Origin of the sequence: Anatilimnocola aggregata (genome assembly GCF_007747655.1) — a bacterium.
GTDB classification, from domain to species: Bacteria; Planctomycetota; Planctomycetia; order Pirellulales; family Pirellulaceae; genus Anatilimnocola; species Anatilimnocola aggregata.
In genome coordinates, this window is record NZ_CP036274.1 from 4785162 (window position 1) to 4842832 (window position 57671).

Annotated in this window: 45 protein-coding genes (2 of these 45 cut by a window edge); 26 read left to right on the forward strand and 19 right to left on the reverse strand. The window is 57.0% G+C overall.

Annotated elements, in window-relative coordinates:
• The 6 genes from ETAA8_RS17755 to pstB all read left to right on the forward strand — a co-directional run.
• On the forward strand, positions 1-1089 hold the 3' portion of the coding sequence (locus tag ETAA8_RS17755; RefSeq protein WP_145091146.1) for a DNA translocase FtsK. The gene continues 1761 nt to the left of window position 1, outside the view; only the last 1089 of its 2850 coding nucleotides appear in the window; its start codon lies off the left edge, out of view; its stop codon occupies positions 1087-1089.
• 11 nt (positions 1090-1100) lie between these two features.
• Positions 1101-1496, forward strand: a complete 396-nt coding sequence (locus tag ETAA8_RS17760; protein WP_145091149.1) for an acyl-CoA thioesterase — start codon at positions 1101-1103, stop codon at positions 1494-1496.
• A 120-nt stretch (positions 1497-1616) separates the two neighbouring features.
• On the forward strand, positions 1617-2708 hold the full coding sequence (locus tag ETAA8_RS17765; RefSeq protein WP_145091151.1) for a PstS family phosphate ABC transporter substrate-binding protein: 1092 nt from the start codon (positions 1617-1619) through the stop codon (positions 2706-2708).
• Between the two features lie 58 nt (positions 2709-2766).
• Positions 2767-3714 (forward strand): phosphate ABC transporter permease subunit PstC, encoded by a 948-nt coding sequence (gene pstC / locus ETAA8_RS17770; RefSeq protein ID WP_202921053.1) that lies wholly within the window; start codon positions 2767-2769, stop codon positions 3712-3714.
• 2 nt (positions 3715-3716) lie between these two features.
• Positions 3717-4625 carry a phosphate ABC transporter permease PstA gene (gene pstA / locus ETAA8_RS17775; protein ID WP_145091154.1) on the forward strand — a complete coding sequence of 303 codons (909 nt, stop codon included), beginning with the start codon at positions 3717-3719 and terminating at the stop codon, positions 4623-4625.
• Between the two features lie 48 nt (positions 4626-4673).
• Positions 4674-5471, forward strand: coding sequence for a phosphate ABC transporter ATP-binding protein PstB (pstB, locus tag ETAA8_RS17780; protein ID WP_238397409.1), 798 nt, complete (start codon positions 4674-4676; stop codon positions 5469-5471).
• A 23-nt stretch (positions 5472-5494) separates the two neighbouring features.
• Here pstB and ETAA8_RS17785 read toward each other — a convergent pair whose 3' ends face one another.
• Together ETAA8_RS17785 and ETAA8_RS17790 are read right to left on the reverse strand one after the other, a co-directional pair.
• Positions 5495-6322 carry an SGNH/GDSL hydrolase family protein gene (locus tag ETAA8_RS17785; protein WP_145091160.1) on the reverse strand — a complete coding sequence of 276 codons (828 nt, stop codon included), beginning with the start codon at positions 6320-6322 and terminating at the stop codon, positions 5495-5497.
• Between the two features lie 139 nt (positions 6323-6461).
• A complete protein-coding gene (locus ETAA8_RS17790; protein WP_202921054.1) occupies positions 6462-6842 on the reverse strand; it encodes a hypothetical protein in 381 nt (126 codons plus the stop codon).
• A gap of 197 nt (positions 6843-7039) precedes the next feature.
• On the opposite strand from ETAA8_RS17790, the gene ETAA8_RS17795 reads away from it, so the two are divergent.
• The gene (locus ETAA8_RS17795; RefSeq protein ID WP_145091163.1) at positions 7040-8056 is read left to right on the forward strand and encodes a DUF4241 domain-containing protein; all 1017 of its coding nucleotides are present in this window, start codon (positions 7040-7042) and stop codon (positions 8054-8056) included.
• A gap of 94 nt (positions 8057-8150) precedes the next feature.
• On the opposite strand, the gene ftsH is transcribed toward ETAA8_RS17795, so the two are convergent.
• On the reverse strand, positions 8151-10214 hold the full coding sequence (gene ftsH, locus ETAA8_RS17800; RefSeq protein WP_145091166.1) for an ATP-dependent zinc metalloprotease FtsH: 2064 nt from the start codon (positions 10212-10214) through the stop codon (positions 8151-8153).
• A gap of 352 nt (positions 10215-10566) precedes the next feature.
• Between ftsH and ETAA8_RS17805 the strand changes: the two genes are divergently transcribed.
• The 7 genes from ETAA8_RS17805 (at position 10567) to ETAA8_RS17835 (ending at position 20620) form a co-directional block, all read left to right on the forward strand.
• Entirely contained in the window at positions 10567-11742 is a 1176-nt protein-coding gene (locus ETAA8_RS17805; protein WP_145091169.1) for a 1-deoxy-D-xylulose-5-phosphate reductoisomerase, read from the forward strand.
• Positions 11730-14039 carry a site-2 protease family protein gene (locus ETAA8_RS17810; RefSeq protein WP_202921055.1) on the forward strand — a complete coding sequence of 770 codons (2310 nt, stop codon included), beginning with the start codon at positions 11730-11732 and terminating at the stop codon, positions 14037-14039. Before ETAA8_RS17805 ends, ETAA8_RS17810 begins: the two co-directional genes overlap by 13 nt.
• A gap of 129 nt (positions 14040-14168) precedes the next feature.
• Complete coding sequence (gene queF, locus ETAA8_RS17815; protein WP_145091175.1) at positions 14169-14522, forward strand: preQ(1) synthase; 354 nt, start codon at positions 14169-14171, stop codon at positions 14520-14522.
• 138 nt (positions 14523-14660) lie between these two features.
• Positions 14661-15410: an MIP/aquaporin family protein gene (locus ETAA8_RS17820; protein ID WP_238397410.1), complete on the forward strand. Its 750-nt coding sequence runs from the start codon at positions 14661-14663 to the stop codon at positions 15408-15410.
• 1048 nt (positions 15411-16458) lie between these two features.
• Positions 16459-19281, forward strand: coding sequence for a polysaccharide deacetylase family protein (locus ETAA8_RS17825; protein ID WP_145091182.1), 2823 nt, complete (start codon positions 16459-16461; stop codon positions 19279-19281).
• On the forward strand, positions 19278-19943 hold the full coding sequence (gene cmk, locus ETAA8_RS17830) for a (d)CMP kinase (RefSeq protein WP_145091185.1): 666 nt from the start codon (positions 19278-19280) through the stop codon (positions 19941-19943). Before ETAA8_RS17825 ends, cmk begins: the two co-directional genes overlap by 4 nt.
• A gap of 41 nt (positions 19944-19984) precedes the next feature.
• Positions 19985-20620 carry a lysophospholipid acyltransferase family protein gene (locus ETAA8_RS17835; RefSeq protein WP_145091188.1) on the forward strand — a complete coding sequence of 212 codons (636 nt, stop codon included), beginning with the start codon at positions 19985-19987 and terminating at the stop codon, positions 20618-20620.
• A 3-nt stretch (positions 20621-20623) separates the two neighbouring features.
• Here ETAA8_RS17835 and ETAA8_RS17840 read toward each other — a convergent pair whose 3' ends face one another.
• Positions 20624-21682, reverse strand: a complete 1059-nt coding sequence (locus ETAA8_RS17840) for an NAD(P)/FAD-dependent oxidoreductase (RefSeq protein ID WP_145091191.1) — start codon at positions 21680-21682, stop codon at positions 20624-20626.
• A 178-nt stretch (positions 21683-21860) separates the two neighbouring features.
• Positions 21861-24383 carry a sodium-translocating pyrophosphatase gene (locus ETAA8_RS17845; RefSeq protein WP_145091194.1) on the reverse strand — a complete coding sequence of 841 codons (2523 nt, stop codon included), beginning with the start codon at positions 24381-24383 and terminating at the stop codon, positions 21861-21863.
• Here ETAA8_RS17845 and ETAA8_RS34725 point away from each other — a divergent pair.
• From ETAA8_RS34725 to ETAA8_RS17855, 3 genes are all read left to right on the forward strand, one after another.
• Positions 24382-24528 (forward strand): hypothetical protein, encoded by a 147-nt coding sequence (locus ETAA8_RS34725; protein WP_202921056.1) that lies wholly within the window; start codon positions 24382-24384, stop codon positions 24526-24528. The two genes, ETAA8_RS17845 and ETAA8_RS34725, sit on opposite strands and share 2 nt — an antisense overlap.
• A gap of 517 nt (positions 24529-25045) precedes the next feature.
• On the forward strand, positions 25046-26350 hold the full coding sequence (locus ETAA8_RS17850; protein WP_145091197.1) for a beta-ketoacyl-[acyl-carrier-protein] synthase family protein: 1305 nt from the start codon (positions 25046-25048) through the stop codon (positions 26348-26350).
• A gap of 92 nt (positions 26351-26442) precedes the next feature.
• On the forward strand, positions 26443-27267 hold the full coding sequence (locus ETAA8_RS17855; protein WP_145091200.1) for a hypothetical protein: 825 nt from the start codon (positions 26443-26445) through the stop codon (positions 27265-27267).
• Between the two features lie 7 nt (positions 27268-27274).
• Here the strand turns inward: ETAA8_RS17855 and larC are convergent, their stop codons facing one another.
• Positions 27275-28453: a nickel pincer cofactor biosynthesis protein LarC gene (gene larC, locus ETAA8_RS17860; protein WP_145091203.1), complete on the reverse strand. Its 1179-nt coding sequence runs from the start codon at positions 28451-28453 to the stop codon at positions 27275-27277.
• A gap of 277 nt (positions 28454-28730) precedes the next feature.
• Between larC and ETAA8_RS17865 the strand changes: the two genes are divergently transcribed.
• Entirely contained in the window at positions 28731-30644 is a 1914-nt protein-coding gene (locus ETAA8_RS17865) for a M14 family zinc carboxypeptidase (RefSeq protein WP_202921057.1), read from the forward strand.
• A gap of 1 nt (position 30645) precedes the next feature.
• Here ETAA8_RS17865 and ETAA8_RS17870 read toward each other — a convergent pair whose 3' ends face one another.
• The 4 genes from ETAA8_RS17870 to ETAA8_RS17885 all read right to left on the reverse strand — a co-directional run bounded on the left by ETAA8_RS17870 (position 30646) and on the right by ETAA8_RS17885 (position 36023).
• On the reverse strand, positions 30646-31716 hold the full coding sequence (locus ETAA8_RS17870) for a WD40 repeat domain-containing protein (RefSeq protein WP_145091209.1): 1071 nt from the start codon (positions 31714-31716) through the stop codon (positions 30646-30648).
• The gene (locus tag ETAA8_RS17875) at positions 31713-33035 is read right to left on the reverse strand and encodes a DUF1501 domain-containing protein (RefSeq protein WP_145091213.1); all 1323 of its coding nucleotides are present in this window, start codon (positions 33033-33035) and stop codon (positions 31713-31715) included. The genes ETAA8_RS17870 and ETAA8_RS17875 overlap by 4 nt, the downstream gene beginning before the upstream one ends.
• An 11-nt stretch (positions 33036-33046) precedes the next feature.
• Positions 33047-34645, reverse strand: a complete 1599-nt coding sequence (locus ETAA8_RS17880; RefSeq protein WP_145091215.1) for a DUF1549 domain-containing protein — start codon at positions 34643-34645, stop codon at positions 33047-33049.
• 88 nt (positions 34646-34733) lie between these two features.
• On the reverse strand, positions 34734-36023 hold the full coding sequence (locus ETAA8_RS17885) for an alpha/beta hydrolase family protein (protein ID WP_145091218.1): 1290 nt from the start codon (positions 36021-36023) through the stop codon (positions 34734-34736).
• 785 nt (positions 36024-36808) lie between these two features.
• Between ETAA8_RS17885 and ETAA8_RS17890 the strand changes: the two genes are divergently transcribed.
• From ETAA8_RS17890 to ETAA8_RS17900, 3 genes are all read left to right on the forward strand, one after another.
• Entirely contained in the window at positions 36809-37996 is a 1188-nt protein-coding gene (locus ETAA8_RS17890; RefSeq protein WP_202921058.1) for an LptF/LptG family permease, read from the forward strand.
• Positions 37997-38087: 91 nt separating this feature from the next.
• Positions 38088-40598, forward strand: a complete 2511-nt coding sequence (locus ETAA8_RS17895; protein ID WP_145091224.1) for a DUF1549 domain-containing protein — start codon at positions 38088-38090, stop codon at positions 40596-40598.
• An 81-nt stretch (positions 40599-40679) separates the two neighbouring features.
• A complete protein-coding gene (locus ETAA8_RS17900) occupies positions 40680-41975 on the forward strand; it encodes a DUF1501 domain-containing protein (RefSeq protein WP_145091227.1) in 1296 nt (431 codons plus the stop codon).
• On the opposite strand, the gene ETAA8_RS17905 is transcribed toward ETAA8_RS17900, so the two are convergent.
• The 5 genes from ETAA8_RS17905 to ETAA8_RS17925 form a co-directional block, all read right to left on the reverse strand.
• Positions 41968-42711: a phytanoyl-CoA dioxygenase family protein gene (locus ETAA8_RS17905; RefSeq protein WP_145091230.1), complete on the reverse strand. Its 744-nt coding sequence runs from the start codon at positions 42709-42711 to the stop codon at positions 41968-41970. The genes ETAA8_RS17900 and ETAA8_RS17905 overlap by 8 nt on opposite strands.
• An 11-nt stretch (positions 42712-42722) precedes the next feature.
• Positions 42723-44096 (reverse strand): DUF1501 domain-containing protein, encoded by a 1374-nt coding sequence (locus ETAA8_RS17910; RefSeq protein ID WP_238397411.1) that lies wholly within the window; start codon positions 44094-44096, stop codon positions 42723-42725.
• 11 nt (positions 44097-44107) lie between these two features.
• Positions 44108-46858, reverse strand: a complete 2751-nt coding sequence (locus tag ETAA8_RS17915; RefSeq protein WP_145091233.1) for a PSD1 and planctomycete cytochrome C domain-containing protein — start codon at positions 46856-46858, stop codon at positions 44108-44110.
• A 156-nt stretch (positions 46859-47014) separates the two neighbouring features.
• Complete coding sequence (locus ETAA8_RS17920; protein WP_145091236.1) at positions 47015-47470, reverse strand: carboxypeptidase-like regulatory domain-containing protein; 456 nt, start codon at positions 47468-47470, stop codon at positions 47015-47017.
• A gap of 92 nt (positions 47471-47562) precedes the next feature.
• Positions 47563-48678, reverse strand: coding sequence for a DUF1559 domain-containing protein (locus ETAA8_RS17925; protein WP_315851571.1), 1116 nt, complete (start codon positions 48676-48678; stop codon positions 47563-47565).
• 782 nt (positions 48679-49460) lie between these two features.
• Here ETAA8_RS17925 and fusA point away from each other — a divergent pair.
• Positions 49461-51587 carry an elongation factor G gene (fusA, locus tag ETAA8_RS17930; protein ID WP_145091243.1) on the forward strand — a complete coding sequence of 709 codons (2127 nt, stop codon included), beginning with the start codon at positions 49461-49463 and terminating at the stop codon, positions 51585-51587.
• Positions 51588-51716: 129 nt separating this feature from the next.
• Here fusA and ETAA8_RS17935 read toward each other — a convergent pair whose 3' ends face one another.
• On the reverse strand, positions 51717-52451 hold the full coding sequence (locus tag ETAA8_RS17935) for a 3-keto-disaccharide hydrolase (protein ID WP_145091246.1): 735 nt from the start codon (positions 52449-52451) through the stop codon (positions 51717-51719).
• Positions 52452-52576: 125 nt separating this feature from the next.
• Positions 52577-53419 carry a hypothetical protein gene (locus tag ETAA8_RS17940; RefSeq protein WP_145091249.1) on the reverse strand — a complete coding sequence of 281 codons (843 nt, stop codon included), beginning with the start codon at positions 53417-53419 and terminating at the stop codon, positions 52577-52579.
• Positions 53420-53558: 139 nt separating this feature from the next.
• On the opposite strand from ETAA8_RS17940, the gene ETAA8_RS17945 reads away from it, so the two are divergent.
• The 3 genes from ETAA8_RS17945 to ETAA8_RS17955 all read left to right on the forward strand — a co-directional run bounded on the left by ETAA8_RS17945 (position 53559) and on the right by ETAA8_RS17955 (position 55537).
• On the forward strand, positions 53559-54410 hold the full coding sequence (locus ETAA8_RS17945; RefSeq protein WP_145091252.1) for an alpha/beta hydrolase: 852 nt from the start codon (positions 53559-53561) through the stop codon (positions 54408-54410).
• A gap of 3 nt (positions 54411-54413) precedes the next feature.
• On the forward strand, positions 54414-55019 hold the full coding sequence (locus ETAA8_RS17950; RefSeq protein ID WP_145091255.1) for a metallophosphoesterase family protein: 606 nt from the start codon (positions 54414-54416) through the stop codon (positions 55017-55019).
• Positions 55020-55081: 62 nt separating this feature from the next.
• Complete coding sequence (locus tag ETAA8_RS17955; RefSeq protein WP_202921059.1) at positions 55082-55537, forward strand: ExbD/TolR family protein; 456 nt, start codon at positions 55082-55084, stop codon at positions 55535-55537.
• Here the strand turns inward: ETAA8_RS17955 and ETAA8_RS17960 are convergent, their stop codons facing one another.
• Complete coding sequence (locus ETAA8_RS17960) at positions 55538-56083, reverse strand: hypothetical protein (RefSeq protein WP_145091262.1); 546 nt, start codon at positions 56081-56083, stop codon at positions 55538-55540.
• A complete protein-coding gene (locus tag ETAA8_RS17965) occupies positions 56080-56844 on the reverse strand; it encodes a metallophosphoesterase (RefSeq protein WP_202921060.1) in 765 nt (254 codons plus the stop codon). Before ETAA8_RS17965 ends, ETAA8_RS17960 begins: the two co-directional genes overlap by 4 nt.
• Before the next feature lie 381 nt (positions 56845-57225).
• Here ETAA8_RS17965 and ETAA8_RS17970 point away from each other — a divergent pair, with 381 nt between their 5' ends.
• Positions 57226-57671, forward strand: the beginning of a protein-coding gene (locus tag ETAA8_RS17970; protein WP_145091269.1) for a replication-associated recombination protein A. It continues 868 nt past the right edge of the window; only the first 446 of its 1314 coding nucleotides appear in the window; the start codon lies at positions 57226-57228; its stop codon lies beyond the right edge, outside the window.

Genomic DNA, 57671 nt, shown 5'->3' on the forward strand with positions numbered 1-57671 from the left:
CGGTTGCAGCCAGAGAACGATGAAGAGCGTCAAAGCATTCCGCTGCAGTTGCCGTACATCGTGATTGTCGCGGACGAGCTCGCCGACCTGATGATGACCTCAGGCAAGGAAGTGGAAACGCACATTATCCGCTTGGCGCAAAAGTCCCGCGCGGTCGGTATCCACCTGATCCTCGCCACGCAAAAACCGACGGTCGACGTGATCACGGGTTTGATCAAGTCGAACTTGCCCGCTCGTATCGCGTTCCAGGTTGCCAGCCGTACGGACAGCCGCGTGATTCTCGACGAAATGGGCGCCGACAAGCTGCTCGGCATGGGTGACATGTTGTTCCTCTGGCCGGGCACGAGCACGCTCTTGCGTGGCCAGGGAACTTGGGTTTCGGATGATGAAATCAACTCTGTTGTCGCGCATTGCAGCAAGCGCGGTAAGCAGAACTTCGTTCACGAGCTGGTCAACATCAAGATTAAGGATGAGGAAGGGGCAGAACCTGCCAAGCCTGGCGCGCTGAAAAAGCGTGATGAGCTGTACGAATCGGCCGTCGATCTCGTGGTGCGTGAACAGCGCGGCAGTGTCTCGCTGTTGCAACGAGCCTTGGGCATTGGCTACGGCCGAGCAGCCCGGCTGATCGACTTCATGGCCGAGGACGGCATTGTTGGTCAGTACAACGGCAGCCAGGCGCGCGAAATCTTGATGACCGTGGCAGATTGGGAACGAATGCAAGGTGCCAGCGAGGACGAGGAGCCAGCCAAGCCTGCCTCGCGTAAGGGTGCCAAAGCCGATGGCACACCTGGCAAGCGGAACAAGGTAACTCCGGCACCGTACGTATCGGAGGCTCCGCCCGAAATGCCCACGGCGAAGAAGTCACGCACAGTCACTCTGGTTCACGAAGAGAAAGAAGAACTGGACGACGAGCCTGACGAAGAACTCGCCGACGATGACACCGACGCCTTCGCCGAGGCGGAAGAGTCCGAGGACGAAGACATCGAAGGCTACGGTGAGGAAGACGAAGGGGCGGACGACGATGCAGAAGAGATGGGCGACGAGGAAGAAGACGAAGACGGCCATCACTTCCGGGCCGAAAGTGCGTAGAATCGCAGGCGATGCTTACTCAACACACGATTGACATTCGCGTTCGCTACCAAGAGACCGACGGCCAAGGGCGGGTCCACCACGCCAACTATTTAAAGTGGTTCGAACTGGGCCGGGTCGAGTTGCTGCGGGCCTCTGGGCACAGCTATCGCGAACTAGAAGCGGCTGGAATCCTCCTGGTCGTTGCCGAAGTCCACCTGGAGTACTTTCAGGGGGCCGAGTTCGACGATTTGCTCCAGCTGACGACGACCACGGAGCGGGCCAAAGGGGCTCGGGTCGAGCATCGGTACGAAGTCCACCGCGACGGCAAATTAATCTGCCGCGGTCGCACCACCGTTGCCTGCATCGACCGCAGTGGCCGAGTCACCCGTCTTCCGGGGTGGTTTCTTGGAAAATCGGTGGATTAAGAAGTTCGCGCAATCTCTGCTCTGCCCGAACGTGCGCCGTTTCTTCGCACAATCTTAACAATCCGCTGGTAGCGTGCGGGGGATGAAACAGGCATATTACGGACCCGGAAGGAAACAACAATGATCCGCATTTACCCTCTCTGTTTGGCTTTAACTCTTGGCACTGCTGCCCTGCTGGCATGCGGTTGCAATAGTAGTACCCCCGCAACAGGTACGGGGGGAACCACAGCTCCGGTTGCAGAGGACCCCAGCCTCACACAGGCTAAGGAAAAATTCGCTGACGATAAGCTGACTGGGGAAGTCAAAGTCGATGGCTCCAGCACCGTTTTTCCCGTTACGGAAGCCGTGGCCGAAGAGTTCAAAGAAGCTCTACCCAATGTGCAGGTGACCGTTGGCATTTCTGGGACCGGTGGCGGCTTTAAGAAGTTTGGCCGAGGCGAAACCGACATCTCGAATGCCTCGCGTCCCATTCTTAAGGCCGAAGCCGAGGCGGCCGCCAAAGAAGGGATCGAGTTCGTCGAGCTTCCTGTTTGTTACGATGCCCTGACGGTGGCTGTTCATCCATCTTGCGATTGGATCAAGGACGATACGATCACCATCGATCAGTTAAAAATGATCTGGGAACCAGCCGCTCAAGGCAAAATCCTCAAGTGGAATCAAGTTGACCCCTCCTGGCCCGACGCTGAACTGAAACTGTTCGGCCCCGGAGCCGATTCGGGCACGTTCGACTACTTCACCGAAGTGGTGACTGGCAAAGCCAAGCAAAGCCGCGGTGACTTCACCGGCAGCGAAGACGACAACACCCTCGTGCAAGGGATTTCGGGTGACAAGTATGCCCTGGGCTATCTGCCTTATGCCTACTTCGAACCGAACAGTGCGAAGATGAAGGCACTCAAGATCAAGAAGGGTGACGCTGATGCAGTTGGCCCGAGTGCGGCAACTGTAAAGGACGGCTCCTACGCCTTGTCGCGTCCGCTGTTCGTTTACGTCAGCTTGAAATCGCTCGAGCGGCCCGAAGTTGCGAAGTTCAGCGAGTTCTATCTTGATACGGTTACCGCCCTGGCGACCGAAGTGAAGTACGTTCCCTTCGAGCCAGCACTCTACGAGTTGGTGAAAGACCGACTGGCGAAGAAGCTGCCGGGCTCGATGTTCGGCGGCGAAGCCGAAACGCACCAATCGCTGGAAGAAGCCCTGAAGGCCGCGGCCAAGTAAGTCTTCCCGCTGTTTGCACAAGCCTCAGGTGTTTTGCACTGAGGCTGGAGCCGCGACCTTGAGCAATCCCGCACCCGCCAAGATCAAACGACTGCGAAAGCGAACCGCTGCCAGTACGCGGCAGCGGATGTGGCGTGACGTGCGCGAAAAAGGGATTGAAGGCGTGCTGTTTATGGCGGCCGCCCTGTCCGTGCTCGTCACCTTGGGCATTGTCTTTGTGTTGCTGTTTGAATCAGCGCAGTTTTTCCGGCACGTTTCACTGGTCGAATTCCTGACCGAAAGAAACTGGACACCCTCTTACGCCAACCCCAAGTTCGGCATTATGCCGCTGGTTTGCGGCACGCTCCTGACAACCGGCGTCGCACTGGCGGTGGCACTGCCGATTGGGACTGTGGTTGCCATCTATCTAAGCGAGTTTGCGCCCTTTACCGTGCGCGAAGTCCTCAAGCCCTTGCTCGAACTCCTAAGTGCTGTCCCCACCGTGGTCTACGGTTACTTCGCCATCGGCTTCGTTGCGCCGATGCTGCAGCAGATCATTCCAGACCTCCCCACCTTCAGCGTGCTCAGTGCTGGCCTCGTCATGGGCGTCATGATCATTCCCTATGTCAGTTCGCTCAGCGAAGACGCTATGCGCTCCGTGCCGATGCTGCTGCGCGAAGGCTCGTACGCACTCGGTGCCAACAAAATCCGGACTGCACTCGGCGTGGTTTTTCCCAGCGCACTCTCGGGGATTGGGGCCGCGTATATCCTGGGAATCTCGCGAGCTGTGGGCGAAACCATGATTGTGGCGATCGCCGCAGGCATGCAGCCCAAAGTTACGATTAATCCCCTGGAACCGGCCGCGACCTTGACCGCGTTTATTGTGCAGGTGAGTCTCGGCGATGCGGCCCACGGCAGCATCGAGTATCAGTCGATTTTTGCCGCCGGCCTCATGCTCTTCTTGATGACATTGGCGTTTAACATCCTGGGTTATGTGTTGCGGCGCCGTTATCACCAGGCTTATTAATCATGCTCGATAGCTCACGACTGATTCTGCGTGGCAAACGCCAGGATGTCGTTTTCAACATCATCGGCATCCTGTTCACGATGGTGGGGATCGTTACGCTGGCGATTCTTGTCTCGGATCTGCTTGTCGATGGTCTGCCGCGCTTGAGCTCTCAGTTCATGACGTCGTTCCCTTCGCGTAGCCCGGCCAAAGCGGGCATTTTGTCGGCCTGGGTAGGCACCTTGATGGTGATTACCGTCACGCTGGCGACCGCGGTGCCGGTCGGCGTGGCCGCCGCTGTGTATCTGGAAGAGTATGCTGCGAAGAATTGGGTCACCACGCTGATCGAAATCAATATCTCGAACTTGGCCGGCGTCCCTTCGATTATCTATGGGTTGATGGCGCTTGGTTTGCTCGTCTATCAGTTTCACCTTGGCCGCACGGTTCTCGTCGGCGGTTTAACACTCGCGCTGCTCGTGCTGCCCATTGTGATCGTCTCGACGCGCGAGGCAATTCGGTCAATTCCTGGCAACATTCGCGAAGCTGCCTACGCGGCTGGGGCTACGAAGTGGCAAGTGATTCGGTTTCACTTGATTCCCTATTCGATGGGCGGCATTGCGACCGGAACGATTATCGCCATGTCGCGGGCCATCGGCGAAACAGCGCCGCTGATTACGATTGGCGCGCTGTCATACGTGGCGTTTCTGCCACCTCCGCCCGTGCAGTCCACGGCCCCGTTTGTGAACGCCGCGTGGCTCAACAGCGGATTTACTGTGCTTCCCATTCAAATGTTCAACTGGGTCTCGCGGCCGCAGGCCAAATTCCATGAGAATGCCGCCGCGACCGGGCTGGTGCTGATTGTCTTTACCCTGGCAATTAACGGCGTGGCCATGTACCTTCGATATCGCATTCGTAGAAACCTGAAATGGTAATTTGCTGCCGCGACTTACCTGCCTGAAGGCCACGGCATGAGCGTCCCAGTGTCGACATCTCTGAACGAACCGCCCCGACCAACGACCGAACTCAAAGCGGACGTGCGGAAGGTCAATTTTCATTACGGGGAGCGGCATGCGCTAAAGAACATCTCGCTGCCGATCCCGCAGCGTAGTGTCACGGCGCTGATTGGCCCCTCGGGGTGCGGCAAGAGTACGCTGCTCCGGTGTTTTAACCGGATGCACGACTTGTATCCCGGCAATCGGTACGAAGGCGAGATCATCCTTCACCCCAGCAATGTGAACATTCTTAGCCCCACCGTCGATCCGATGGAAATGCGGCTGAAGACCGGCATGGTCTTTCAAAAGCCGAATCCATTTCCGAAGTCGATTTTTGAGAATGTTGCGTATGGCTTGCGGCTGCGATTGATTAACGATCGCCAAGTTCTGCAGCAGAAGGTGGAAGAGTCTTTGCAAGCGGCGGCCCTGTGGGACGAAGTGAAAGACCGGCTCAATCACAGCGCCGTGAAACTCTCCGGTGGCCAGCAACAGCGATTATGTGTGGCCCGGGCCTTGGCCACCGAGCCCGAGTTATTGCTGCTCGACGAACCAACCTCGGCGCTCGACCCCATTGCCACTTCCAAAATCGAAGACATGGTCTTCGCGCTCAAAGAAAGCGTGACGATTCTGATCGTCACGCACAACATGGAGCAGGCCGCGCGAATCGCCGACTTCACCGCGTTCATGTATCTGGGTGAACTGATCGAATACGGCCCGACATCGCAGATTTTTCAGAACCCCAAAAACCCACTCACCGAGAAGTACCTGACTGGTACATTCGGCTAATCGCAATTCTCTTCGCAATGCGGCTACTTCTTGCCGAATCTCTCTCGAATTAGCGGGGCGAGGAACTTAGCCGTCTCGTCACCAATGACGTGATAACCGGCGAGATTGGGATGCCGATCGCCGAACCAGCCAGGCAGATGGCCGAAATGAGCGTCGAGGCGATTATCGAGAACCTCGACCGTGGGATTCGCCCCAGCTACGACAAACGGCTTCACAAACTCGCGACGATTTTCAGGAATCTTCGCCAGCGGGAATCTCCGATAGTTGAGCATGTCCGGGCCGCGTTTCAATTCTGTTGCATATCGCGGGTAGATATCGAACAGCTGCAGGCCTTCCGCTTTCGCGACTTGTTCGTTGAGTTTGTTCAGCCGCTGGCACATCGCTTCATCGCCGTAAGGAATGACTGTCATTACGACTAAGGTGGCGCTCGGATGATCTTTCTTCAGGCGTTCGATCAGTTCGTGATAATCCTTGGGAAAATTCTCGGACACGTTTTCGCGACGGGAGTTGTCGTTCAAACCATAACGAATAAGCACGTAGTCGATTCCGGGCAATTTCGACGCTGCTTTTTCATAGCGTCCCGACTCGAGCAGACGCTGGATGTATTCGCCGCTGAGACCCAAATTGATCACGTTCGTCGGGGGCAAGTCTGGTTCCGCCGCCAACAGTTCGCGGATCACGTCCTCCAGATGTGGACCCTTCGGCACGTGCCTGCGCGGCACGCTCCCTTCCGTCGTACTGTCACCCAGGAGCAGGATTTGAACCTTTCCTTCATGTTCAGCCTGCAGCGCACGAAATGGTACGAACGCAATCAAGGCAACGAGAAGAATGAGGTGGATTCGGAATCGCATGCTGAAATCCTTTGGTGGGAACGAGGTAGGGGCAGGTAAGCATCGCGACGAATTCAACGTCGCTGGCTGATCGGCGTGTGGAATCTACCGCGCGGCATGCGACCACTCAATCAATTGATTGACTAGCGCGACAGATCATTCAGACCGCTGACTTGGTGTGCAGATAGGCCGCAATAAAGAGTGTACCGAGGAGCAGGTCGATGCCAGCGAAGGGTGCGATCAGCACGTTGAGGCGAGCTTGCCAAAACAGAACGAGGCAGGCGATGCCGAAAGAATACTTCTCAACAACCGCCGGCAGCATCATCAGGCGATAGCGGGCGGGGTCGCGGGCGATGACGAGAAACGCCAATTGCCAGGCAATGGCTACGCCGAGAAAACCATAGAAGAACTCGGGATGCTCAATCTTCGGCGGCATGTCGATGCCGACGCGCTCTTCCATGAACAACTGGGGCGTGAGACAGAGCAGTCCATACACGCCCGCGATGCCGAATGTCCACCGAGCAAACTTCATCTGCAACATGAATCACACTGAAATTCCTGATGAAGGTATAAGGATATTCGTTATCGCTGCAACGAAGATGGTGGCTTCTGGAAGCGGCGGAAGGTTATTTGGTGCCGCAGGAGACAACTACACCTAAATGCCGTGTGGTATTTTAGCGGCGTTCCCTTACTCGACGTGTTCCGCCCTAAAAACATTGCATTTCAGACTGCGATGACATGGAATTTGCACACTCAGATTTCTCGGCGGCGTTTATCGAAGGATCGCAATTGTGGAGTGACAACAACCGTCGCAGATATGTGGTTGGACCTGTCATCGCTGCTGGAGTCTTTCGAACGCCGTATGGTCGTGTCGTCATTTGCGATCCTTTCGATGTTCAGTATTTTGAGTTCGGCATGCTAAAGCGTTCGCTGGTGCCTGGTTCTTATCCAGTGTTCGTTGCTACTTTGTATTCAGAACGCGAAGACACAGATGAACGCATCCACTGGACAACCACTTGCGCAAAACTCGTTGCCTCGAACTTGCCTGTCAAAACATGGGAACTAGCGATGCGGGACGAGGGCAGCCCCGAGTTGTCGCAACTTGCCATTGAGCCCGGTTTTCAATTGGCTAGTGGAGTGTCATGTTTCGCAGAACCACAGTTGGTGAAGAATGGCAATCGGCAATTATTTTCACTGCAGTTTGCCCGCTGGGCGCAATCAATGCAACGATCTGATGGATGGCAATTTGGCGAGTTTGAAGATCCGAAGTATCCGTCAGCGAATGTGGTGGCAATTCAATCCGGAGACCATGACGGCACCGCAGTTGGATGGTGGGGGCTCGATCAGAATGACGAAATTGCTCAACTGGTAATCGACTTTAGAGTTCTGGTGGAAACCGTCTACGATGAGCGGGTAATACTCTTGCAGCAGGTTCGCGATGCGGGAATTTTAGACGTGCATATTGGAGGAAACTTGGTAGGCGTTTCAGTTCAATCAGCGAAAGAGCCCGAAAGTGACATATTGGTGGAAATACGTGGTGACTTTGAGAATTATCCGACGCCAGCAGTCCATCCGTTTGGTGAGGGCTGCTTGGGCAGGGTAGTCAGCGGTTCGATTACTCCAGTATGCACGTCAACATTGATTTCGTTCGCTCCCAACGTTTGGCAGAATGCACAAATCAAAATTGCGACACCTGTGGGTGAAAGTCCTATGACCACGTTGTTTCAGCCCAGCACACGTCAATCCGATGGTTGACGATTTTCGAGGTTGGGAGGGAAACTTTGATCCCCATTGAGGGCTAATGTGCCGATTTTATCCGCTGAGTTCGTTCTAGCTCACTCGTTCTGAACTAGCCCCGTTGCTGAATCGAGCCGGAACTGAGGTTGTCCTGCGAGTCGGAGGTAATCCGAGGCGAGACCGTCGTGCCGGGCACGACCAGCGGGCCGGGCGAGTTGGCATTCATGATTCTTTTCAACTCGTCGGCGTCGACCGATTCCACTTCAATCAGGCGGCGCGTCAGCGCTTCGAGCGAACTGCGACGAACTTCCAGGATGTGGCGAACACGTTCATTCGCTTCATCGAGGATGCGCCGAACTTCCTGATCGATTTCTCGCTGCGTCGTTTCGCTGCAATTGCTCGAGTACTCTTCGCCAGCAGCGGCAGCCAGAAACGGGCTGCGGTGGCTCGATTTGTAGCAGACGCGGCCCATGCGGCTCATGCCGTATTGCATGACCATGTTGCGAGCGATTTCCGAGGCGCGTTCGAGGTCGTTGGAAGCGCCGGTCGAGATATCGCTGTAGATCATCTCTTCGGCCAAGGTGCCGCCAAACAGAACCTGAATGCGACTCTCGAGTTCCGACTGCGTCATTAAGAAGCGATCGCCTTCGGGCCGCTGCATGGTGTAACCAAGTGCGGCGAGACCACGGGGAATGATCGAAACCTTATGCACGGGGTCAGTATTGGGCAGGCTGTAGGCGACCAGGGCGTGACCACTTTCGTGATAGGCCACCCGCAGTTTCTCTTCGTCGTTCATGACCCGCTGCTTCTTTTCGAGGCCTGCGGTCACGCGTTCGACGCCGTCGTTGAATTCCGCCATGCCGACGGAGTTCTTTTCTTTGCGGGCAGCGAGTAGCGCGGCTTCGTTTACCAGGTTCGCCAGATCGGCACCCACAAAGCCGGGAGTAATCGCGGCGATTTCGCGCAGTTCGACCGAGGGATCAAGCTTCACTTGCTTGACGTGTACCTTCAAAATGTCTTCGCGGCCCTTGATATCGGGGCGGTCGACAAGCACGTGACGATCGAAACGACCGGGCCGCAACAAGGCGGGGTCCAGCGTTTCTGGCCGGTTGGTGGCAGCCATTACAATCACGCCGCTGTTCGAGCCAAAGCCGTCCATTTCGACGAGCAACGCATTGAGCGTTTGTTCCCGTTCGTCGTGCCCACCCATTTGACCATTGCCGCGGCTCTTACCGAGCGCGTCGAGTTCGTCGATGAAAATAATGCACGGGGCCTTCGCCTCGGCTTGCAGAAACATATCGCGGACGCGGGCGGCACCGACGCCGACGAACATTTCGACGAAGTCGGAACCCGATAAGCTGAAGAACGGAACGCCGGCCTCACCAGCGATCGCCTTGGCAAGCAGCGTCTTGCCGGTGCCCGGAGGACCGACGAGCAGTACACCCTTGGGAATGCGGCCGCCGAGGCGTTGATACTTTTCCGGCATGCGGAGGAAGTCGACAACTTCCCGAACTTCTTCCACGGCCTCATCGATGCCAGCCACGTCGTTGAAAGTAACTCCCAGGTCTTCCTGGGCGTACAACTTGCCACGGCTGCGGCCGAACGACATCGGCGAGCCAGCACCGGCCAGGCGGCGGACCATGATGTAAATCACCAGCAGGCCAATCAAGATCGACAGGATATAGGGGGACGCTTGTTCCAGCGGATTAGGCGGTCCCGCGAAGCTTCGCTCAACTTTGCTCTCGATCACCGCCTGTTCAAATTCACTGCGAACTTTGCCATCGCCGGGGGGCAGATTGGCTAGAATCCGAACCTTCTTGTTCAACTTCTCGCCATCGGGCTTCATCTCTCCGCCAATTTTGGTTGGCACCAGCGGAGCCCGCTCGACGACGGCGGTGGCATATTGGTCGTGGATTACCAGCGAGCGCAGGTTCGAATAGCGATAAATGGTGCCCGACTGTTCATCGCGAATATCGATGTGGCCATGCGGTTCTTTGCTCGCCTGAATCAGGCGAATCAAGTCGGAATCTCGCATCGTCTGATGAAAGAACCGGCTGGACACCACAACCGTCAGCAGTCCGGCAAGCAGCACCAGAATGACGATGGCAAACAGGTTCATCCCTGACATGCCACCTTTATCCATGCCAGATCGTCCGGGCCCGTTTTCGTTGCTCATGCTCAATCCTTGCGGGTAGATCTTCGCAGGAAGATCGCGTGTTCGGTTGGGAGAGAACGGCCGTTCCACCCAGCCTACAGAGAAGGTACTTCCTTAGTATAACGTCCCCCTCATCTTCTGCACCTGCACAGTTAGTTCATGTTGCTGCAAATACCGCTGCGGCCTACAATTGGCAACCGAACGCAACCTAAAGTGCCAGTCGACTTTAGGAGATTCAGTCTGGCGCGAAATGGGGTTTTGCTTGGCGCACTTTCCCGACTTTTGTTAGACACCTCGCCGACCGCTGAAAACCCGCTCCTGGTTCAAGCTCGCGTGCTTGTGAAATTTGGCATTTCAGGCCACCATACCCCGCATGACTTTGCCCGTCCGCGCTACTACCGCCCGCAATCTCGCCATTCTCGGTTCGACCGGTAGCATCGGCCAGAGCACGCTCGAAGTGGTGCGACACTCCGGTGGACGTTTGCGGGTGGTGGCCCTGAGTGCTCACTCCAATACCGAGCAACTCTGTCAGCAAGCGTTGGAATTTCGCCCCCGCTGGGTCATTCCCACCGACCCAGCAGCTGCAAAAAAGTGTGATTGGTCCGCCTTAAATGGTGTGAGCGAAGTGGTTTGCGCAACTGACGGCATGCAGCAAGTCGTGCAACATGCCGATGTCGACGTGGTCGTGGCGGCAATTGTCGGCAGCGCTGGTTTGGCCGGCACTTGGGCCGCACTCGAGGCCGGCAAAACCGTTGCCCTGGCCAATAAAGAAACACTCGTCATGGCTGGGCCGCTGGTTATGCCACTCGCGGCCAGCCGCAATGCCAAGATTCTCCCCATCGATAGCGAACACAGTGCAGTGTTCCAAGCCTTGGCAGCCGGACGGCGGGAAGATCTACGGCGTATTGTTCTCACAGCCAGCGGCGGGCCGTTTCGCAAGTTGACGAAGCAGCAGATGTCGCAGGTGACGGTCGAGCAGGCGCTGGCTCATCCCACGTGGCGGATGGGGCCTAAGATCACGGTCGATAGTGCGACCATGATGAACAAGGCCCTCGAAATCATCGAAGCTCGCTGGTTGTTCGATTTGCCGCCAGATCAAATCGAAGTGATGGTCCACCCGCAATCGGTGGTTCATTCTTTGGTAGAATTCAACGATGGATCGGTCTTAGCCCAACTCAGCCCGCCTGACATGAAGCTGCCGATTCAATATGCACTAACATGGCCAGAACGTTTGCCCTCCCCCGCACGTAAGGTGGATTGGCGGACTAGCTGGCAATTGGAGTTTGAACCGCCCGACGAAGACCGCTTTCCGGCCCTCCCCTTGGGTCGGGAAGTCGCCAAAGTCGGCGGCACCGCGGGAGCAGTCCTGAACGCGGCCAACGAAGCGGCAGTGGCTCGGTTTTTACGTGGCGAGATGCCTTTCCTGCAAATCGTGCCCGTTTGTCGCGCAGTCATAGATCATCATTCCTACGATCCCTCGCCTACCCTCAGCCAACTCATGCAGCTGGATACTTGGGCGCGGGAGGAGGTTCAACGGTGGATTGGTTAGTTTTCGATAGTTCGTTGTTACTCGCAGCCGCAGCTTCGGCTGGCGAACCCGGTATCCTGTCGTGGCTGCTCGGCACGCTGCAAAGCCTGCTATATGTGGCCGTCGGTCTGGGCTTCGTCATCTTCGTCCACGAGCTCGGCCACTTTCTCGTGGCCAAAGCCTGTGGCGTGAAGTGCGAGAAGTTCTACGTTGGCTTCGACTTTCTCGAGATTCCCATTCCGTTCACCGGTTGGAAAATTCCACGCTCGCTGTGGAAGATGCAGATTGGCGAAACCGAATACGGCATCGGCAGCCTACCGCTCGGTGGCTACGTAAAGATGCTCGGCCAGGACGATGATCCGCGCAATGCCGAGGCAGAAGCCGAACGAACGAAACTTGACTCGACCACAGCTGCCGGCGAAGGACTGACGATGGGCTCGTCGATTGAAAAAGTCGCCGAACAAGCTTTTCATACGCCGCCAGACCCCGTCAAGAACGCCGATCCACCGCCTCAACCTGCGGTTGCGGTCAAAGGTGCCGATGGCAAAACCGTTTGGCTCGACCCGCGCAGTTACACGGCCAAGTCGGTTCCCGCGCGCATGGCCATCATCTCGGCCGGCGTAATTATGAATGCGATCTTCGCGGTCGTCTTCGCGTCAATCGCCTACAAAATGGGCGTGCGCGAAATGCCCGCCGGTGCCGGTGGTACCGTTCCTGGCGATCCCGCCTGGCAGGCCGGCATTGAACCCGGGGGCAAGATCATCGCCTTCGGCAAAGACTCGAAGCCCTACGCTCACCTGCGCTTCGAAGATTTGATGCGCAACATCGTGCTCAACGGCAATAACCGCGATCTGGCCATGCAGGTGGTCGATGCGCGGGGCAACGAGCACTGGTATGAAGTGAAGCCCGTAAAGCACGACGGCAACAAGTTTCCGACTGTCGGCATGGCTCCGTTGATGGGCGTCAAGCTTAGCGTTCCTTCGGACGCGGATAAGCAGAAAGGTGCCTCGCTTGGTCTGGCCACGACCGACATCCCTCTCCAGTCCGATGACAAAATCGTCGCCGTGAATGGGCAAAAAGTAAGCTCCGGCGCGCAGATCAGTGCGCTCCTCGTACAGAATCCCACCGGCAAACTCACCCTAACCGTGGAGCGAGCTGTCGAACCTGGAAAGGGTGCCGATCCCAAAGCGGAAGCCAAGCCACCCGAAGTTCTGGAAGTAACGGTGGAACCCGCGGGAGTGCGTGAACTGGGTGTCACCTTGGCCCTCGGACCGGTCGCCGCGATTCGTAAGGGAAGCCCGGCCGAAACAGCTGGAATTCTGGTGGGGGACCAACTCGAAACGATTGATGGCCAGCCCATTGGCGACCCTCTTTCGCTCGGCCAGCGACTGCTGGACCGCGTTGGCAAGGAAGTGGCGATTGTGGTCAGCCGAGCCGGCAAAGATAACAAGCGCGAACAGAAGGAACTGACCGCCACCCTCGAGCAACCGCTGAATCTGTTTCCGCTTTATCGTTACGATAACTCCGGCAATGCTGCGGCTGAGACATTGGGGGTGGCTTTTGACCTGCTCCCTCTGGTAGCCGAAGTTGACGCTGAGGGGCCAGCTGGCAAGCAAGATATCAAAGCCGGCGATCAACTGGTCGCTGCGACGTTCATCCTACCCGCTGCCGATAAGCAAGACGAGCGCGACAAGGTGTTTGCCAAAGTCGGTCGCATCGACCTGAAGGCTTCGCCGAACAAATGGTTGAAGCTGATGGGCCTGGTGCAGCAAGCCAAACCTGACTATCAAGTTCAGCTGGAATTCATGCGCGGCGAGAAGGCTTTTGCCGTAAAGATCAGCCCGGCGGCATCCAAAGTTTATTTCGACGAATCGCGCGGCCTCTTCCTACAGGCCGAATCCAAGATTCATCGCGCAGAAAGTTGGAGCCAGGCCTTCAGTCTGGGCTTGCGCGAGACCAAGGAACGAATTCAAGAAGTGCTGCTAGTGCTGCACCGGCTGGTGACGTTCCAACTGTCGGCGTCGAATTTGTCCGGCCCACCGGGAATTCTGTATGCCGCTACGTCGGTCGCCTCGCTCGGCATTCCGAAGATGCTCCTCTTCTTGACGATGCTCAGTGCGAACCTGGCGGTAATTAACTTCTTGCCGATTCCCGTTCTCGATGGCGGCCATATGGTCTTTCTCACGGCCGAGTGGATTCGCGGGAAGCCAGTTGACGCCGAGCTACAGTACAAGTTGACTCTCGCCGGCTTATTCTTCCTCCTCTCGCTGATGGTTTTTGCCTCGGCAATGGATGTGGGACGTTTCCTGTACGGTTAAAGAGCCTTTGTAAAGAGTCTTTGTAGGGTGGGCCGAGTGAAACGAGGCCCACCGAAATCGACGATTCTTCATGGAGGGCCTCGTTTCACTCGGCCCACCCTACCTTCACGTTTGATCTCTGCACGACTCATGTCCGAAAACCCCGCCTCGCTACTCGAAACGTTCGACAATCAATTCCCCCAGCGGGATTATGTGATCGAGATTATCTGCCCCGAGTTCACCTCGGTCTGCCCCAAGACCGGGCAACCCGATTTCGGCACGCTCACGTTCACGTACACGCCCGATCAGAAGTGCGTGGAATTGAAAAGCCTCAAGATGTACCTGCAGAGCTTTCGCAATCAGGGCATCTTCTACGAGAACATCACGAACAGCATTCTCAACGATCTGGTTGCCGCCCTCGAACCGCGGCGGATGAAACTCGTCGCCTCGTTCACGCCCCGCGGCGGCATCTCGACCAACGTGACGGTGGTCCACGAAAAATAGACCGGCTTGCCGCCCGTGCGGTTTCGGCGAGTGCCATTCTCGCCGCGAGTAATTCGATGTCGTATGCTGGGTCCACGTTGCGGCCGCCCGGATGATGGGGCACGCGACTCTCTCCCACTCGCGATTTCGGAGCCTGCTGTGCTTCTTCCCATTCCTGCGCCAGTTCTAGGCGAATTTTTCGGCACGCTGACGTTGATTCTGCTGGGCGATGGCGTGGTGGCCGGCGTGCTGCTGAACCGCTCGAAGGCGCACAGCGCGGGCTGGATTGTGATTACCGCGGGCTGGGCCTTTGCCGTGACCTGCGGCATTTTTGTCTCGAAGGCTTTGGGTGGTCTCGGTGCGTTGAACCCGGTGGGACCGCTGGCCGACATGGTGCTGCAGCAAATGCCGCCCGTCGACGGTCTAGCGCTCGTCGCCGCACAAATGGTTGGTGCGTTCGTCGGCGCGGTCCTGGTTTGGCTCCACTATTTGCCACACTGGCAAGTGACGAAAGAACAAGACCTGAAGTTGGCCGTCTTTTGCACCGCGCCGGCAATTCGCAGCCCGCTCTCCAATTTGTTGGGAGAGTTCATCGGTACGTTCGCGCTTGTGTTCATCGCCTCAGCTGTCGGCAAGGTGACGAAAACCGGCGACGGGCTCAACGTTGTCGGCGGCCTGGAACCGCCGCTGATTGGTCTGGTGGTTTGGGCTATCGGTCTCAGCCTGGGGGGAACCACGGGCTATGCGATTAACCCTGCCCGCGACCTGGCTCCCCGCCTAGCGCACTTTTTGCTCCCCATTGCCGGCAAAGGCTCGTCCGACTGGAGCTACGCCTGGATTCCCGTCGCCGGCCCGATCCTTGGTGGCGTTATTGGAGCGTTCGCCTTCAAATTGCTGACCGCAGGCTGACCTGCCAATGGTGGTGGGGCTGGATGGTAGGCGTACATGCCAGTACCCGGTAGGTTCTGGCCGCTGGCCGGAACCTGAAGCGGCGAGACACCGAGTTTGTAGTTTGCCGGTCGGATGCCGAATGATGGTCCAACTGCCAACCAGGATCACATCCGGCGGATGTGACCTACATGCTGGCGTGAACGGTTACCGAATTTTTCAAGCCGTGACCAAACTAGTCCCTGCTCGAACGTCTAATTCATTAAGGGATGCTCTTTCATAATCTGGTCGTACGTGAATGCTAAGTGTGCCATTATTGGCGCATTACTTGCCATGCAATGTTCATCAAGTCCACGTGACTAATGGAGCTTTCGCTGCCCTAAGCTCGCGCAGCGGCACTGTTCACTGCGGAAACTGGCAGCTGACTCACGCGAACTTCCACTGCGGGATAATGGAAATTTAGTGGAAATCGATTTTCGAAGTTTCCTAGGCGCAATCATGACTTACGACTACATGCCGTGGCATAACTGCCTGCCGGGAAAGTCTTTGTGAAGTACCGAAGAGTCACCCCGGCATGTTGTTGATTGTTAGAATTCCGGAAATTTCCGTTCGTCGTTTCAGGCAACTTTCAGGCTGAGTGCACGCTGGTGAACTGGCGTTATCCAGCCCAGTTTGGCGCAAACCGCAAAAGGGGGGCGTTCAATTAAGGGGTCGTTAATTGAACAGCGATGTGCGCAACTCTCGCGTTTTGCGAGCGATCGGTGTTCAACAATGAGGGTGATTGTTGAACATATAGGTTGAAAATTGGGCGGGGAGATTACGTGGCGAAAAGCTGCGTCGTGGTGATCCTGATTTTCTCGGAGAAAGTGGTTGCCAGCGATGGTTGCCGGGATGCTTGCCTGGTTCGATCGGAAACCGTCTCGTGATCAGGTCAGACAACCAATTTGGCACACTACCGATAGGGCCAACATCTGGGCGCTGCCCGCGGTAACGATTAAGGTGGCAGGTTTGGGTAGCCTAATGGCTGCCGCTGGTTCTGCCCCTTTCCAATCCTGCCCGCCAACCGACGATGACGCAATTTACCGAGCTGCTGGTTTTGCTCCCGTGCCATAGTTTGGAAGATTTTCCGACCTATCACGACGGCGACGATTCCCAAAGCCTGCTGGCCAATTGGTCGGCGCTGTGGCACCCCGAACTGATTGCTTCGGCTGGTCAGGCCATCGAATGGCGGCGGATCGAAGACCCGCCCCAGGAATTGGCCGGTCGGTTGATTGCCGTTCCGACCGTCTGCGTGCAACGGTTACCCACTGGCTACGCCCAGCGGGTGAAGGAATCGGGGGGCTGCCTGATTCGGGGTAAGACTGACCGGAAAGATATTGTCGAGGCCGCGCTGGCGTTTCTCGGGCCACGGGCGAATCCCGTCAGTGACGATTTGGTGGCAGACTTTCTGGCCTTGGGATATGGCTATCTGCAGATCGCCCTGCTCACGCGGCAGATGCGCTACTCGAGCAATCTCGATGAGACTTATTTCAAGACGACCGCTGTCGCCGCCGCCCAGGCAGCTGTCGCAGGGGACGAAACGCTGGCTCGTGAAAAATTGGGCGCCTGCTTCAGTTTGCTGGCTGAAGAGCGAGACCATTACTACCCGGTCGATGCCCTGGTCCTTGATCTCAAGCTGATGGCGTCTTCAACGATTGGGAGTACCCTCCGCGCCGACCTGGCCGGCAGCACGCCGACGAACTTGCTCTTGTCCGGTGAGTTACTCGCCGAGATGGCTGCCAAAGAACCGGCTTCGCTCGATCTGGTGCGTGAGCGTTTGAATGCAGGCACTTTGAGCGTGATTGGGGGCGAAGCGAACGAACGGCGCTTGCCGCTGCTCTCGCTCGATGACATCGCTACTGGGCTCAAGCAGGGTGGCGAGGTCTATGAACAATACTTGGGCCGACGCCCAGAAGTATATGGCCGCTGGAAGTTCGGTCTGACGCCGCAATTGCCCGGTGTGCTCAATCGGTTGGGTTACAAGGGCGTGCTGCATACTTCGCTGGAAGATGGCAAAGTACCTGACGGCACACAACTGAAGGTTCGCTGGGAGGGGCTCGATGGTCAGGCCATTGATGCGATTGCCAAGCCGCCACTCGATGCTTCGAAGGCCCAGACATTTCTCACCTATGCGACCAAGCTGGGCGAGTCGATGGACGGCGATCATGTGGCCACCGTGTGCCTGGCCCATTGGCCGGGACAAGCCAGTTGCTGGCTCGGCGATTTGCAACGGATCGCAAAGTACTGCTCGGCGCTGGGCAAATTCGCGACGGTCGATCATTACTTTCGCGAGACTGCTCAGCCCGGGCATATCGATCGCTTTGAAGCGGATCGCTACAAGTCGCCGTATCTCAAACAGGCTGTCATTCGTCGGCAAGAGGATCCAATCTCAACTTCGGTTCGTTACTGGCAACAACAGGTACTCGCTGCCTCAACCACCACACTGCAAACGTTGGCCGCACTGGTGAGTGGAGACCCCGGAAGTCAATCACAAGTGCCCCAGGTCTCGGACAACACCGAAGCAGGATGCACCGTTGAGTCCATCGCAACCGCACAACAGGCCCGCACTCAAGCCGCCGCGCAGTGTAGCGAAAAACTAGCGGGGACAAGTAGCGCAAGTACCAACGGAATTTTGGTAATCAATCCACATAGCTTCGTCCGGCGCGAGAATGTGGAGGTCAGTGGTTTGTCGGCCTTACCGGCCGTCGAGAAGCCGATTTACTCCGTGGGCGGGACTGCTGCAGCAGGACAAGTCGTAGTCGATGTGCCCCCCTTCGGCTTCGTCTGGGTTCCCACTGATTCCAAACCGGTGCGCGAAACCAAGCAGCCGCTGCTAGCCGAAGAGAATGTGCTGCGGAACGAGTTTTTCGAGGCGATCATCAATCCCGTCACAGGTACGCTTGGCGCGCTACACGAGTACGGCAAACGCGGCAATCGAATCTCGCAGCAGTTGGCTCTCCGCTTGCCGGGTGCGGCGCAGAAGCCGGGCGATACTTATCGTGATCCTGATGAAACGGCCGTCTATAGCGTGATGGCCGCTGATGAAGTGAAAGTAACCATGTCGACGACCGCTCTCGGCGAGATCGTATGCACTGGTCGCTTGCTCGATCGTGATGGCAAGAAGCTTGCCGGGTTTGTGCAGACGTATCGCGTGTGGCGCGGCAGTCGTGTGCTGCAAGTGCAGGTGGAACTCGACCCGATTGAACAGCCGCGGGCTGATCCGTGGAATTCGTACTACTGCGCGCGCTTTGCCTGGGCCGATCCCGCTGCTGAACTATTCCGCACCGTGCATCAAACGCGCGTGCCAGCCAGCGGCAAGCAGTTCGAAGCACCGCACTACATCGATTTGGTGACGATCAAAGACAACACGACGATTCTAACCGGCGGGCTGCCGTTCCATCGCCGACATGATTCGAGAATGCTCGATAGCCTGCTGATTACGCGCGGTGAGCGAGCGCGGAAGTTCACGTTTGGCATCGGTATCGATTTGAAGTATCCACTGACGGAAGCGCTATCGTTGCTATCTGGCCCCGTGATCGTAGAACGCGCTGCGAAGCCCCATTCCGGCGTCACAGGTTGGCTCGCGCATGTCGACGCTCGCAACGTGGTCGTCACTTCGTGCCAGCCGCTCCTAGAGCAAGGCCGAGTCGCAGGCTTGCAGTTGCGCCTGTTGGAAACAGAAGGCCGCCCGGCAAAAGTGAACGTCCGCACCTTTCGCGCCCTGGGCAGCGGGCACGTCGTCGATTATCAAGATAATGTGCTGCGCGACTGCGAGGCGGAGGATGGCAAGTTGCGCGTCGAACTAACGCCCCATGAGTGGGTCTGGGTGACCGCGAGGTTTCAGTCAGCATGATCGTAGCCATCGATGGTCCCGCTGGTGCCGGCAAAAGCAGCGTTGCTCGCAGGCTGGCTCATCACCTGGGATTTCAATTTCTCGATACCGGCGCGATGTACCGCGCCATTACACTCGCCGCGCTGCGACGGCACTATGGCGCTGGCGATGCCGACGCCATTGCCGATATGGCTCAGCGGACGTCCCTCATTCTGCACGACAACCGGGTACTGCTCGATGGCTTTGATGTGACCGGTCTGATTCGCACCAGCGAGGTTGCCGCTTCCGTTTATCTGGCAGCTGACAATCGCCGCGTGCGCGAACGACTCGTCCATTTGCAGCGCGAATTTGCCGAAGGTAGCGATACGGTCACCGAGGGTCGCGATCAAGGAACGGTGGCGTTTCCGCATGCCGAGTGCAAGATTTATCTGACTGCTTCGCCCGAAGAGCGAGCAACTCGCCGGCACACGGAGTTGCAAGCGCGGGGCGAGCAAATATCTTGGGAGGAAGTGCTGCGACAGATCAACGACCGCGACCGGCGAGATATGCAGCGTGAATTTGGTCCGCTCCGCCGGGCCGACGATGCCATTGATGTGTGCACCGATGGTTTGAGTACAGAACAAGTGATTGTCCGGTTGGAAAGCATCGTTCGCGAGCGGCAGCAGAAGCTGTCGCTAGTTTAACCTTCCTCCTTGTTTGACCGCCTTCGATTGATCCCCTTCGTATGGAACGCTCCTGGATTCAGCATGCCGGTTACGATGCGTTCCGCAATTTTTCACGGGTTTTCGGAATCGTCGTTTATCGGCTGCGTTGGCAAGGTGCGGAGCACTTCCCGCGGGAAGGTGGCGCGCTAATCTGCTCGAACCACCAGAGCTATTTCGATCCGGTGCTGGTCGGGCTGACCTGCAGTCGGCGAATGAACTACCTGGCCCGCGATACGCTCTTCAAGAATCCGCTTCTTGCCCCACTGATTCGCTTTCTCGATGCCATTCCCATCGACCGTGAAGGAGGCGGGCTGGCCGGTTTGAAGGAGACACTTCGCCGACTCAAGGCAGGCGAGCAAGTGCTTATCTTTCCCGAAGGGACGCGGTCGCAAGATGGCGAGGTCTCGTCGCTGAAGTCAGGGTTTTGCAGTGTGGCGCGTCGCAGCAAAGTACCACTCGTACCCGTTGGGCTCGACGGAGCTTATCAGGCCTGGCCGCGGTCGGCAAAACTGCCGCGGCTAGGGCGAATCGCTGTCGTTATCGGTGAGCCGCTATCGCCGGTGCTCATCGCGTCACTCACCGACGAGCAAGTGGTGAGTGAATTGGAAGGTCGCATCAAGGAATGCCATCGACGGGCACGCGCAATGCGCGCGTAACGCTTAAATACCCTCGGCTGCCAAAAAACGCTCGGCATCAAGAGCGGCCATACAGCCAGTTCCCGCAGATGTAATCGCCTGGCGATAGTAGTCGTCGGCAACATCCCCCGCAGCAAACACGCCCGGCACGCTGGTGTAAGTGCGGAACGATTGCGTCAGTTTCACGTATCCCTTTTCGTTCAGTTCCAACTGGCCGTTAAGGAACGACGTGTTTGGCGTGTGGCCAATCGCCAGGAACAGGCCGCTGGCTGCAAGTTCTTCCTTGGTACCGTCTTGATTATTCTTCAGACGGATGCCCGTAACGCCCGGTCCACCTGGCTTGTCGTCACCGAGTACTTCGTCGACTTCGCGGAAGAAGTGAATCTTGATTTTGGGATTCGTTTCGGCCCGTTCCTTCATGATCTTCGAGGCGCGAAAAACATCGCGCCGCATCAGCATGTGAACGGTCGAAGCGTACTTGCTGAGGTAGGTCGCTTCTTCGACGGCCGAGTCACCACCGCCGACAACGACCATCGGCTTGTTGCGGAACCGAGGAAGCGCGCCGTCGCAAACCGCGCAGGCACTTACGCCGCGATTCTTGAACTTCTCTTCTGACGGCAGGCCCAGATAGTTCGCCCGGGCACCAGTCGAAACGATGATGGTGTGCGATTCAATTGGCTCTCCCTCGCGCGGTGTGATGACGAACGGCCGCTTGCTGAGATCGACCGAGACCACGTCGTCGGTGACGATTTTCGTGCCAAAGTTGAGGGCCTGTTGACGCATTAAGTTCATCAATTCTGGGCCGGTCACCGCGTGCGGGTGCTCTTCGATCATGAAGTCGTTGTGCCGTTCCGGATCAATGGCCGACTTGATGTAGCCGCTCAGGTTCCCGGAGGGAAAACCGGCATAGTTCTCGACCTCAGTGGTCAGATTCAATTGCCCCAGCGGCAAGGTGCCAGAGATCCGGTTCTCTTCAGTGATTGCCCCTTCGAACACGATGGGGTGCAAGTTTGCGCGGGCCGCATAAATCGCGGCAGACCAACCAGCGGGGCCACTGCCAATAATCACCACATGCTCGGGCATGGAAACATCCTGAAAGAGTGTGAAACCAATCAAGCCTGATTATAGGAACAGCCGCCCGGTCGTAAACCGGCGGCTGTGGCTAGTTTGGTAGAAGTGAACTATTCCGAGCGGACACTTTGCGGGGAAGCACCTCCGAGTTGAGGTGATTCCCCGCCAGTCAAGCCCGTTCGTCGCAGGATTAGAAGATGCCGAGGGCAGCCAGGCTGTAGCGAACCACCAGACCGGCGGCCACCACGCTCACCATGCTCATCAGTTTGATGAGAATATTCAAGCTGGGGCCGCTCGTGTCCTTGAAGGGATCGCCGACGGTATCGCCGACCACAGCTGCCTTGTGAGCATCCGTCTTTTTGCCGCCAAAGTTGCCGGCCTCGATGTGCTTCTTGGCATTGTCCCACGAACCACCCGAGTTCGACATGAACACAGCCACGCAAAAGCCCGTGGCCAGCGTTCCGACCAGCAAACCCAGCACACCGCCCACCCCTAGGAGCAAACCGATGACGACTGGGGTCACGAGACCAAGGAGCGAAGGCAGAATCATTTCCCGCTGGGCAGCGACCGTGCTGATCTGCACCGGGCGAGCGTAATCGGGCATTGATGTTCCCGCCATAATCCCCGGGTTCTCTTTAAACTGGCGGCGGACCTCTTCTACCATTCCCTTGGCCGCACGTCCCACCGCTTTCATGGTCATGGCGCAGAACACAAACACCGACATCGAGCCCAACAGAATGCCGACCATCGCTTTGGGATTCATCAGCGACGCGTCATAGTACGTGGCAAAGTCGGGAATGGTGGCATGTTTGAGCTCGATTAGCGTCAATTGATCGTCGCCCATCGTGAGCTTGCGCCGCTTTGGACTTCCTTTGAAATCGGTCTCTACAAGTCCAGTGCTTTGGCCTGTTTTTGCCAACGGCAACGCTTGCCAGGCGGGCAAACGAGCTTCGGTCGGCATGATGAGGTACATCTCGTAATTCTTGGGATCGTTTCCGTTTTTGTGGAGAACGAAGTTCTGATTGATCTTGTAGTAGCCATTGTCGGCTGACGTCGCAACCACGGTGGGATCTTTGCCCCAGCGTTCGAAGCCCACGCGAACTTCTTCGATATAAGCGGCAAGTAACGCGAGGGCGGTGAGGGCAGCAGAACCGATGGCAAATCCCTTGCCCGTAGCAGCCGTCGTATTGCCCAGTGCATCGAGAGCATCGGTGCGGCGGCGAACTTCGGCACCCAGGTGAGACATTTCGGCGTTACCACCCGCGTTGTCAGCGATCGGACCGTACGCATCGGTGGCAAGTGTGATTCCCAGGGTACTAAGCATCCCGACAGCGGCAATACCCACGCCGTATAGGCCCAGTGCAAAGTTGTCGACGCTGGCAAAGTCCCAATTGTTCGCGAAACCGAACGAGGCCAACGTGGCAATGCACACAATCACCACCGGTGCCCAGGTGCTTTGCATGCCGGCGGCGATACCGCCGATGATCACCGTGGCTGGGCCGGTTTGGGCCTGTGCAGCAACTTCCTTGGTCATCGAATATTCGTCGCTGGTGGCGATCGTCGTGTAGTAGCCAATGAGCCAACCTGCCACGAGGCCGACTACCACGCTACCTGCTACTCCCATGTGGTCTGGCAAAATCCAATACGCCAGGCCAAAGGTGCAGACCGCGACGAGCAGTGTCGATGCGTTAATGCCGCGAAAGAGAGCCGCCAGCAGGTTTTTCTGCGTGGCCTCTTCATTGGTACGGATGACATACATGCCGGCGATTGACAAAACGATCCCCACGCCCGCAATTGCCATCGGCAGCAGCAGGGCGGCCAACTGTTTTTGTTCGTTGCCGAGAAAGGCGGCCACACCGAGTGCAGCCGTCGCCAGAATCGAACCACAGTACGATTCGTACAAGTCGGCACCCATGCCAGCGACGTCGCCGACGTTGTCACCCACATTGTCCGCAATCGTTGCTGGGTTACGCGGATCGTCCTCGGGAATGCCGGCTTCCACTTTGCCGACAAGGTCGGCACCGACGTCAGCGGCCTTGGTGAAAATACCGCCACCGACGCGGGCGAACAGAGCCTGGCTACTGGCACCCATGCCGAAGCACAGCATGATCACAGTGATCTCGCCTAACGACAGAGCCTCGTGGCCGAAGGCGCCCATACCCCAGCGCAGAACCGCGTACCAAATGCAGATATCGAGCAATCCCAGGCCGACGACGACGAGGCCCATCACTGCCCCGCTGCGGAACGCCACCTGCAGCCCTTGATTCAGAGATTTTTGAGCGGCAGCTGCTGTGCGGCTGCTCGCGTGTGTTGCGGTCTTCATACCGAAGAAACCAGCCAAACCGCTGAAGAAACCACCGGTAATAAACGCAAACGGGACGAACTCACTTTGCGTCTTCAACACGAAAGCTTGAACGGCCAATAGGCCGGCAATCACCACAAAAAATGCCGCGACCACTTTGTACTGCTGTCGTAAGTAGGCGGCGGCACCCGTGCGCACATAGCCGGCAATTTCTTGCATCCGAGCGTTGCCGGGGTCCGAAGCCATCATCTGGCGGTAAAAGACAAACGCTTGAGCCAGGGCGATGATGGAGCCCAGCAAGCAGATGCTCCAAACCAGCACTTCGGTGGTGCTCCCGGAGGCAGGTGTCACGACCGCCACCGCTGGTGGCTCACTTTTGGCGGACTCTTGCGCCCCAATCGAGTCCGACATGGCAAGAAGCATCGTCCAAGCCAATGCCACCACTATTGCGCCACACCATCGCCGCACACCGTTCGTCATCCGTCAGTCCTCGTTCCAGGTTGTCCATCGAGCGCCGTCGGCGAACAAAATCGCCGAGTCCGACAGCGAGAACTAGCGTCCCGCTGGCGGAGGAAAATGACGACGCATTAAAGCCGCGTGATTGCCAGCTGTCAACCAGTGGACCGGCAGAAGGGCTTGTGATTCACCCTAAGCTGCAAGTTTACGGGAATTGGTACGCCGCCATTTCAGAGCTGTCGCACGGAACAGGCGCTGAAGTCAGATTTTCTCTGCTAGTCGTGAATGAGCAAGCTCAAGCTCTGTTTTGACAAACTACCTGCCGGACTGCGGGGCAGATTGCTAGCGGCGGCAGCACGCCTCGCTTTTTGCTTGTAACAAGTTGCGGCAAAACATTGCTGGAGAATGCCGCATTCGCTTGGCGCAGCAGCACTAACGGACGATAAAAAGTCTTGTGCGCGAGTTGGGCGACACAAGCGCGCTAGGCTCTTCCCGCCTCGACGCGCTCCCCCTGGGACAATTAGAATCGTGGGTTTCCCATCCACATTTTTCGGAGAGTGTTGACCCAGACCGGGCCAATCCTCTTCAGCACTTAGAGCCACGGAACTAGGCTGCGAATGACTCGTCGCGTTGTCATCACCGGAATCGGCCTCGTCAGCCCGCTGGGCAATAGTGCGTCCCAATTGTGGGATGCCCTCGCTCAGGAAAAAACCGGTATCGCCGAGTTGACCAGTATTCCCACTGCGTCACTTCCTACCCCTTTTGGTGCCGAAGCCCGCGAGTTCACGGGTTCGATCGAAGAGTTCGGTCCCCTGGAAAAGACGCTCAGCCGGAACATCAAGAAAAATCTCCGGGTAATGTGCCGCGAGATTCAGATGGGTGTGGCAGTCGCCCAATTGTGTATTAATGACGCCGGCCTGAAGCTTGATTCCATCGATCGGGACCGGCTTGGCGTGCTGTACGGGAGCGATTACATGCTTACCCTTCCAGGCGAGTTTGCCCTGGGGGTGAGGAAGTGCCTTGATGCACAGGGTCATTTCGACTTTACGAAGTGGGCCGATGAAGGCCTGCCCGCAGTCGAACCTCTGTGGTTGCTTAAATACCTGCCGAACTTGCCGGCCGCTCATGTCGCGATCTTTAACGAACTGCGTGGACCCAACAATTCACTCACCTCGCGCGAAGCTTCGAGTAATCTTGCGGTTTTCGAAGCATATCACACCATCGTCCGCGGCCACGCCGACCGGATGTTGGCCGGGGCCACGGGAACGCGAATTCACCCCGCCCGTTCAGTGCATGTCGCCATGCAAGAGACATTGGCCGAAGGGAGTGACCCGGCCACCCTCAGCCGCCCCTTCGATCGTGCACGCACTGGACAAGTACTGGGCGAAGGTGCGGCCTGCATTCTGCTGGAAGAACTCGCCTCGGCTGAAGCACGCGGGGCGAAGATCATCGGCGAAATTATTGGAGGCGGCTCATCCATTGTGGCCAGTCGCCAGAGTGAGCCGGACGAGAAAACCGCCATCGCCAATGTTCTTAAGCAATCGCTGCAGAGCGCCAAGCTGAAGCCGGCCGAAGTCGGCCATATTCACGCCCACGGCCTATCGGACGTCCGGCTCGACCGTCTGGAATCGCAAGGAATCGCTGCTGCACTCGGTGCCGATAAAGACCGTGTGCCAGTGACGGCAGCTAAGAGCTACTTTGGAAATCTGGGTGCCGCCAGCGGTCTGATTGAAGCTATTGCCAGCACACTGGCCTTGGAAAATGGCAGCCTATTTCCGATTCAATCGCTCACCGAGCTTGATCCCGAGTGTCCGATTCGTCCTGCCAAGAAGGGCGATCGCGCGGGGAGCACGTGCATCAATCTAAGTGTGACGCCGCAAGGGCAAGCGAGCGGAATTGTCATTCGCCGCTGGGCCAGTTAAAGGTCCGCTTGGCCTTCAAGATTGCGTGCACTCGTTACCCCACCTAAAGTAAGGCGTGGGGCGAGGAGCGCACCGCATCAAATGGGCCGAGTATGTTCTTCTTCAAACGATCGCCGCAACCACTCGTAAAGCGCCGCTGGCGCTGGAGTTGGCGATCGTCGTTCTGGCTTCATTCCTTGCTCGTTTCGGCCGTGATCACCGAACTGGTCATGGTCGTGGCTCCATTGCCGGTCGCTCCACCCGTGCAACAAGTTGTGTTACATGCGCCTCCTATCGACGAACCGCCATTGCCACACGCAGTTACCATTGAGGCGTTCACGCCGAATACCGAACATTGGTTAGCCGATGAAGCTGTCAGTACGCGCGACATCGAAGCAGCTCAAGGCGATCCTCGGTTTGCATGGTTGTCCGAGGGAGATTTCGATGCGCGCACTCCCGCCGAACAGGCGGCTGCCAGCGACTTTTTGTCGGCTCGGGTGATGAGCACGATTGCGGAGGCAGAAAAGCATTCTGCTGCAGATAACCTTCAGCGACTGGAGAATCTGACCGGCCAGTTGAACGACGTAGCAACCGAGCAGTCGGTACATGAAGTCACTACGCAACTCAGCAAACTACTTGGCACTTCACCTCGGGCTAATGAGCCAGCCAAGAAGCCCGTTGCCGGTGAATTCGATCTCGATTCAGCTCAACTACACGATGTGCGCCGCGAAATGCTCGACGATGGTTCGTTCAAATACATCGCGATTTTGATCGATTCGGCCGGCAGGTCGACTGACACCGAACTATCTGCCGAGGAGGGCGAGTCTGCATTTAAGACATTCGAGTTAATCAAATCGAATCCGCTGCTTGAGCGCGTCTATCGGGGCGTCGTCATGTCCCTGCTCGACAAGATGATGAAACCGTCTACAAACAAGTAGGCGAAAACTAAGAATTCGTAGAATGCTGATAGGCACGCAGGGCCAATTCGTAAACATCTTTGAGTGGCACATTCTTCTCCATTGCAATTACGCGGCAACTCTCGAATTCGGGCGAGAAACTGGTCGTGCCATCGCTGAGAACCGCTAATTTGCCTTGCACGTTTCCCCACTCGGTTTGAATCGAATGAGGGCGGCGTTCCAGCTTGTGGCGACTGGCCGGCCAGCGACGAATGCCAAGTGTGCCCGTTTCTTTAAAGAGGATTTTTTCCATCTTGGCAATCATTTCAGGCTGGCAGAGAACTGTGACGAGTACACCGGGGCGATTCTTTTTCATTTGAATTGCGGTGGTGTAAACATCGAGCGCTCCGGCCTCGAAGAGCTTCGTGGTGCAATGCCCGATCACCTCGCCGCTGATGTCGTCAAGATTCGTTTCGAGTACCCAGACTTGGTCGCTGAGCAGATGTTCGTCGACTTCCCCCACGATGAGTCGCAGCAGGTTGGGTTGCTCTTTTAAATCGCGATCGCCGGCCCCCAAGCCAATCTGGCGAATCTTCATTGCTGGCAGTGGGCCAAATTCATCAGCCACGGTGGCGATAATTGCCGCACCGGTGGGCGTTGTTAGTTCGAACGGCACGTGCGAAGCAGCGAGCGGAATCCCCTTCAGAATTTCCGCCACCGCCGGGGCCGGCACGCTGACTCGACCATGTTCAATCTCGATGAATCCCGTACCGGTTGGCACCGGAGAGCAGACAATGCGATCGACGCCCAGCAGTGACAGGCCGATCGCACTCCCCACAACATCGGCAATCGAATCCACCGCCCCCACTTCGTGAAAATGTACTTTTCGCAGAGTGCTGCCGTGAACTCGTGCCTCGGCTTCGCCAATGCAAGTGAAGATCCGGCGGGCCAGGTCTTTTTGCGTTTGGGTGAGCACCGGACTCGCATCGATCTTCTCGACGATGTGGTGCAGATGCCGGTGAGCCTGCTCTTTCGGATGATCGATGCTGACCTTCTGCCCGCGAAAGCCCTTGCGCTTCACTTCTGCCGCCGAAAACTGAATCTGCGTAAAACCGAGCGAATCAACGCCGGCCTGAATGGCAGCGAGATCGACACCGCAATCGACGAGCGCTCCCAGGGTCATATCGCCACTAATACCGCTGGCACAATCGAAGTAGGCAATTTTCATGGCTGAAACTTAGGCAGGCGAGGAAGAGGCTGGCCGCACGATGGGCAAATAGGATCAGGCCTGAATCGTAATCCCGAAATTGTTCCGAGAAAACGGGACGACGCTCGCGGAATATGCCAATGGCTGAGCGATGCCTGTTCTGACTACAATCGGCGTCAGCGCTCTCCCTCCTGGCCGCTGATTAGTACTCACCACAAAGTCACCTCGCATGTTGCACCTGAGACCAATATTGTCTCTATGTTTGCTCCTCTCGCCAATGACAGCGCGAGCAGCGGAGATGTCGGTCGCAATCCGGTCGGACTTTGCCGGTGGCAATGTCACTGTACTGAAGAACGAAGGAAGCGAGGTCGAAATAACGCCCGATCTGCGTGGCGGCAAACCCTGGTTCTACTGGCACTTTGAAGCGACTGCTTCGCAGTCCGGCCGCGTAACATTTACTTTTCCCAATGCCCAGCGCGTCGGTGTTCGTGGCCCTGCCTATAGCGTCGATGGGGGGCAGAATTGGCATTGGCTCGGTGCCGATCATGTGGAGTATGCGGCTCCGCCTGGCAATGGTACAGCTTCGCAGCGAGAGTCTTTTTACTACGACTTCACAGCGGAAATTCGGAAGGTGCGATTCGCGGTCGCAATTCCTTACCTGCAAGACAATCTCGAAAGGTTCCTGCGCGAGCATCAGACCAATCAGCACCTCAAGCGACTGCCGTTTGCGAAGACGCGCAATGGGACTCCAATCGAGCTGCTTCAGATTGGCGAGCCGGGACCCAATGTCAAAGCGATGATCGTAACGGCGCGACACCACGCTTGCGAATCAATGGCCAGCTATGTGATGGAAGGTTGGCTGCACGAGGCGATGTCTGATTCTCCCGCGGGAAGTTCCTTTCGTGCGAAGCACGTGCTGTTTGCCATTCCTCTGGTTGATAAAGACGGCGTGCAGGCCGGCGATCAGGGAAAAAATCGCCCGCCGCACGATCACAATCGCGATTATGGCGAAATGCCGCTCTACCCCGAAATCAAGGCGATTCAAGACTTGGGCGAAGCTCAGCGCGTGCGGTATGCCCTCGATATGCACTGCCCGGCCTTGCGCGGCGACATTCATGAAGCCTTTCACTTTATGGGGCTCGGTCTCCCGCATATTAAGGACAACGTGAATGAGTTCATTGCTTGGCTGAAAGAAGAACGCCCCCAGTTGGCGATGGCCCCGATTAATGTCCTGGCCGATCCTGCAAAGCCAAACGCGATTAACCGCAGCATCAACTCGCATCATTTCGCCTTGCGCGATGGTTCCGTTTTCGCCGCCACCTTGGAGATCCCCTATACGCAGGCCACCGTGCTGCTGGATCAGAATTTGGCCCGGGCGTATGGTCGTGGCATGTTGCGCGCGTGGAACCGAATGCAGTTCAAATCAGCAGATCTCAGCGATCGCGGTGCCGCCGAGAACGCTCAGCTAATTGAGTTTCGTACGACTTTCCAGAAGACGTTTCGCAGCAAACCCCAAGAGGTCGAAGCGATGGCGCAAGGTTATCTCGCCGATCCATCCGCGCCGGCTCTCTTGCGAGTCGAGGCCAATCACCTATTGTCTGTACTGCGACTTCAGCAAAAACGCCCGGCCGAGGCGCTGCAATATTGCGACGTTGCCCGCAACGATCCGTTGGCTAGCACTTATCAACAAATTGCCGCTTCGGTTCAGCGGCTGCAAATCGTCTCGGCGATAGCTACAACCACGGCAGCGCAATTCGAACTCGCTCTCAAAGACTTTCAGCAGTTGCCCTATCCCGCACTCGAACAACAGGCTAAGGCGTTAGAGATCGCGAGCAACTTTCACCAGATGAGGCAGGAGTATGCCCGGTCTATAGAATTAGCCAGGCAACAACTGCCCGTGGCTGCTGGCTATGAAAAAGGGAAGGTCCTGAACCGGATTGCGAGCTTGCATGAATTCGCAAAGGAGCCGAACAAAGCGATTGCAGCTCGCACAGAGGCAGTTGAATTGCTGCGCAAGCAGTTGAGCCCCGCGCCCCAGCGAAGTGTGTTCGGCGCGATGATGGTCAGCGAACAGTTCACCGCGATTTGTGGTATTCCTACCGCGACTCTTGCCGAGAAACGCACTGCCGGCGAAATGGTGCTCAATCACGATATCGTATCAGCCGAAGTTAAAAGCAAAGTGAAGCAGGCGCTCGCTGAACTTGAGGAATAGCCTACCCCTTCTTCGCGGCGGTCGACTCCTTGGTTGGTGCCGGCGTGAACGCCCACACTTGCAGGCCAGCATGACCAACGGCCAGGAGTTGCTGAGTCGCATCGTCATAGGCAAAGTGTTGGATGTGGCTTTTAGGCTTTGCTTTCGCCAGCGGAACCTCTGCCTTTAAATCCCAGAAGGCAATGAGCGGACCACCGTCTCCGCCCCCAGCCCCAACAAGCAGATCACTATCGGGCAAATACTGAATGTGATTCAGAATCGCAGCATGCTTGTCTGTGCCGACAAATGTTCGCTGCTCGGCCTGCCAGTCCCATACTTCCACGCGGCAGGGGCCGACAAATCCATCGACGTTGCTAACTTGCCCAATGCCCCCGAGCGCCAGTCGAGTACCATCCGGCGAGAACGCCAGCGAACGAATGCCGCCAATCGAGCGGGCCCGCTTCTCCGCATCGTAAGTGTAAAAGGTCTCTGCGCGGAACTTCGCAATCTGCTTGCCGGTGTCGATATCCCACACCATGACCACACCCGTTCGATCAGCAGAAGCGATTAACTTTCCGCTATTGCTCGCCGCCAGTGAGTAAATGCTGTTGGCAAAACCTTCGGGCGTTTTTGAAGCGTGGCCTTGGCAGTTGTGAATTGCCTGGCCCGTTACCGCATCCCATAACTTAAAGCACATGTCGTCGCCAATCGAAGCCAACTGATTGCGACCCGGAATGACCACGACCTTGCGCACCCAACCATCATGGGCGTTAATCTCGCGAATCTTTCCCTCGCCGTCCGGCCGAGTCCAAACGAGTTTGTGATCGTAGCTGCCAGAGACAACGATTCCGTCGAGCCAGGCTAGTGACGAAACATAGTTCTCGTGATGCCGCCACAGTTTCTCCGCAGTCGCTTTCTCTGCGAGCGTTTCCACAGGTCGCGTTGTCATCCGGTAAACGTGCCCGTCCGCACCGCCACCGTAGAAGTTCCCAGTTGTCGGATCGAGACAACTGCCGTACAGAATGCCCGGTGCTTCGGCCGTGTGAATCAGCCTTGTGAGCTTGGGGTCGATGGTCTTTTCAGCGTCGTTCATGAGAGCACCGCGTTAATCGGCTGAGCGTCTTCTTTAGCCAGTGGCACCGGACGCTGGCCCACTTGGTAGTGCTTGAGCGGGTCGATGCCGACGGCTTGAAAAATGGTGGCTGCCACGTCAGCGGCGTTGGCTTCTCCTTCGCTGACAGCAGTGCCATCTTCGTTGGTCTTGCCGTGAACAGTTCCGCCGCGAATGCCGCACCCCGCAAAGGCACACGACCAGGCGTCTGCATAATGATCGCGACCGACATCCTGATTGATCTTGGGTGTACGGCCGAATTCCGACAGCACAACGACAAGTGTCGACTGAAGCAGGCCGCGTTCATCTAAATCGTCGAGCAACGTGCTGAGGACATTGTCGAAGTCGGGTACGAGTTCGCGGTGGCTTTCAAAATTGTCGTGATGGCTGTCCCAAAAGCCGCGGGCCACTTTCACCACCGGCACACCCGCTTCGAGCAGTCGACGGGCCAGCAGGCAGTGCTGGCCGAACGGTGTGCGGCCGTATCGCTCGCGCTGCTTCGATGGCTCATTTTCGAGATTGAATAGCTCGTCGGATCGCATCAGGCCGCGCACACGGGCATAAGCCTCGTTGTAGCCCTGAATCAAATCGTTTCCCGCTCGCTGTTGGCCAAATTGTTGACTGAGCAACGACCGCAGCGACTCGCGACTGGCATGCTCTTCGGCTGTGAGCTCGGGTGGTAACTCGATGTTACTCGGCTGCAGCGAACCTTCGAGCAGCAGCGGCGCATGTCGCCGACTAAGAAAGCCCGGACTTGGTCGGCGGCGGCCTTCAGTGGTTGTGAACAGCGAAACGTAATCTGGCAGCGGACTGTCTTGCAGCGCCAACTCTTTAGAAAGGACCACGCCGATTTCTGGATGTTCGAGCGCCGCTTCTTTCGGCCAACCGGTGCTGATCAAATCGGCCGCCTGAAAGTGCTCGGAGATCTTCGTATTCAGCGAACGAACAACGGCCAGTTTCTTCATGCGCGTGGCCAGTTTAGGCATCAGTTCGCAGACCTGATAGCCACTGACCGCAGTCGAGATGGCACGAAATGGCCCGCCTGTTTCACGCCCAGGCTTGGGATCCCACATTTCGAATTGACTCGATCCCCCTGCCAACCAAATGAACAGCACTCGCTTCTGTTGCTGTTTGAGCGCGCCCGCTGCGGGAACCTCCCCGGCGATGCTAACGCCGGGCAGGCCCAAGGTCGCCGCGCCACCGGTTAACAGGCCACCGAGAAACAAGCGACGATGCAATTGATGCTCTTGCGGCGCGCAAGTACCGGCCTGTCTTAGTGATTGGTTTGCAGGAATACTCATCCGAGCCTCTGTTAGTGCTTAAAGCGAAACTCAGCCGATGTGATCAATGCCCAAACCAACTGCTCACATGTCTGAGGAAGACCGGCATTCGATTGAGACAACCAGGCTGCCAGTTGATCGATCTCACCGCTGCGTGGAGCCCGGCAGTAGATCGCGCGAATGGCTGCCGCCGCGATGGCCCGATTGTCTTTCTCAACTACGAGCCGTGATGTTACAGTTCCCTCATCAGCAGCGACGACTTTCTGGGTAGCGACATTATTCGATAAATAGAGTGCTTCCGCCGCACTTGTAAGCCCGTCTTGCACGGGATCAAGATGGGGGAGCAGCGCAGCAGCCTGCTGTTCAGCGGCCAGGTATTGTTCGACTCGATGACTCCCTTTACTTCCTGCCAGTTTCTCGGCCCGTTGTTCCAGTGCCGACGGTTCGGCGAAGCTGGCTCGGCCCGTAGCGACGAGTACCGAGAAAGCATACTGCCGTGGCGATAGTGGGCTTACTCGTCGCACTGCAAAATCAGACTCATCCGGCACTGGCGACAGCGTTTCCCATTGACTCGACAGGCGATACGCCCGACTGCTCACCAGTCCGCCGATTAAGCGCTGGATGTCGTATCCCGAATTGACGAAGTCATCGGCCAGCCATTCGAGCAGGCCCGGGACCGATGCCGGATTCGCCGAGTGCATTTGATCGACAGGATCAATCAGCCCGCGACCAAAGACCTGTTGCCAGACCCGATTCACAAACGAGCGGCTGAAAAACCTCTGCTCCGTCAGAGCAAGAGTAACGAGCTGCTCGCGCCGGCTGACTTTGGGCTTCTTGCCGTCGAGTGCAGGGGGATCTGCGGCCAAACTGCCGGAAAGGAACATGACGCGGGCTGTTTGCTGCGAGCCATCACTTCCCTTGAACGTGACATCCCCTTCAGTCTTTTCGCTGATCGAGCCCTTGCCGCCTGAAGTACGATTGAAGAACGAGGCCATGCCATAGTAATGATCCTGTTTCCAATCGGCGACGAGTGGATGATCGTGACATCGCGCACAGCTCACGTCGACACCGAAAAAGACGCGCGTCGTATCGGTCGTTAGCCGGTCGAGATCCTTCGCGCGAATCTCCAGGAACTTGGTCGCGGGCTTTCTTTCTGCCACGTCCCAGGGACCAATCATTAATTCGCGAAAGATTGCATCCCAGCGTTTTCCGCTCCGCAAGCTAGTGCGCAGATAGTCGGTGAAGTCTGCATTTCCAGCAGCAGAGCCCTGCAACATTTCCTCGAGCACAGCGCCGTAATGCAATGGGAATTCAGGCCCCGTCATTAACTCCTGTACCAAGGCCGGCCAGCGATCCACCAGCGGCTTGCCATCCTGCAAGCGAACTTCCCACTCGGTGCGCGTGGGAATGCGACCCGTAAGATCGAGCGTCAATCGCTTCAGGAGTGTGGCATCATCGGCCTGCTTCGCGGGGGTGATATTCTTGCTTTGCCAATGGTCCGCGAGGCGGCGATCGATCTCTTGGGCAACCTTCGCGAAATCACTTTCGCCTGCCAACAACTGCAGCGCACCGCAAGCAAATGCGGTCAGCACGAATGAGACCATCGCGAATGAATTGGTCCGCTGTCTCACGCGGTTTCTCCATATTTCGAAATTTGCAGGAACTTGGTCATTCGAAGTTTTTAGTGCCTAGGATGCAAACGGATTTTCAGCAACACACTCAGGTCGGTTTTAGCTGACGATCGAGCCAACTGAAGGCATCGTCTTGCATCGCAACATTGAACTGATGGGGTACATCGTAAAATTGTCCGGCGAACTTCTCCTTCGCGCCAGCCCGTTCATAGATGGCCGCAATCTTGGTCACTGAATCTTCCATTCCTTGGACGGGAAACAGACCGTCTTGACGGCATTGCTGCACAAGTAACGGTCGCGGAGCACGCAGGGCCACGACATCGGGCAAATCCAAATACTGATGCAATCCCGGCACAAAGTGAGCAAATGAGTGCGTATTGATATGCCGCTCGATCATCGGCTGCACGGTCGACATGAATCCCACCACACAGGCGGCGGCTATTCGCTCGTCGAGGCCGGCGAGAAAAATCGTTCGCCAGCCACCCAGCGAAACACCCAGGCAACCGATCCGTGCTGGATCGACCTCGGGACGAGTTACCAGGTAATCAACCGTTCGCATGTCGTCCCAGGTGATAATTCCCGGCCAGCAGATGCCCGCATAGATGAGCGACTTGGCCAACGTCGATTCTTTGCTCCGACATTTGCGATTCAGCAGATCGACCGTAGCGGGCGAATAGTCACCACGATTCGAACCCAACTCTTGATCTTCGGCAAATCTGGCCCGCCGCTCGCCGAACATGAAGGCGTCGATCGTAATTACGACATAGCCGCGCTTCACTAACTCGGTCGTAGTGGGCCGGCCGCCATAGTTCCGTTCGTGATACGTTTTCATCGTGAGATGGTTTGTCCCGAAGTCGATCACCTTTTCCTTGCCAAACAGAAACATGCCGCCGTGGGAGTGCAAATCGACAATCGCTGGTCCCCGCTCCTTGAGACCTCGTGGAATGTGGACGTAAGCGGGAACTCGAAACTGGGGCGATGTCGAGAAGAGAATCTTTTCCCGCGTGAACTCAGGGAACTCCTGCCGACTCACCACCTCGGCATTTGGCGCGACCGCGGCGGGACGATAGCCAAATGCCTCCAGAACTTTTTCGCGCCCAGCAGCTTGTTGCTCGGCCAGCGAGGCAAAGCGACCGCTGAGGAAGGAATACGGATACGGAACCTTTTCCGCCAGTCCCCTGACAACTGGGTAGAGCGAACCGAGATCCGCATTGGCCGGAGCCTGTTCAACGGGTAAGTCGGCGGGCATCTCAGCAGCGGCCACTTTTTGAGCGGCCACGAACGGTCCGGCGTTTCCAATCGCTGACATTCCGCCAGTCAGGGCGAGCGAACCCGTACCGATTGCTTTCAGGAACTCACGGCGGGGAGATGGTTGCATTTGGGGGGAATTCACTACGAGGGGAATCGACTGGCAGAGCTTGCAGTTTAGACCTGGACCTGCGATTTCGCGAATTGCTGAACTGTTTAACTAGGGTTTTGTCAAACCAACCACAGTGGCAGGACACCCGCCCATAACGGAAGAACGGACTTGCCACTTGACGGCTAATAAGCTCGCCAGCAACCGCGAATTTCGTGATTCGGAAAATTCCGTTATTTTCACTTATTCGTAATTGCGTCAATAAATAGCAAGTATTTTATTGTCACATACTTACGATAAGCACGCTTGCTGCAAGTCCTTACCGGGGAGTGGAAACGCCGAAAATCGATTTCCGGAATGCACTCCCAAATTTCCCTCCCAACTCGATACCGGTGAGTTAAGAATAAATCGTTAGGAAATCGCTACAGGCAATCGCAAGGGCTGGGTCCTTGCCATTAATATTTCTTAATATACAGTAATCGAATCTAAAACACTTGCGCACTTAAGGCTCACAACTTGCACTTGTTCGACCAAATTTGAAAGAACGATCCGTGACAATTAGATGCCTGGGCTGTGACTAGTTTGGTCCCCGCGAGGTAGAGAAAACACGCGTTGAAAAACCTGACGACGAAGGAGTTGGGGGCCTCTAGCCCTCCTCGCCATTCCGGGGGCTATTGCTCCCGCCAGTTCGGACTGGGAAGCGCGAATTCTGTCGTTTGGACAACGGTCGACTTTTGCTAGAGTACCCCCGCCAGCTTTCGTCTACGACCAATCCAAGTGCTAGCAATCTCGCCTCCAGCATTGCCGTGAACACCCTCTCTCGTTCCATCCTGTGTGACCTCACCAAGGTGTTTGCCTTTGGACTGGTGGTGCTCACGTTCATCATGGTGCTGATCGGGATTGGTCAGCAGGCGGTGCAGATGAACCTGGGTGTTGGGCCGACCCTCAAGTTGATTCCGTTCGCGCTGCCAAATGCCCTGGCGTTTGCTGTGCCCGGGACTATTCTCTTTTCTGCCTGCTTTGTGTACGGTCGGCTGGCTGCAGACAACGAAGTGGTCGCCGTAAAGTCGATGGGCATTTCGCCGATGGTCCTGCTCGCGCCCGCGATTGGGTTGTCGTTTCTGCTCAGCCTGGTGGCGGTCTGGCTCAACGACGTGGCCTATTCGTGGGGCCACTCCGGCATGCAGCGGGTCGTCATTCAATCGGTCGAAGAAATCACCTACGGCCTGTTGCGCACGCAGCGATCGTACGCAAATCCCCGCTTCTCGATCATCGTGAAAGAAGTTGACGGTCGGCGCTTGATTCGCCCGATCATCAATTTTCAAGCGAACAACGATCTGCCTGCGTTTACGCTCACCGCTTCCGAAGCCGAACTCCGTTCGAATCTCGATGAAAACACACTTAGCTTGATCCTGTTCGACTGCCAGATGGAAACCGATGACGGGGTCCGCTTCGATTGGCCGGGTCGCACGGTCCAAGACATTCCGCTGGCGTTTGCTGCCGCCAAAGACGTGGGTGAAGGGAATCCCGCGCACTTGCCACTCCGAAAAATGGCCTCCGCCATCGTCGACCAGCGACAGACCATCGTTGACCTGGAGCAATCGGTCGCCGCCGAAGTCGGCCTGGCACTAATGACGGGCGAATTCGAACTTCTCGAAATGCAAAACTGGCAAAAGCGGCAAAGTAGCATTTCCAATGCTCGCTTGCGGCTCTACCGGCTGCAGTCCGAACCTTGGCGGCGCTGGGCCAGTGGCTTCAGTTGCCTGGCATTCGTCATGATCGGTGCTCCGCTGGCAATTTTGTGGCGCAGCTCCGACTACCTAACCACCTTCGGCCTCTGCTTTGTGCCAATTCTGGCACTCTACTATCCGCTCTTCCTGGCGGGCCTGGACTACGCCAAGACGGGCGTTACACCACCGGTTACCGTGTGGCTGGGCAACATTGTGTGCATGATCATCGGCATCGGCCTGATTCGCAAAGTCATCCGCAATTGAGTGGCCAACAACGCATCAACAGGCAATAATCAGTGGCCGTGGCGCATCCCATTCGTGGGTGAATTTGTGACAGCCGGTATTGAGGACGTTGATGATGCTGGGACCGATGAAGCAACGCTTGCTATTCGCTGCGTTGATTTGCTGCTTGCCATTACTGACCACTGCCAACGCCGCCGATGTGGTTCCGTCGGTCGTAACCAGGTTCGCCGCTGCGACCGGCGACGAAGAGCCCAGCCTGCGCCGGCATGTGCTCCCGCTCATGGGCCGCCTTGGTTGCAATGGACGGGCCTGCCACGGCTCGTTTCAAGGGCAGGGCGGATTTCGCCTGTCGCTGTTTGGCTACGACTTCGCTGCCGACCATGCGGCCGTGGTTGGGGGCGATGAACCCCGCACCAATCTGAAGCAACCGGACGAAAGCCTGATTCTGCAAAAGCCGCTGCTGGTTATCGATCACGACGGCGGCAAGCGATTTGAAAAAGGAAGTTGGCAACATCATCTGCTGCTCCGCTGGGTGACGGCAGGTGCGAAAACGGTTGCCGAGGACGAAGCCGAGATTACCCATCTAGAAATCTCCCCGCGGGAAATCGTCTTTGCCAAGAAAGGCGAAACGGCCCAGATAAAGGTGATGGCCCACTGGTCCGACGGCGCTCGGGAAGACGTCACTCCGATTTGCCGCTTTCGCAGCAATGACGAATCGATGGCAACCATCGACGAGGCTGGCCTGGTGACCGCGCTTGGTCCTGGCGATACCGCAGTGGTCGCCTTTTACGATAACGGTGTTCTCCCCGTTCAAGTCTTGCTGCCAGTCACCGACCAACTGGGCGACAAGTACCCGGCAGTTCCCACACCCACCAAGATCGACGAGCTAGTCGTCGCCAAGCTCAGCAAGCTGGGCGTTGTTCCTTCCGAACTCTGCACCGATACCGAGTTTCTCCGCCGCGTCAGTCTCGACCTGATCGGCACGTTGCCAGCCCCGGGTGAAATCGATTCGTTTCTGGCTGATACGTCGGCCGACAAACGCAACCGCAAGATCGACGAATTACTCTCGCGCCCCGCTTACGCAGCCTGGTGGGCGACAAAACTGTCCGACCTCACGGGCAACACCAGCGCGCTCGGGCCACAAGGTGGCGAGCAAGGTTTGAATGGCGTGAAGGCTCGGCAATGGCACGCCTGGATCACGCGCCGGGTGGAACAGAACGTTCCTTACGACAAGTTAGTCGAAGGGATTGTGCTCGCCGTAAGTCGCTCGCCCGACCAGCCGTTTCTCGACTACACCGCGGAAATGAGTTCCTATTTTCGTGGCACTGAGCCGGCCGATTTTGCCGAGCGCGAGACGATGCCCTACTACTGGACTCGGCGTCAGCTTGGTTCTCCGTCCGCCAAGGCGTTGGCATTTGCTTACTCCTTTCTCGGCGTCAGCCTGCAGTGCGCGGAATGCCACAAGCACCCGTACGATCAATGGACCAAGCAGGACTTCGATCAGTTTGCAGTCTTCTTCAATGGGGTTCGTTATGGCGCATTCAGTCGCGACGAAACGACCGCGATGAAGAAAGAGCACGGCCTCACCATGGATGAGGATTCCGGCGACTTCAAAAGGCTGTTTGTCACGCTCTTGGCAGAGGGAAAGACCTTGCCGTTCAAGGAACTGACCGTTCCGCGCCCGTCGAAAAATCCCAAACTGAGCAAACCGCGTCCCGACAAAGCGGGCCGCGTCATCACGCCGCGCGTTCTCGGCGGCGAAGAAGTGCTGACGAGTGAATACCCCGACCCGCGTCAGCCTTTGATGGATTGGATGCGGCAGGAAGATAACCCGTATTTCGCCAAGGCATTCGTGAATCGAGTTTGGGCGGGCTACTTTCACATCGGTTTGATTGACCCGCCCGATGATCTCAACCTGGCCAATCCACCCAGCAATCCGGCGCTGCTCGATTATCTGGCGGATGAGTTCATTCGCCAAAAGTACGACATGAAATGGCTTCATCGCGAGATCACGCGCAGCCGGACCTATCAACTGAGTTGCCGCCCCAACCGCACGAATGAAAACGACGAGCGAAACTACAGCCGCGCCGTGATTCGTCGTCTGCCGGCTGAAGTCACTTACGATGCCCTCGCCTACGCTACGGCCAGCGATGAAACTCGCGCCAGCCTGGATGCCAAGCCCGCGACCCTCCGCGCCATTGGCGAAGTCAGCGGGCTGAATGGCCGCGATGCAGGGGCGAGCAGTTACGCGGTGAATCTCTTCGGCAAACCGCCCCGCGCGATCAACTGCGATTGTGAACGCTCAGCAGAGCCAAACCTGTTGCAACTCGTCTATCTGCGCAATGACAACGAAATTGATTCGTTGCTCGATCGCAAGGATGGCTGGCTGCAAAAGCTGCGCGACTCCCAACCTTCGAAGCGAAGTAAAATTGCCAACGCGAAACCGCTCGATCACGAAGCCCTCGTGCGCGAAGCCTACTTCCGCACGCTCTGCCGGTTGCCGAGCGAGCAGGAAGAAAAGATTGCCCTGGGAACATTGTCATCTGCAGCTGATCCGATCACTGGCCTGCGGGATCTGATGTGGGCACTCCTAAACACCAAAGAATTTATTGTGAACCGATAACTGCCTGACCCCTGACCTCCCGATCTCCGACTTCTGACCGCTGACCTCCGACCACACAGGTCGCTCAAAGGATCTATAAATATGACCACTCACCGCTACTGCGACGGTATTGCTCGGCGAGATTTTCTCCGCGTTGGTGCGCTCGGCAGCGCCGGCCTTAGTCTGGCCAGTTACTTGCGGGCGACTGAGGCTGGAGAAGTTCAGCCTGCCAAAGGAAAATCCGCGATCTTCGTCTATCTTGGCGGCGGGCCTCCTCATCTCGATACGTTCGACTTGAAGCCTGATGCTCCTGCAGAGTTTCGCGGCGAGTTCAATCCGATTGAGACCAACGTCAGCGGAATCCAGGTCTGCGAGCATTTGCCGCAGTTGGCCAAGTGCGCGGATAAGTACGCGATTGTCCGCGGCATCAGTCACACCCTCGCGGGGCACGAACTGGGGACGAGCTACGTCAACAGCGGCAGCCGGCCCGTTCCCTCGCTGATTTACCCCGGTTATGGTTCGGTCATCAGCCGTGAATTGACCGGCGCGAGCGACTTGCCCCATTTCGTTGCGATTCCGAACACACCTCAGCGGGCCGGCTACTTGGGCGTGCGGTATGCTCCCTTGCAAACCAACAGCACACCATCGGCAGGAGTCCCTTACAGTGTGCGCGGCATTTCGCTGGGGAGTGGAAAGACTCCCGAACAGTTTTCCTCTCGCAATGTGCTGCTCGAACAACTCGATACCGGACTCGACGAGTTCAAGGCCAGCAGCAAGCTGGTGGACGGGCTCGATCGCTTCGGCCAGCAAGCGTTCGATCTCATCAGTTCCCCCCGAGCACGCGAAGCGTTCGACGTAAGCCTGGAAGATCCGAAGATTGCCGAACCGTTTGGCAAAACGAAGTTCGGTCAGAGTTGTCTGCTGGCGACGCGCCTCGTCGAGGCGGGCGTCCGCTTTGCCACCGTCAGTTTCGGCGGCTGGGATACGCATTCGGGCAACTTCAAGAAGTGCAAGGAGAGCCTGCTGCCCGAACTCGATCAAGGTTTGTCGGGTCTCTTCACCACGCTCGATCAGAAAGGACTGCTGGCTTCGACGACGGTCTTCGTCATTGGCGAGTTCGGTCGCACGCCCAAGATCAACGACAAAGCGGGCCGCGATCACTGGCCCCGCGCGATGTTTGCCCTGCTAGCCGGTGGCGGTATCAAGGGGGGGCAAGTGCTCGGCGCGAGTGACGACAAGGGTCAAGGGCCCGCTGGCGACGGCTTCACGCCCGACCAATTGGCGGCTTCGTTCTATCACAGCCTGGGGATCGACTTCCGCAAGGAATATCACACCAGCACTGGCCGCCCGGTCACGATCGTGCGCGAAGGGACCGTCATTCCGCAGCTGTTCAGCTAAGTTCCGGCCGAACGCGATGTTTCCACTCCAGGCCGCCCGGTAGATCCGTGGCGGCATATTCGATGTGAATCACACGCCGATGCTGGGCGGCAACCGATCGCGCCGAAGCATGCAACGTCAGCGGACACATCGACACGATTCCGCCCCTGCCGACCGCGCAAACTACTTCTGGCACCCTCGCCTTCCACGCGTCGAGCTCTTCATCTAGCCAACCAAACCGATGCGAGCCGGGCAGCACGCGGAGCGGTCCGTTCTCTTCCCCACATTCATCCAGATGAACTCGCACTGCGACCATCCGCGCGAGCACTTCAGCGGGCGGCTGAACTTGCCAAATGCCAGCCTTGTGTGACCAGGCGATATAGCCGGGAACCTCACGCTTCTCTTGGACGGCGATCACATTATCTTGATGCCAGAAGAGTGACCAGTTCGAGCCCGGAACTTTGTCAAAGAAGATCGCCCGGACCGCGAAGGCATTACTACCAAGCACCGCAGTCGCGAACTGGCGGACCGCAGGTTGGTTGGCCAGTGAACAAACTTCAGGGCAAACTTCCAGCAGGTTGCGAATGCCGTAGACGTTTTGTTTCTTGCGCACTTCCTCGCCGCTCGGCACATTCTCAATGGCCTGTGCGAGTGCGTTTAACTGAGAGAACGGCAAGACAGCTTCACAGATGAAGTAGCCATCGCGTTCAAAGTCCGCAGCGTACTTTTGGGGATCGAAGTCCGAGATTGAATTCATGCGATTGCAATCTAGGCCAAGATCTCGCGGATAATTTTGCCGTGGACATCGGTCAAGCGGAAATCGCGGCCGGCGTGGCGGTACGTTAGCCGCGTGTGGTCGATTCCCATTTGATGCAAGATGGTCGCGTGCAGATCATGCACATCGACTTTGCCGCTGACGATGTTACGGCCGATGTCGTCGGTCTCGCCGTGGACAATGCCGCCCTTGATGCCTCCGCCAGCGAGCCAGATCGAAAAGCAGTTGCCGTGATGGCCGCGGCCATTCTTTCCCTCTTTGGCTGGCGTGCGGCCAAACTCGGTCGCCCAGACCACCAGTGTTTCGTCGAGCAGGCCGCGCTGTTTCAAGTCGCGAATCAAGCCAGCCATGGGCTGATCGACTGATTTGGCCAGGCCGATGTGATCCTTCATTTCGCCGTGTGAATCCCAGTTCGGTCGCGAGCCGGTATCGACGAGTTCGATGAACCGGACTCCACGCTCGGCCAGCCGCCGCGCGACGAGACATTGCCAGCCAAAGCTGGACGTTTCGCCCCGCTTGAGACCGTACGACTCGTGCGTCGCATCGGTCTCTTGATTCACATCGAAGGCTTCGGGGCCGGCGGTCTGCATTTGAAAGGCTGTTTCGAACGACTTGATCCGGGCGGCCAGATTCGAATCGTCTTGCCGACGCTGCAAATGCGTGCTGTTGAATTGCGAGAGGAGCCCGAGTTCGAGTTCCTGCACCCGCTGCTGCTTGCTGCGGGGCACGAGGTTCTCGATTGGCTGCGTGCCGGGAATGACGCGAGTTCCCTGATGGTAGGCGGGCAGGAAGTCGCTGGCGTAAACCTGCGTGCCGCCGTAGGGCAGGTGCGGAGCGATCACCATGAACGACGGCAAGTTCTGGTTGACCGTCCCCAGCCCATAACTGATCCACGAGCCCATGCTGGGGCGGGTGAAGGTGGCGGAACCGGTGTGCATGCCAACCGCGGCTTCGGTGTGGTCGAAGTGGGCCGACTTCATCGAGCGGATGACGCAGACTTCGTCGAGTTGCTCGCGCAGGTGCGGAAACAAGTCCGTGACGACCGTCCCGCAGCGCTGGTTGGCCTGCCACTTGAAGTGGCTCCCCATCAGCTTTTCTTTGCCGTTGCCGTCGCGCCCGCCATCCGTCGACTTCGGATCGAAGGTATCAATATGCGACACTCCGCCGGTCGCGAACAGGAAGATCACTCGCTTCGCCTTGGCGGCAAAGTGAGGCTGCTTCACGCTGAGCGGACCATTCGCAGCAGCACTATCGCGCGGCGATTCCCCGGCCATCAGTTCCGACAAGATGCCGGGCATGAGCAGGCTGCCACTCACCAGGGAGCGGATGACGTTGCGTCGGGAGACGGAGAAATGAGTTGCGGACACAATTAGTCTCGTTAGTCAACGTACAAAAACTCATTCATGCGGAACAATACGCGGGCCAGCGAAGTGAGCGCCTGTTGCGGTCGTTCGTTGGCGGGCGTGGATGTAAGGTCGAATTCTTTTTCCAAAGCGGCGAACCAATCCCTGGTAGCAGCTTGTTCAATATCGGTTGGCGGGCGACCTAGCGTCAAGGCAAAGGCCCGCTCGGTTCGTGCGGATGGATCGGACGTTTCACGCACGAGCCGCTCGGCCAGTTTCGCGGCTTGCTGATTGACGAATTCGTTATTCAGCAGATACAGGGACTGCACCGTTGTGACCGAACTATCGCGGGCCGGTGTACTGGCGTTACGATCGGCACCGTCGAAGGTGGCAAAGAACGGGATGTTGTTCAAACGAGCCGTCATCAGGTACACACTGCGGCGATTGCTGTCGTAGCGATCGCGAAACGGATGATGCTGCGTGAAGCCCCACTTGTCGACAGGTGGGAATGGATGCGGGTCGCGTGGCATGGTGCTATCGAGTTGACCGCTGATCGCCAGCAGCGAATCTCGCAGCGACTCGGCATCCAGGCGGTGACGCGAATAGCGCCAGTGATAATCGTTATTCGGATCCTGGCTGAGCGCTGCGGCCGGCAATGCCTGGCCAAGTGGCGGGACCGAAGCCAGTTGATAGGTGTTGCTGAGCATGATCGTCCGATGCAACCGCTTGAGGGACCAACCGTCTTGGTGGAAGCGAGTGGCAAGCCAATCGAGCAACTGCGGATGCGTTGGCGGCTGACCGCGAGCACCGAAGTCGCTCGGCGTCTTCACTAGTCCCGAACCAAAGTGGTACTGCCACACTCGATTGACCATCACGCGCGGAGTAAGTGGATTCTTGGTATCGGTCAGCCATCCGGCCAATTGCAGGCGGCCACTTTGCTCGGCCTGTTGTTCGTCCAACATCTGCCCACCGAGCACATCCAAAAACTTCCGCGGCACCTGGTCGCCTGGCTTGTCGGGCTCGCCGCGCAATCGGACATGAGCATCTTTCGGCTTGGCATCGGCCATTGCATAAGCGACTTGCGAACCGGGCTTACCGTTCTCGACTAGCGGAACAAAGTCGCGCGGCTTCTTATCGAGTTCAATCCCAGGAAACGGATAGCGCGTGCTGGCGAAGAAACCATACAGCCCGTAGTAGTCCTCGTTCGAAATGGGATCGAACTTGTGATCGTGGCAACGAGCACAACTGATCGACAGTCCCAAGACCGTGCGGCCCAGGTTTTCAATCGTATCTTCAATTGTCAGATGCTGCGGGTAGTTGTCGACGAGCGAACCAAACCGCCGGGAACTCGCCAGGTAACCGGTGGCGATAATCTGTTCGTTGCGTTGGGAATCGTTCGTGGCCGGCATCAGGTCGCCGGCAATTTGCTCGCGGACAAATTGGTCGTAGGGCTTATCGGCGTTGAGCGAATCGATGATGTAATTGCGATACAGATAAAGCTGCGGAACCGGATAGTCCGAGTTGTCTCCAGCTGTATCTGCATAACGCACGAGGTCCATCCAATGCCGCCCCCAGCGTTCACCGTAATGACGCGATGCGAGCAACCGATCGACGACCGTTTGCCACGCCTGCGGTGAGTCGTCGGCCAGGAAAGCGGCGATTTCTTCGGGCTGCGGCGGGAGGCCAGTCAAGTCGTAGGTTGCGCGGCGAATGAGTGTCCGCTTGTCGGCAGGCTGAATCGGCTGCAGTCCTCGGCGTTCCAATTCGGCGAGAATAAATCGGTCCAGGTCTCCTTGCGGCCAACTCGTATTGTTCACCTTTGGAGCGGGGGGATTCTCGATCGGCCTCAGCGACCAGAACTGCCGGGCAGCAGCCACGTCGATCTTCTTTTTCACATAGCGGGTGGCCTTGATCCGCGGATCTGGCGCACCAAGCAAAACCCACTTCTCCAAGTCGGCAATCTCGGCCGCTGCCAGTTTCTTCTCGGGCGGCATCTGCAAATCGTCCGCGTAGCGAATGGCCTTGATAAACAAGCTTTGGTCCAGATCTCCCGGCACAATGGCAGGCCCTGTGCTCCCCCCTTTACGTAGCGCAGCCCGCGAATCGACCAGCAAGTCTCCCTGCAGTTCCTTCGCCTCGGCCGAGTGGCATTCGTAGCAATGCTTGACGAGTAAAGGACGAATGCGGCTTTCGAAGAAGGCGATATTCTCCGGCGTCAAATCGGCTGGGGAGCCATCGTGCTCGCCGCGCCAGATTTCGATTCCTGAAAAGTTTGCAGCGCCGCCTCGACTCGTGATTTGAATCGAACCCTCGTTGTTGTCGGCTTTGACATCGATCACGTACGGCCCAAGCCGATCCCAGTGTCCGGCGGAACCGCTTTGATAAAAGCGCAGCACGTCCTGGCCATTGATCGCGATGCGAAAGGTCTCGCTGTTGTTGTCTTCCCAGACGTAGACAAAAACGGAATACTTCCCGCTGGGCACGCCGCTGACGACGACTTTGTTGCCGCCCCAGCGACTGCTCCGGATCATCTTGGCACGATCGGGATCGGTCGGCGGGTTCAGCTTGACGTCTTGATTAGCAAACGACTTGTCGGTGCAGGCGAAGTTCGCAGGCTGATGGTCGGCGTCTTGCCCTTCCCAGGCGTGTCCATCGATCTTCACCGGCGGACCATTGAGATTCACTCCACGGTAGAACGTGGGGCGCAGATCTTCTGCAGCTGACAACGATCCGGCCAACAACGCCAGCAGCGCGCATGTCCATTGCCGGTGAGGAAGGCGAGCCATCGTCTGCATGCAAGTCGACCGGAGAGAGGATTCAGTTACCAACGAGGCCACTCATCGGGCGCGCTCGCCAGTATTTACTGCCCGTCTATCGTAGTCGTCGGCACTGCCCGCCAGCAAAAGAAACGGCCAATCAGGGAAGACCGTCCACCGCTGCATTTACTCGGTCAGATTGAATTCTGGAGCATTGTTCGCCCCCTTTTTCACCTCAAACGTAAGCCCGGATTGGGTTGGCTCGAAATACTTGACCGGAATGACTGGATCGCCGGGCATCTTCTCGCCGGGTAATCCGCTGCCAACCTCACCGGGGCGGAGATCGCGGTCTGGCCCCCGGGCAGAGATCGCCACTTTGTGCGGGCCAATCAGCGCACCATCGGTGATCTCGAACGTGCCGAGCACGAACTTCCCTTGGGCATCGGTTAAACCAGAGGCACTACGCCCGCCACTTTCCGGAATGAACGTCACCATCGCCCCCACCAGCGGAAAATTTCGATAAGTGACTTTGCCCGCAACCGGTGCGCGTGGGGGACCAGAGTCAGTGCCACAGCCGATGACGGCAAACGAGACAAGTGCGCATAGCAGGGCTAAGAAACCAAACTTGCTTGGATTGGACATTGCTGTTGAATCTAAAGCGAAAAGGATGCGAGCGAACGTGGGAAAATTATGGCAGGAAGCTGGGCAGGAGTATGTTCAATGAACCGAGCTGGCTAGTTACTATTTACCTCGCCTCCTTGGCGGCTCCCCATTGCGTTATAGGTAACCATGGCGATGTTTTGACTCAGGAAGGTGACGCTGCCGTCGCATAGTGCAAACATGCTGCCGCCGGGATGATGACTTTGGAAGCCGCGCCCGCGCCAAGGTTGCCCCACAGTACAACCTGGACAGTAGAAAGACTTTTGCTCCATCGAGGGTAAAATGTTGAAATTAATCGGCAGACTGGTTCCATTCACGCTGCCTGTATACGTGAACCAGACCATATCGGTACCGCCTCCAACCGACGAATTATGGCCGAGCAAGATGGTGTTACTCAGTCCGTCGATCACATTCGACATTTTGACCGCGGGCGTATTGTTGGAGTAATTGAAAATGCCGCGGTGCTGAAGGGGCGAACCTCCGGCACCACCGAATCCCGATGTTGGTTCCGGGCAATCCGGGCCCGCAGCCCCACCACCCGAGGTCTGGCTGCAACCGCCGCACCCGTAGGCTTTGCCGGTGGCCCCAATCGTGTAGTTCGACGTGTCGCCAACAATGAAGGCGTCTCCAAAACTTCCCAGATAGTGTGTCGGTCGCGTCAAAAAGGCATTCACGCCGGCCGTAACCGCTAAACTGCCGGTCCCATCATTGCAAGTAATGCCGGGAATCTGCCGATCGGGAAATGCTTTGCCCGCGTAAGGATCGGTTGAGCAGGTGAGCACCTTTAAATTAGCGTCGTGAGCCGCCTTCATGCTGACGCAGCAGACATTGGTGTTGACGTTGATCGCATCCGAGAGCGCCTGCTGCTCGATGAACGGCAGCACGCTGACAATCCAGCCCCAACCTTGGTTGGTTGTCGTTGCGGGCGGTCGTCCCGCCGGAAACGATCCATGGGTGTCGTGGAAATTGTGCAATCCGAGCGCGAGTTGTTTCACGTTGTTCGAACAAGACGAGCGCCGGGCCGATTCGCGGGCCGATTGCACCGCAGGTAGCAGAAGTGCGACCAAGACACCAATGATGGCAATGACCACCAGCAGTTCCACCAGGGTGAAACCGCGACTATTTACCGGAGAGGAAATGCCCCGAGAGGAATACATCCCGTTGCAGCCAACCGTTCGTGGATCAAGCATGATCACCTCCGAAGTAAGAGCCGCCTCAGCCTGTGAATCTAAACACGAATCGTCTGGCGACGCAAACCTGAGTTGGGGGGGATCGGCCTCGATTTGCATTATTTTTTGGCTCCGGCTGGCATAGCTGGTCACAAAGCAATCGATAGGGCAAAAGCCTGGCAGATCAATCCATACCTGCCGGCCTCTACTAATGTCAGTTGTGTTGGATTGCGATTCGTAATCGATTCTCTTCGTTCAAGAGATCAGCGACCCGATCGCAACAGAGCAGATTCCAACTTTCGGCAGAGCAATTTGACCTTCCAGAGGTCGAAATGGGGCCGCCAACTGCGCGACGACCTGTCTAGTGGGCGACTGGTCGTCAAGTCGTGTGAAACTATCGAGAATTTGCTCCGTCTCTCCCAATAGGTGCTCATTTGACCTTTCCGCGGGGGCGGTTTCCGATAAGATTATCGGTTACAAGGATGACGGTTTTCTCGCAGCGATTGCCCGAACTAGGGCCCCTCGAACAGCATCTTGAGGATGCGGTTTGGCAGGGCCAGTTTTCCAGTTGGGCACCGTCGTTGCGTGGCCGGCCCTGTTTTCGCCAGACAGGGCCTGCTCGATCTGCCCCGCTGCGGTTCTGCCAATTCGCGTTAACTCTCGTGGGCTATACGAGTTAGCGGTAGCGGCAGCCACCTTCATCTGGGGTGTGCTATTGGATGGCGTTTATGTGTACACTGGATTGATTCGGCCCAGCGCATTGCTGGTTCGATGTTTTTGCGTCGTGTTTTCTAGGTGCAGTTATGGATCTGACAAAAGTTCGCAACTTCGGTATTTCGGCTCACATCGACTCGGGTAAGACGACCCTCAGCGAGCGGATCCTGTTCTACTCTGGCCGCATCCACAAGATCGAAGAGGTCAAGGGTGGCGGCGACGGCGCGACCATGGACCATATGGAGCTGGAAAAAGAACGCGGTATCACCATTACCAGCGCGGCGACGCACTTGGAATGGAACGACCCGGCGTTTCCTGGCGATGAGAACCACATGCACATCATGAACCTCATCGACACGCCCGGACACGTGGACTTCACCATCGAAGTCGAACGCAGTTTGCGCGTGCTCGACGGCGCTGTGCTCGTGCTGTGCGCGGTCGGTGGCGTGCAATCGCAATCGATGACGGTCGATCGCCAGATGAAGCGATACCACATTCCGCGCATTGCGTTCATCAACAAGATGGACCGCACCGGCGCTCGTCCGCTCGCGATCCTCGACGATCTGCGCAGCAAATTGAATGCGAACCCGGTGCTCATTCAGTACCCAATGGGTGGCGGCGAAACCTTTGCCGGCGTCATCGATATGGTTACGCAAAAGGCCTTCTTCTTTGATGGTCCGAAGGGTGAAGTCGTTCGTGAGGAAGCGATTCCTGCCGAATATGAAGCCCCGGTCAAAGAATGGCGTCACAAGATGCTCGAAGCGCTGGCGATGTACAGCGACGAATTGATGGAAATCCTGCTCAGCGAGCAGGAACCGCCAATTCAGTTGGTGTACGACACCATCAAGAAGGCGACCCAACAGCAGGGCATGACTCCGGTCATGGTCGGCTCGGCTTATAAGAACAAGGGTGTGCAGCTGCTGCTCGACGCGATCGTTCGCTACTTGCCTTCACCGCTCGAACGCGACCTGACGGCCAAGAAGTGGGACAATCCGACGGAGACGATGGGTCTGAAGCCAGATCCAAATGCCCCGTTCGTCGGCATGGCGTTCAAGATTGTCGAAGATCCCTTCGGTCAGTTGACCTTCTTGCGTATCTATCAAGGTACGATCAAGAAGGGCGAGTTTTACTACAACCAACGTACGCAGAAAAAAGACCGTTTCAGCCAAATCGTCAAGATGCACGCCAATAAGCGTGAAGTTGTGGACGGGGCCGAAGCGGGCGATATCGTCGCGATCACGGGCATCGACTGTGCGAGCGGCGATACCTATGCGTCCGAAAACAAGTATTGCTCGCTGGAAAGCATGTTCGTCCCCGAACCGGTGATTAAGGTCGCCGTGACGCCGACGAGCCGTGCAGATGCGGACAAGATGAGCAAAGCCCTCCAACGCTTCCGTAAGGAAGACCCGACCTTCCGCGTCTTCAACGACGAGGAAACCAGCGAGACGATCATCGCGGGTATGGGTGAGTTGCACCTCGATATTTACGTCGAACGCATTCGCCGTGAATACAAGGTGGAACTGGAAGTTGGTGCGCCGAAGGTCAGCTACCGTGAATCGCCAACTCGCAAGTACGAATACAACTACAAGCACAAGAAGCAAACCGGTGGTTCGGGCCAATACGGCCACGTCGTCGGTTACTTCGAACCGCTGCCAGATGACTCGACCGAGAACTTCGTCTTCGATTGGAAAGTGACCGGTGGTCGCATTCCAGGTGAATTCGAAAGCTCGATCGAAAAGGGTTTCCGGGCGCTCCTGAACAAGGGTCCGCTTGCCGAATACCCGATTGTCGGTCTGCACGTAGTCGTCACCGATGGTTCGTACCACGATGTGGATAGCTCGGATCGTGCTTTCCAAATCACGGCCCAGGACTGTCTGCGGACGCACTTCATCGATACCAAGCCGGCGATTCTCGAACCGATCATGAAGGTCGAAATCGAGTGCCCGGAAAACTATCAGGGTGATGTGACTGGCGACGTGAACCGCCGCCGTGGCATCGTCATGAACAGCGACACTCGCGAAGGAGTCTGCCAGATTCTGGCCGAAGTCCCGCTGTCAGAAGTGTTCGGTTACGCGACCGACATCCGCAGCATGACGAAGGGCCAAGGTACCTTCACGATGGAACTCGCCGCCTATCGCAAGGCTCCGAGCAATGTTCAGGAAGAGATCATCGCCGAAAAGAAGAAGAACTCGAAGCAGCTTGTCGGCGCTAAGTAACACTCGTAGGCGAGTCATTCCATGACTCGCACACAAATAACTCGGGCCAGGTAGTGATGAACTACCTGGCCCTTTTTTATGCCTTCAACATCCTGAGGTCGAAGTTTATGGCAACTTCGTGGCAGGAAATTACTTCAGGTCGCGAATGCGGATGTTTTTGAACTCGGTCCACATGGGCTTGCCGGCGTGCAACTGCAACGCGAGAACCCCTTCCGTCAGGGCCAACTCGGGATGATTATCAGTGAAATCGAGAACCAACCGGTCGTTGAGATAGTGTTGGATGTGCTTCCCCTTGGCGATGATGACAACGTCATTCCAATCGTCGAGCTTGACTAACTTTCCGAAGGAAGCTTGATCGATTAAGTCAGCCTTAATGACCTTCTTGCCATCCGATTCCCAGGTCGCTTGTTCGCCCACAAGGCAGATGCGTCCGCGTTTGCCACCTTCGTCGTAGATAAAACCGGCGACGTTGGGCAGCTTGTTCTCGTTACGGAGTTCGTGCTGGTAACCGCGGACGACCCAGTTGTTGTTCACCTTGCCTTCGGTGATGTGCTTGGAGCGATACTGGACGCCCGAGTTGTTGGTGTTGCTGCACCGGAACGAAAAACGCAGCTCAAAATCATTGAGCTTGCCATCCTTCCAAATGATGAAGGTGTTCCCCTTAGCCGGAACTTCGGCGGTGGTCTCACCGCGGATTACGCCATCCTTAACGCTCCAGAGCTTGGGGTCGCCGTCCCACCCAGTGAGATCTTTTCCGTTAAAAAGTGACCGCATGCCCGCTGTTTCAGCTGGAGCAGTGGTCGCACCATCCGGCGCTGCGGCCGGAATGAGCGTTGCCAGAGCGAGTAACAAGTTCGAGAGCATTTCCTTCTCCGTGAATAGATGAACGTAATTTGTTAAACCGAAATCGCCTAACCGAAGGCCAGCTACGCATTTTACCCACAATAAGTTGCCGTAGGGAATTCGCCCTTCAGCTCCATGGTCGATCATTAGTCTCGGTGGACACCGTAAAGTTTAGCGACGTCTGCGACGAAGAGGCGATGCTTTTCAGGAACTGCTCCTTGCCAGCGCTGGAGAAAATCAGCGAACGATTCTTTGGCAGGAGGAGGCAATGAATTGAGCCAGCGGATTGCTTCCCAGCGCGTTGGCTGTTCTTCGAAGTAAGAGAGGAGGACAACCGCCATTGCTCCATTCAACTCGCGATCGGTAGCTGTCTTGCGAAGTTGAGCCTCGTGATCGCGATAGAAAGCGGGCATTCCCTTGGCATAGATCTCGCGAGTGTGCGCCCGCTGGCGAATGACGTTGTCAGCGTATTCGCGCAGGTTATCCCGATAACTCGCCCAATGCTTGTACGGCGGGCCGTCCTTCCAGTCTCGAGCCATACCGCGCAATACATACAGGGACGCAGTTTCACTCAGCGTCTCTTCAAACCAGCGATTGCTCGAATCCCCTTCGCGAAAACCACAAAGTACGTGACAGAACTCGTGACCAAACTGGTAAGCGTATTGTGACCAGAGGGTATTGCTCGTGTCGAGTTTCACCACGATCTCGCGGCGGTCATTCCGCTTATAGAGAGTGATCGGACCAGACTGGCCGCGAGTGACGACGAATGGCTCGAGCTCGTAGTCGGCGAAAAGTGGCCACAGTTGCCGGGCCGCAGAGTCACACACTGCGCGAATATCGGCTTCGCTGGCCGAGAAGTCCGTGGCATCGACGCGGTAGTTAGGAATCTCGCTTCGCTTGTTATCTGGTTTTGTTTCCTGAGCCGTCAGCGATGTATGGGCGATGCTAGTCGCAACGACCGCCACGAATGCCAATAAAGTGCGCGACATATCGAACGCTCAGGCTGGAAGAAGCGAAATTGCAATTCGGCTCCGAATCTCGCTCGATTCTACCGGGCCACCTTGCCGGTCGATAGAATAACCGCCGGAACTACCAGGCAGGTTTCTCCTCCACACGGGGTGCACGACCATGTTTAGACTCATTAGTTTGCTGGCGTTAGTCGCGTTTGCGGCAAGTGAAGTAGGAACGGCAGCGGAGCCGACACAGAACACTTACACCTATAAAAAGACCAAACAGGCAGAACTTACGCTGCAGGTCTATCGTCCCGCAGAGTGGGAGGCGACGAAGAAGTATCCCGCTATCGTGTTCTTTTTCGGTGGCGGTTGGAATGGCGGCAATATCAAGCAATTTGAGCCGCAGTCGCAATACCTGGCCAAACGTGGCATGGTTGCGATTTGTGTTGACTATCGCGTGAAATCGCGGCACGGCGTGACACCCGACACGTGCGTGCGGGACGCCAAGTCGGCTATTCGCTGGGTGCGGCAGAATGCTGCGAAGCTGGGAATTGATCCTGCTAAGATTGTTGGCGCAGGCGGTTCCGCAGGCGGGCATTTGGCAGCCTGCACTGGTATTTGCCCAGAACTCGATGAAGCCGACGAAGACGCAGCAGTCTCGTCGCGCCCCAATGTGCTGGTGCTGTTCAATCCAGTGCTGAATTTCAACGTCGCTCAGTTGATCGAGCGCGTCGGCAACGATCAGAGGGTGGCCAAGTCCATTTCGCCCACTCAGCACTTAGCCAAAGATTCGCCACCGACACTGCTGATGTACGGTACCGATGACAAACTGATCGCGCAGGGGGATGAATACTTGCAACGCTCGAAGGAGCTTGGTCATCGAGCAGAAATGATGCGAGTGGATGGCGTCGGCCACGGCTTTTTCAATCGACCTCCCCATTTGCAAGCGACCATCGAGCGAGTGGATGCGTTTCTCGTTGCCTTGGGCTATCTGAAGCCAGACGCGACGGAACCGGCGAAGAAATAGCGCATGAAACTCGGGCTGATCACGGACATTCACGAACAAGTCGACGACTTGCGCGTCGCGCTTGCGCGCTTCAAGCAGGAGCGAGTCGACCAGATCGTGATGATTGGCGACGTCATCGAATTGGGCGAGCGGCTCGACGAGACATGCCGTTTGCTGCTTGAGTCGAAGGCGATAGGCGTGTGGGGAAATCACGACTATGGCCTGTGTGTTGACCCACCGCAGGAATTGCAGCGCAAGTACTCGCGCGATGTCTTCGAGTTCATGGGGAAGTTGCGACCGTCGCTGGAGATTGAAGGCTGCTACTTTTCGCACGTCGAACCGTGGTTGAATCCCGAGAGCCTGTTTGATTTGTGGTATTACGATGGCCCGCCAGACGAGCATGGCAAGTTGTGGCGAATCTTTCATGCCGTTCCCAACCGCCTGATGTTTGCTGGGCATTTTCATAAATGGCTGCTGGCCTCGCCCGATCAGATTCATGATTGGCATGGCGAAAAAGCCGTGAAGCTGGACCAGGGCCGATATTTTGTGGTAATCGGGGCGGTTTGCGATGGCTGCTTCGCAACCTTCGATACTGTCACGAGCGAACTGGTGCCGCTAAGCAGCCGATAAGCTCAACTAGGCACGAGCGCCGCAAGTTGCCTAAGATAATGACAACAAGGAAGGTCTTCACTTTGCGACGTCCCAGTCCCTTTACGCAGCGGCGCGATCCCGTCGACATCAAAATGACGCCGATGATCGACGTCGTTTTCTTGCTGCTGATCTATTTCATCTGGTCGGCCAGCTTTGGGATTGTGGAACGGTTACTCCCCAGTCAATTGTCGGCCCAAGCGCCGGGAACCGGGCAACCGACAACCGAAGTTCCTCCTCCCCCCGAAGCAGATTTTGAAAAAGTGGTGGTACGGGTCACCGGAACGCAAGGTCGCGTAGGTTGGTTGGTGAATGATACGCCCGTTGCCTCACTGGCCCAGCTGCAAGGCATTCTGGTGGGGCTCAGTCGCATTAAAAGCGACGCTCCAGTGGTGTTACATCCCGATCCGCATGTTCCGCTGGGAGATGTGATCGACGTGTTCGATCTCTCGCGGCTGATCGGCTTCGAGAAGGTTCAGTTTGCCGTCGACGCCGGCTAGTCAGACGTTCTTCGTCACTCGCAAAGTACGCCGCTGTTGTCGCCTAAAAGCAGACAACCTCGCGTACCAGCGAAACATCAGCCCGCTCAAGACGGCCGACGTAACAGCGGGAATGAGCAGGAACCACATGATGGCTGTGCCGCTGAAAATCAATACGCTGCCGAGTGCGATCACGAGGCTGGCGATAATCAAGAGCAGGGCGATCGTGCGGGTCCAAATCATGTCGCGACGAATGACTGCGTAGTATTGCCCATAGCCGAGCAAGGCGGCCATCACGACGGCGTTCGCTGCACCCGTCGCAAACGGAGCTAACCTATCTGCGTCGTGGAGTCGCACATTCATTTGCGGATAGGTGTGCACTAGCCAGGCAAGAAGTACGTAGCCGGCTGCGAGTCCCAATCCCAGGCAACTCAGCCAGATCAGCACCGAGGCCCACCAGATCTCCCGCGAAAGCGGAAGTTGAACGAGCGCCGCTACCGCTTCCGTCGTTTCGTCGGCAGCCGGCGAAGCATAGGGGTTCGTTAGCCCGGACGACGTTGTTTTCATGCGGGGGGCTTTGCAGTGGCTGTGCCGTTCTGCTCGGAGCTATCCTGCGCTTCGACAATGCGAAACTGCAGGCCGGCCATTGGCGCTCCGCCGTTGTGAAATGTCAATCCACCCAATTGATAGCCAGCCATCGCCTGGTGCGTATGGCCGAAATAGACGTGCTCTAAGCCTGTGCCTGGCCCATGTCCAATCCGGTCGAGATAGCCGGTCAGCCGCTGCGCCACTTTCTGCTTGGGATGAACGACACCCGCCAATTGGTGCAACCTGGCTTTCACGGCCAAATCGTAAAGCAGATGCTTTACTGGCCCGCGCGACTCATCCTTCAGCCAATGCTGGCGATTCGATTGCAACCGGGTCGCGCACATGGTGGGATGATCGGCGGCATCACCATGCAAAAAGATGCTGCCGGCCAGCCGCAGATAATAATGGTGAAATTGTAAATTGGGTGCCTGCTGGCAGTAGGCGTTAATGGCGTTGAGGAATCGCTGGTTGTAGTCGTGGTTACCGGCCACGAAGTGAAACTGGCAGTCTGGATTGCGCGAGACCAGCCGATCGACCCAATCGACCGAAGCCCGAACAGTCGTTTCGACCGAACCGAGCGTGGACCAACGGAAGTCGAAAATGTCGCCGCCCAGCACAAACGTGCGCGCCCGCTGGGCCACCGCGTGAATTGCCTGCTCGTGCGCGGCCGCTTGCGACCTTCGCGAGAACATGTGCAAGTCGGACACAAAGTACGTACTTGGTTCCATCCCGTTAAGCATAGCAAACCCCATACCTGACTGCGCCAAGCCGTCCAGGACAACTTCAACTGCTTAGAGCGCCAAGCTGAGCACGACTTCACCCGAAGCACCTCGCGGCGAAATCTCCCCCTCCATTCTCAACCAAAGTGTCCAACCTCAAGCCCCTTAATTGAACACTAAATGCTCGGAAACCCGAGAGATGCGCTATCTGCTGTCCAATTAAGCGATCCTTAATTGAACGCCCCCCAGTTAGGGCGTGAGCACGATTTTGCCCAATAACTGTTGGGGCGATCCAAATCAGGTCGCGTGTGGCCGTCTTTATTCCTGCGATCACACGACAGGCAATCCTGGCACGCTGCCACCCGGCACACAGCCAATTTGCCGCGCGGTATGCTCCGGGCTATGAATCTCTTTGCCAAAGCCGAAGGTGAGAATCTCAAGCGAGCCCAGCCCTTGGCCGCGCGCATGCGGCCAGCCAGGCTGGACGAGTTCGTCGGGCAACAGCATTTTCTGGGCGAAGGAAAATTACTGCGCCGCCTGCTGGCAGCCGATCGCTTGAGCTCTGTCATTTTTTATGGTCCGCCGGGAACGGGCAAAACGACACTTGCCCGCTTGTTGGCAACGGCTAGCCGCAAGAAGTTCAAACAGTTGAGCGCCATCACCAGCGGTGTGAAGGAACTTCGCGAGTCGCTCGATGCTGCCCGCGACGAACTGACTTCCGGCGGTTTGCGTACGCTGCTGTTCATCGACGAGATCCACCGCTTCAACAAGACTCAGCAGGATGCGCTCCTGCCCGATGTCGAAGAAGGAGTCGTGACCTTGGTCGGGGCCACGACGAGCAACCCGTT

Bases quoted from the DNA above. Each gene is read 5' to 3' on its own strand.
- ETAA8_RS17760 (WP_145091149.1), top strand. From the start codon at position 1,101: ATGCTTACTCAACACACGATTGACATTCGCGTTCGCTACCAAGAGACC.
- ETAA8_RS17765 (WP_145091151.1), top strand. From the start codon at position 1,617: ATGATCCGCATTTACCCTCTCTGTTTGGCTTTAACTCTTGGCACTGCT.
- pstA (WP_145091154.1), top strand. From the start codon at position 3,717: ATGCTCGATAGCTCACGACTGATTCTGCGTGGCAAACGCCAGGATGTC.
- ETAA8_RS17785 (WP_145091160.1), bottom strand. From the start codon at position 6,322: ATGCGATTCCGAATCCACCTCATTCTTCTCGTTGCCTTGATTGCGTTC.
- ETAA8_RS17790 (WP_202921054.1), bottom strand. From the start codon at position 6,842: ATGTTGCAGATGAAGTTTGCTCGGTGGACATTCGGCATCGCGGGCGTG.
- ETAA8_RS17795 (WP_145091163.1), top strand. From the start codon at position 7,040: ATGGAATTTGCACACTCAGATTTCTCGGCGGCGTTTATCGAAGGATCG.
- ftsH (WP_145091166.1), bottom strand. From the start codon at position 10,214: ATGAGCAACGAAAACGGGCCCGGACGATCTGGCATGGATAAAGGTGGC.
- ETAA8_RS17805 (WP_145091169.1), top strand. From the start codon at position 10,567: ATGACTTTGCCCGTCCGCGCTACTACCGCCCGCAATCTCGCCATTCTC.
- queF (WP_145091175.1), top strand. From the start codon at position 14,169: ATGTCCGAAAACCCCGCCTCGCTACTCGAAACGTTCGACAATCAATTC.
- ETAA8_RS17825 (WP_145091182.1), top strand. From the start codon at position 16,459: ATGACGCAATTTACCGAGCTGCTGGTTTTGCTCCCGTGCCATAGTTTG.
- cmk (WP_145091185.1), top strand. From the start codon at position 19,278: ATGATCGTAGCCATCGATGGTCCCGCTGGTGCCGGCAAAAGCAGCGTT.
- ETAA8_RS17835 (WP_145091188.1), top strand. From the start codon at position 19,985: ATGGAACGCTCCTGGATTCAGCATGCCGGTTACGATGCGTTCCGCAAT.
- ETAA8_RS17840 (WP_145091191.1), bottom strand. From the start codon at position 21,682: ATGCCCGAGCATGTGGTGATTATTGGCAGTGGCCCCGCTGGTTGGTCT.
- ETAA8_RS34725 (WP_202921056.1), top strand. From the start codon at position 24,382: ATGGCAAGAAGCATCGTCCAAGCCAATGCCACCACTATTGCGCCACAC.
- ETAA8_RS17845 (WP_145091194.1), bottom strand. From the start codon at position 24,383: ATGTCGGACTCGATTGGGGCGCAAGAGTCCGCCAAAAGTGAGCCACCA.
- ETAA8_RS17850 (WP_145091197.1), top strand. From the start codon at position 25,046: ATGACTCGTCGCGTTGTCATCACCGGAATCGGCCTCGTCAGCCCGCTG.
- ETAA8_RS17855 (WP_145091200.1), top strand. From the start codon at position 26,443: ATGTTCTTCTTCAAACGATCGCCGCAACCACTCGTAAAGCGCCGCTGG.
- larC (WP_145091203.1), bottom strand. From the start codon at position 28,453: ATGAAAATTGCCTACTTCGATTGTGCCAGCGGTATTAGTGGCGATATG.
- ETAA8_RS17865 (WP_202921057.1), top strand. From the start codon at position 28,731: ATGTCGGTCGCAATCCGGTCGGACTTTGCCGGTGGCAATGTCACTGTA.
- ETAA8_RS17870 (WP_145091209.1), bottom strand. From the start codon at position 31,716: ATGAACGACGCTGAAAAGACCATCGACCCCAAGCTCACAAGGCTGATT.
- ETAA8_RS17875 (WP_145091213.1), bottom strand. From the start codon at position 33,035: ATGAGTATTCCTGCAAACCAATCACTAAGACAGGCCGGTACTTGCGCG.
- ETAA8_RS17885 (WP_145091218.1), bottom strand. From the start codon at position 36,023: ATGCAACCATCTCCCCGCCGTGAGTTCCTGAAAGCAATCGGTACGGGT.
- ETAA8_RS17895 (WP_145091224.1), top strand. From the start codon at position 38,088: ATGATGCTGGGACCGATGAAGCAACGCTTGCTATTCGCTGCGTTGATT.
- ETAA8_RS17900 (WP_145091227.1), top strand. From the start codon at position 40,680: ATGACCACTCACCGCTACTGCGACGGTATTGCTCGGCGAGATTTTCTC.
- ETAA8_RS17905 (WP_145091230.1), bottom strand. From the start codon at position 42,711: ATGAATTCAATCTCGGACTTCGATCCCCAAAAGTACGCTGCGGACTTT.
- ETAA8_RS17915 (WP_145091233.1), bottom strand. From the start codon at position 46,858: ATGGCTCGCCTTCCTCACCGGCAATGGACATGCGCGCTGCTGGCGTTG.
- ETAA8_RS17920 (WP_145091236.1), bottom strand. From the start codon at position 47,470: ATGTCCAATCCAAGCAAGTTTGGTTTCTTAGCCCTGCTATGCGCACTT.
- ETAA8_RS17925 (WP_315851571.1), bottom strand. From the start codon at position 48,678: ATGCTTGATCCACGAACGGTTGGCTGCAACGGGATGTATTCCTCTCGG.
- fusA (WP_145091243.1), top strand. From the start codon at position 49,461: ATGGATCTGACAAAAGTTCGCAACTTCGGTATTTCGGCTCACATCGAC.
- ETAA8_RS17935 (WP_145091246.1), bottom strand. From the start codon at position 52,451: ATGCTCTCGAACTTGTTACTCGCTCTGGCAACGCTCATTCCGGCCGCA.
- ETAA8_RS17940 (WP_145091249.1), bottom strand. From the start codon at position 53,419: ATGTCGCGCACTTTATTGGCATTCGTGGCGGTCGTTGCGACTAGCATC.
- ETAA8_RS17945 (WP_145091252.1), top strand. From the start codon at position 53,559: ATGTTTAGACTCATTAGTTTGCTGGCGTTAGTCGCGTTTGCGGCAAGT.
- ETAA8_RS17950 (WP_145091255.1), top strand. From the start codon at position 54,414: ATGAAACTCGGGCTGATCACGGACATTCACGAACAAGTCGACGACTTG.
- ETAA8_RS17960 (WP_145091262.1), bottom strand. From the start codon at position 56,083: ATGAAAACAACGTCGTCCGGGCTAACGAACCCCTATGCTTCGCCGGCT.
- ETAA8_RS17965 (WP_202921060.1), bottom strand. From the start codon at position 56,844: ATGCTTAACGGGATGGAACCAAGTACGTACTTTGTGTCCGACTTGCAC.